Raw genomic sequence first — 56,726 nt, forward strand, 5'->3', positions numbered from 1 at the left:
CCTCGCGCGGCTCGGTACGGGCGCGGCAGCGACCGTCGTAGCGCGGCTTCTCCTTGCGCGCCTTCTGCTCCTCGCGCATCGCGTCCAGCTCTTCCTTCGAACAGTAGCAGCGGTAGGCATGCCCGGCGGCCATCAGCTGATCGATCACTTCCCGGTACCGGTCGAAGCGCTCGGTCTGATAGAACGGGCCCTGATCGTAGGTCAGACCCAGCCAGTTCATGCCTTCCAGGATCGCGTTCACCGACTCCGCAGTGCTGCGCTCGAGATCGGTGTCCTCGATGCGGAGCACGAAGTCGCCGCCGTGATGACGGGTGTACAACCAGGAGAACAATGCGGTTCGGGCACCACCAATGTGCAGATAACCGGTGGGACTGGGGGCAAAACGGGTACGGAAACTCATGCGCGGGACACTCGATTACGGGTAGTGAGCAAAGGCGCCTAGGGTAGCAGAACGCTACAGGGCGATAACCCGGTAGCCCGGTTTCCGCCGGCTATACTCGAGACAGGCCAACACACGGGCCCCTATCGCCCGAAGGAGTCGTGATGAAATCCGATTCGCTCACCCGCCTCGCGACCATCGCTCTGGTCACTGGAGGATTCGCCCTGGCCGCAAGCAGTGCGGCCAGCATGGAGCGCGTTCCGGCGCCCGAAGGGGCCGAGGTGTACTTCATCAGCCCGCAGGATGGCGACACCGTCGAAAGTCCCGTGCGGATCCAGATGGGCCTGCGCGGCATGGGCGTGGCCCCGGCCGGCGTCGAGGCCGACAACACCGGGCATCACCACCTGCTGGTGAACCAGCCGCTGGACGAGGTCGACCTGGATGCCTCGCTCCCCTTCTCCGACCACAAGCGCCACTTCGGAGGCGGTCAGACCGAAGGCGAGATCGAACTGGAACCGGGCACCCACACCCTGCAATTGCTCTTCATGGATTACCGCCACCTCAGCTTCGACCCGCCAGTGACCTCCGACAAGATCACCATCACCGTCGAATAGGCGGCACAAAAAAGCCCCCTCCGGACCCGGAGGGGGCTTGTCATCGCCAGTGGCAACCGGTCGCTTACGGCAGTGACGGGATCTCGAACTGCGGCATGTCACCGGTCAGCGCGTGCATGAAGGCCTCCAGGTCCGCGACTTCATCGTCGCTAAACTCCATGCCCAGCATCTCCTGCCCCATGATGCGGATCGCCTCGTCCAGCGTCGCGGTCTCGCCGTTGTTCATGTAGGGATAGGTCAACGCCACGTTGCGCAGGGTCGGGGTCTTGAAGGCAAAGCGATCACTCTCCTCTCCGGTCACCAGGTAACGGCCCTCGTCTTCCGAGCCCGGCACCTGGATGCGATGGAAGTGGCTGTCGGTGAGTGCCGGGCCACGGTGGCAGGCGACGCAGCCGTTATCCGCGAACAGCTTCATGCCGCGCATCTGCTGCTCGCTCATCGCGCCCTCGTCCCCGACCAGCCAGCGGTCCAGCGGCGAGTTCGGGGTGTTCAGCGTGCGCTGGAAGGTCGCCAGCGCATGAGCCACGTGATCGGCATTGATCACGTTGTCACCGTCATAGTCCGGATAGGCGGCCTGGAACTTCTCCTGGTACTCGTTGAACTCTTCCAGACGCTCAATTGCGTCCTCCAGCGGCATCGCCATCTCGATCGCGTCCTGGATCGGACCCAGCGCCTGGCCTTCCAGGTCGTCCTCGCGGCCATCCCAGAACTGCGCCGTGAAGAAGCCGGAGTTCAATACCGTCGGGGTATTGCGCTCGCCGACCTGGCCATCATGCCCTACCGCGCGCGGGATACGGTCCGCCCAGCCCAGCGCCGGGTTGTGGCAGGTCGCGCAGGAGATCACGCCGGAGCTGGAAATGCGCGGCTCGAAGAACAGCATCTTGCCCAGTTCGATCTTCTCCTTCGTCATCGAGTTGTCCGCCGGGATCGGCGGCAGCGCCGGCAACGGCTCGAACACATCGCGATATTGCGAATAGTCCGTATCGGACAGCGCTGGCGCCGAGGCCCCCATGGCGACGGCCGCGCACGCCGCGAGCGCCGTCATTCGAAATCCGGAAAGTGTCTTCATGGCAGGTCTCCCTTGGGGAATGGGTGTCGGCTCGAACCGATCTAGACTCGGTCCAGATCGCCTGAAACCCACCCTACCCACGCGGGAAACCGGACGCGATCAAAATCGCGCGTTCCGTTGATCCAGATCAAAGGATACCCCCGCCATCCCGCCTCAACGCGCCCTTGACCCTCAAACGGAGGCACCGTAGGGTCCGCCTTGACTTCAGGTGCCCCGGCCTGTTTTGGCCGGGGATAATCGGGAAGCCGGTGCGCGAACTCTCGTTCGCAAGCCCGGCACTGCCCCCGCAACGGTAGGCGGAGTTGGGCGGATCCAATGCCACTGCGGCGCATCCCCAGGATGCCCGCGGGAAGGCGATCCGCATCTGGATGCAGCGCGCATCCACTCTGCGAGTCCGGAGACCGGCCTGGAGGACACCGACGCCGCGGTGGGCGGCCGGGCGGGCCAGGACCGGCGTGCTCATCGATCGGCCCTCCCCTGCTCCCAGCCCATCCTGTGGCGTCGTTTCATCCACGGCGTGCGGGGTCGCGCGCCAGGGAAACACATGACCCATGTGCGCGAACGGGCACATGGGTCATGTGTTTCCTTAGGGGAGCACCACAACAATGAACGATACCCATCTCCGACCGGGGCGACATGCCATCCCGGTCCTGGCCACCCTGTATCTGATGACGGCCGCGAGCATCGCTCCGGCTCAGGCCAACTTCGAGTTCGGCGACGCGGAAGACGGCCTGCAGGTGACACTGGATCCGCTGATCCAGGGCCGCTACAGCTACGCCCGTGCCCCGGACGGTTCCACTAGCGAGTTCGACTTCCGCCGCGCTTGGCTGGACACCCAGGGGACTCTGTTCCACCCGGATCTTCGCTTTCGCCTGCAGCCGGATTTCAGCAGCGGCGAACTCTCGATGCGCGACATCTGGATGCAGTACGCGTTCCGCGACAATCTGGGCCTGCGCCTCGGCCAGTTCACCGTACCCTTCGGAATGCCGCGCGACATCGGCGGACCCAACCGCCTGTTTACCGAACTCAGCGTGCCGGGCAACCAGTTCGAGGTCCCCGCCGGGCGCGATACCGGCGTGACCCTACTGGGCGGTGACGGCGAAGCCTGGGCCTGGGCCGCCGGGGTGTTCGACGGCCGTGGCCGTCTGGACCAGCGTAACGACCGCCCCGCCACCTCCGGCCACCTGTTCAGTGCCCGCGGGGCCTGGGCACCGGTCGGCGAGATCCCGCGCGACAACACTACCCTCGGCCGCGCCGTGGAGCGCACCGTGGCGCTGGGCGCCGGCCTTCAGGCAGCGGACCGCAACCACCTGCGCGACTGGAGCCGCGGACTGGAAGATACGGTGGACCGCCAGCGGGCCGACTGGGTCACCGCCACCGCCGACGCGGTGATCAAGTTCGGCCACACCTCGCTCTCGCTGGCCGCGTTCCGCCGCGACGTCTCCCCGAACCATGCGTCGTCCTATCACGACCTCGGTGCCGAGCTCGAACTCGCGCAGTCGCTGCCGGTGGACGGGCTGGAGGTGGCCGCTCGCCACGCGGTGCTGCGCCACGACGCCGGCGACGACCTGGAAGGCGACGAGCGCTGGCAGCGCGAATGGGGCGCCGGGCTCAACTGGTACCACCGGGGACAGCGGCAAAAGACCCAGCTCATGTGGCTGGACCGCGACGCCGACCGCTCGGACTGGGAACTGCACCTGCAGCACCAGTTCCGCTTCTGACACGCCACGGCTGACGCGAACAGGGAGAGCCACCATGAATCGAACGAAATCCATCCGGCGGTCGCTGACGACCGGCCTCCCGCTGGCCCTGCTGCTCGCATCGGCGGGGACCACGGGCGCCGAAGAGATCACCGTCCCGATGCCGGGCCCCTGGGGCGAAGGCTACGAAGAAACCCTGGACGACCCGGCCAGCGTGGACGCCACCGAGGCCTTCCAGCGCTTCCGCCAGCAGAGCATGCGGGGCACCTCGGCCACCTACCGCAGCATCGAGCAGATCCTGCGCTATGACGCGCCGTTCGCCGAGCGTCTGCCCGATTTGGCCGACGAGCTGGCACGGCGGGCCGCCGACATCGAAACCTGGTTCGACCGCGAGACACCAGCGCGGGACGGCGATCCAGGAGCCCTGCCCGCGGCCTGGGCGGACCCAGACTTCGCCGAGTACAAGGCGTCCTACCGCCAGGCCGCCGAACGGCTGCAGCGGAAGGTGGAGACGGCCGACGACCTGGCGGACGAGGCCTTCCAGCTGCGCGCCACCAAGGCCCTGAACAGCGTGCGCCACCAGTGCCTCGCCTGCCACGACAATTACCGCCGCCGCTGAACCACGCGGAAACGGGGCGTCCCCCGAGCCCCTTTTCCGGGGCAGAGCACGCCCCGTTTCCGCCAGCCGGGGCCGCCATCTTCCGGCGGCCCCTTTCCTGATCCTGATTAGCACGAATCCACCGCGCGCTTCATATGCCGGAACGGCCTTGCCCGCGAACACGGCGGCGGGCTTCGGCAAGCGCCGCATTCGCGCACAAGCGCGCTCCTGCAGGGCTGCGGGTTGCGCTGGGGGAAAAGGACCTCTGCAGAGCTTCAGTGCTAATCAGGCCCTTGACTGGGTGCCCGACGATCAGTCGTTGTCCATGCCGCGATAACGCCGCACATGCGCCGGGTCGTACAGCGCACTATCGCGGAAATCCCCCGGATCCAGCGCCGGCCCCACCAGGATCAGCGCCGAGCGCCGCGTGCTCAGCTGTGTTGCCCGCTCCACGATATTGCCCAGCGATCCCCGCACCACCGTCTCGTCCGGCCAGCTAGCACGGAAGACGATCGCCACCGGGCAGTCACAGCCATAGTGCGGACGCAGGTCCGCGACCACGGCCTCGATATTGTGCAGGGACAGGTGGATCGCCAGAGTTGCCCCGGTCGCAGCGAAGGCCGCCAGCCGTTCGCGTTCCGGCATCGACGAGGCTCGCCCCGGCGTCCGCGTCAGCACCACCGACTGCGCCACCTCCGGCACGGTCAGCTCGCGCCCCAGGGTCGCGGCCGCGGCGGAGAACGCCGGCACCCCGGGGGTAATCGTGTAATCGATCCCGGCCGCCTCCAGACGGCGGATCTGCTCGCCCAGCGCGCTGTACACCGACAGGTCGCCGGAGTGCAGTCGCGCCACGTCCTGACCCGCCGCGTGGGCGCGCTGGATCTCGTCCATGATCGCGTCCAGCGTCAGCGGCGCGGTATTCACGATGTGCGCGCCTTCCGGCGCATGCTCCAGCACCGCCTCCGGCACCAGCGAACCCGCGTACAGGCATACCGGACAGGCCGCGATACGATCCCGCCCGCGCAGCGTCAGCAGATCCGCCGCGCCCGGGCCCGCTCCCACAAAATGAACCGTCATGATGACTCCTTGAATACGTGATGGGTATCGACCCGGGCCACCGCGCAACTGGCCCGCGCGGACAGACGCCGCGGCAGCAGCAGACGCGCACCCTCGCCGGCCGCCGCCAGCGCCGCCGCCTCGGCCACCGACCCGACCCCGGCGGTTGTACGCGCCCGCGCCGACTCCGTAAGCACTTCCTCGTCGCAGTCCACCAGCGCAGACGCAGACGGAAATACGAGTTCCAGCTCCAGCTCCCGCGCCACCGACGCCAGCATGCGGCTGTCGCTCTTGTGCGCCGGTGCCGCCAGCTGCCGGATCTCGATCGGCTCGACGCGCGCTGCATCCAGCACGGCGCGGACCTCGGCCAGCACCTCGCGGATCAGGCCCTCCAGCTCCCAGGCCGTGCAGGCCGAGGCGAAGCCGACGCCGGGCACCACCCGGTCGAGCGCACCGTTCAGTGCCGCCCTCAACTCCGGCGCAGGGACCACAGGGTCACCGGCCGCAGCGGTTTCCAGCCCGACATCGCGCCCAGCGGTTCCGAACGGCTCACGTTGATGCGCGTCAGCTCGCCGCCATGGCGCTCGCGCGCCGCCGCCAGCACCGCATCGCCCTCGACCGTCACGCTGTTCGCGACCAGGCGCCCGCCCGGGCGGAGGCTCTCCACACAGTGCTCCACCAGCCCCGGGGTCGTCAGGCCGCCGCCGATGAAGATCGCGTCAGGAGGCGCCAGGCCATCCAGTGCCTCCGGTGCGCGCCCGGGGATGCATTGCAGGGCCGGCACACCCAGGGCGCGCGCATTGCGCGCGATGCGTTCCAGCCGCTCCGCGCGAAGCTCGATGGCCAGGGCGCGGTTGGCCGGATCCGCCAGCATCCACTCGATGCCGATGGAACCGGAGCCGGCGCCGATGTCCCACAGGCACTCGCCGCGCCCGGGCGCCAGCAGAGCCAGTGTCACCGCACGGACCTCGCGCTTGGTGATCTGCCCGTCCTGTTCGAACTGCGCCTCCGGTCGGCCGGCGCTGGCCGCGATCACCGGGGCCGTCGGTGAGGCGCGGCATTCCAGCGCGATCGTGTTCAGCGGATCCACCTCGCGAGCGCCCCAGTCCGCCGCCGTGGTCGCGCCAATGCGCTCCCGGGCCCCGCCCAACTGCTCCAGGACCGTCAAGGCCGAGGCCCCGAAACCCAGTTCATCGAGCCAATGGGCCAGCTCGCCGGGGGTCTCGCCGTCGCGGCTCAGGATCAGCAGCCGCGCGCCGTCGTGCAGCCAAGGGCGCAGCGCTTCCAGCGGGCGCCCGTGGACCGACAGGCAGCGGGTCTCCTGTAGCGGCCAGCCCATCCGCGCGGCGGCCAGGCTGAATGCCGAGGGCGCCGGAAACACCCGGGTGGCCGCCACCGGGAAACGCCGCATCAACGTCGCGCCCACCCCGAACCAGAACGGGTCGCCGCTGGCGAGCACGCACAGCGGCTGCCCCGCCCGCGCCTCGATCCAGTCGAGGGCGGTCTCCAGCGGCGAGGGCCACACCAGACGTTCCTGCCCCGGCTGCTCCGGCAACATCTCCAGATGCCGTGCACCCCCGATCACCGTGGTCGCCTGCGCCACGGCCGCGCGGGCCTCCGGCGCCAGTCCGGACAGACCGTCCGCACCGACCCCGACGATGTTCAACCATGGCGTCCCGCCCGGCTGCGTCGCTACACTTGGCATCTCCATGACCTCCCGTTCACCCCTTTCCAACGACGCCCGGCCACCGCGCCCGCGGCATGTCCTCCTGCTGGGCGGCACCACCGAGGCCGCGGCCCTGGAGCCGCTGCTGGACGGCCACCCGCGGCTGCAGTCCACCGTCTCGCTGGCCGGGCGCACCCGGAAACCGGGCCCGTCGCGGCTGCCACGGCGCACGGGCGGTTTCGGCGGTGCCGAAGGCCTTGCCACCTGGCTGCACGAACACGCGGTCGACGCCTTGGTGGACGCAACCCACCCCTTCGCGCGGCAGATCTCGGCCAACGCCGTCGTGGCCGCGCGCCAGACCGGCATCCCGCTGGCGCGCCTGACCCGACCGTCGTGGGAGGCCGGAGCGGATGACAGATGGATCCGCGTGTCCGATCTCGCGGCCGCCGGCCGCACCCTGCCGGCACTCGGCCGGCGCGTGCTGCTGACCACCGGCCGCCAGCACCTTGAGGCCTTCGAGGCCGCGCCCGAGCTGGACTATGTCATCCGCACCATCGACCCGCCCGAACCGCCGCCGGCGCTGCCACGAGTCACCTGGATCCATGCCCGGGGCCCATTCACGGCCGAGGACGAGGCGCGCCTGCTGCGGGAACACGCGATTGACGTTCTGGTAACCAAGGACAGCGGCGGCGAGGCCACCGCCGCCAAGCTGCAAGCGGCCCGCGAACGGGGCATCCCGGTGGTGATGGTGGAGCGCCCGCCGGACGCCCCCGGAGTGCCACGGTTCCACGCCCCGCAGGCGGTACTCGACTGGCTGGAAGCGCTCCCGGACACCCACGGCTAGAGCGGGTCCCGGCTCATTGCGCCGCCTCGACATAACGCGGGGTGTACACGTGCCGCCGGCCCGAAGGGCGTTCCAACACGCGGGTGGATGTGGCGCCGACGATCACCAGCGTGCTCATATTCGCCGCCGCCGGGTCCACCTCGCCGAGGGTGGAGATCTGCACGTCTTCGCGTTCGCCACGTCCCACCGCAGTGGCCAGCACCACCAGGGTGTCCGGCCCCTGGACCTCGCGCACGATCCCCAGTGCCTCGCCCAGCTGCCAGGGTCGCGAGCGCGAGATCGGGTTGTAGAAGGCCATGGCAAAATCGGCCTCGGCCGCCAGCCGCACCCGGCGCTGGATCAACGACCAGGGCTTGAGATTGTCCGACAGCGAGATCACGCAGAAATCGTTCCCCAGCGGCGCCCCCAGCCGCGCGGCGGCGGCCTGCATCGCCGAAACCCCGGGGGCCACGTCCACCTCGACGTCCTCCCAGCGTCCCGCCGGTGCCCCTTCCAGGGCCTCGAAAATGGCCGCCGCCATCGCGAACACACCAGGATCGCCACCCGAGACCACCGCCACGTCCCGCCCCTCGGCGGCCATGTCCAGGGCGTGCGTCGCGCGCGCCAACTCCTCGCGGTTGTCCGAGGCGTGAACACGGTGATGCGCGCCCGCAATGCGTTCCAGGTACGGCCCGTACCCCACCAGGTCGGTCGCCGCTTCAAGACGGGCAGCAACCTCCGGCGTAAGCCATTCCGGCCCGGCCGGCCCCACCCCGACCACACTCAGCCGCCCGAGCGGCCGACCGTCATCCCCGCTCATCGCCGCACCCCTCGCCCGGGAATCACGATCATCGAGAAATAGGGCACCTGTTCCGGAATCGCGGCCAACGGCAGGACCCGCTCCTCCGGCGTACTCGCGCGTTCCACGTACCAGGCACGCTCGTCCAGCCCCAGTTCCCGCAGGACCCCGACCACCGCATCGCGATGGGTTCCAACCTTCATGATGACCGCGGCATCGGTCCCCTGCAGGGCCTGGCGCAGATCGTCGATCGGCATCGTGCCCGGGATCACCGTCAGCAGGTCATCGCGCATGGTCAACGGCGTGGGCAACTGCGCGGCGGAGGCCATCATGGAGGTCACGCCGGGCACGATGCGGGTGGGGAAACGCTCCTTCAGCCGCAGGTAGACGTGCATGAAGGAACCGTAGAAGAACGGGTCCCCTTCGTTCAGCACCACCACCGAACGCCCGGCCCCCAATTCGGCGGCCAGCTGCTCGGCGGCGGCGTCGAAAAACTGCTCGATGCGGCTGCGATACTCGTCGGAGCCGTGCGGGATCTCGTTGGTCACCGGATACTCCAGCGGCATCTCGCGCTGCCCGGCACCCAGATGGGCATCCACGATGGCACGCGCCTGGCCGCGGCCGCCCCGGCGACAGAAGTAGGCCACCACCGGGCTCTCGGCAATCAGCCGCGCGGCCTTCAGCGTCAACAGCTCGGGATCACCGGGACCGGTGCCCACGCCGTACAGACAGCCCGCGTCCGAGGAATCCTGCAGGTTGGGGGATGTCGTCATATCCGGTCACTCGCAAAGGCGTTGATGGCCGCCGCGGCCATGGCACTGCCACCCCGGCGTCCGAAAATGGTCAGGTAATCGAGATTCAGCGGGCTGCTGGCCAGTGCCTCCTTGCTCTCCACCGCACCCACAAATCCCACTGGTATACCGAGCACGGCGGCCGGCCGCGGCGCACCCTGGTGCAGCATTTCCAGCAGGTGAAACAGCGCCGTGGGCGCATTGCCAATGGCCACGACCGCGCCGTCCAGATGCGGTCGCCACCATTCCAGCGCCGCGGCCGAACGCGTCGTTCCCAGACGCTCGGCGGCCGCCGCCACCCCGTCCTCCCGCAGGCTGCAGATCACCCGGTTGTCCGCCGGAAGCCGGGCCCGCGTGACCCCGTGCGCCACCATGTTGCTGTCGCACAGGATCGGCGCGCCGGCGGCCAGCGCATCCATGGCCGCCCGGGCCACCCCGGCGGAAAACCCGACGTCCCGCGGCAGATCGGTCATGCCGCAGGCATGGATCATGCGCACCACCGCGGGCACCAGGTCCTCCGGAAAGCGGTCGAGATCCGCCTCGGACCGGATCATCGCAAAGGACTCCCGGTAGATGGCCGCCCCGTCGCGGATATAGTCGGGTACGGCCCCGGCCGTATCGCTCTGCGTCATGCTGAATCTCCGTTGTTCATCTTCGCGTTCATACGCCTGGCCAGTGCCGTGGCCTCCAGCCGTTGCAGGGCCTCGACCCTCGACTCATTCGCGCCACGTTCTTCACGGGCGAGGGTATCGAGGGCCGCGAGGACTGGTTCGACCTGCCCCGGCCCCAGCCCCGTCAGGACGGTCTCCCACTGCGCGGGCGCGCGTTGCAGCGACAGGTCGTAGCGACCTTCCCGCGCCGTGAGCAGGACCTGTGCGTTCGCGGGGCGCCCACAGTGCTTGTTGCAGCCACTGACGTGCACATGCCCGCCACCCGCAAGCAGCCCGCGGGCGGATGCCCCGGCCGTCTCGGCATCCGCCCGCGTGGACGTACTGCCCGCGGCGCAACCCGCCTGCCCGATACAGGAACTCACCGCCAGGCGGGAATCATTCGGGTCGGTCACGCCGCCCCACTCGGCGACCCGGGCTGATTCCACAGGTGGTGCCCCGGTCACGAGCAGGCTCCGCCACGGTGTCAGCCGCAGGCGTCCGTCGCGCGCCCGGATATGTTCGGCCAGCCCTTGCAAGACCTCCGCGCGCAGGGCCCCGAACGGAAACGCGATCCCGAAGGCGCGCCCGTTCAGGCACGTGCCCATCCCGGCATCCGCGCATCCGGGCATCCGGGCCGCGACCCAGTCCCCGCCCGGGAGCACCCGCTCCAGCCCCGGCGGCGTCAACTCGTTCGGGCCGAATCGGGCCACGGCGCCGGCCACACGCCCCGGCGGATTCACATTGCCTTCGCGCAATTCCACGAAGCGTCCGAGCACCGCCAGGGCGACATTCACGACCGTCTCCGGGCGCGTCCAGCCAAGCACCGTGGCCGTGCGACTGGACGCGCCCACGGCCACCCGAAACCACACCCCTCCCAGCCCCGTACAGACCTCCAGCCGCAGGTCCGCCGGCACTCCATCCAGCGGCAAATCGCCGCCGGCCTCTACCAGCACCCCCACCTTCGGCGGCAGCGCCCGCAGACGCGGGTGCTCCCCCAGCGCCCGCGCGAGGTCCCGTGCGACCGGCTGTACATCCATGGCCGCCTCCGGATCGATATCCGTCACCGGCGCCACCAGGACATTGCGCACCGCCTCCACCGCGGGATCGCGATCGGCCAGACCCGCGTTCTCCAGCTCGGCACGTGCCGGCTCCAGATCCGCCGTGTCCAGACCGCGCAACTGCAGATTGCCGCGGCTGGTCAGCTCCAGGGCACCGGAACCAAAGCGACGCGCCACCTCCGCGAGGGTCTGCGCCTGCTCCGCATCCAGCCCCCCGATCGGGTGACGTACCCGCATCAGCAAACCGTCCCCGGTGATCATCGGCGCGGCAACCCCCGGACAGGCCTGGCGCACCCGCGGACAATCGGCAATCACGACTTCACCCTGCCCGCGCTCATGTGCGGATCCGCACGCCGCGCGCCACCAGGGCCCAGGCCAGCCCACCGACGACGAGCGTCGCCCCCACGAGGACCCAGAAGGTCGTGGCCCAGGCGAAGGACCCGGTCCCCAGCAGGCCGTAGCGAAAGCCCTCGATCATGTAATACAGCGGGTTCAGCACCGCCAACGACTGCCAGGGCTCGGGCATCCGTTCCACCGGGTAGAACAGGCCTCCCAGGTAGATCAGCGGGGTCAGCACGAACGTGGCCACTACGGAGGTATGGTCAAAGCTGCGCGCATACAGGCCGTTCAGGAGCCCGGCCAGCGCGAACAGCAAGGCACTGATCAGCGCGATCCCCAACGTGGCCGCCAGGTGGTGCAGCTGGAGATGGGTAAACGGGATCGCCACCAGCGCCACCAGCGCCCCGGCCAGCAGCCCGCGGATCACGCCACCGGTGGCGAAGCCCGCCACAATCAGCCAGGCGGGCAGCGGCGCGACCAGCAGCTCCTCGATATGCCGCTGCAGGCGCGCGCCGTAAAACGCCAGCGTCACATTGCTGTAGGCATTGGTGGCAACCGCCAGGATGATCAGGCCGGGCAGGATGAAATCAGCGTAGTCGACCCCCCGCATGGTGCCCAGTTCGCGCCCGATCAGATGACCGAAGATCACCAGGAACAGGACGGTCGTCACCACCGATGGCAGGAGGTTCTGCACCCAGGCCCGCAGGAACCGGCGCACCTGCTTGACCACCATCCCGCGATAGGCGAATGCGTAGGCCGCGAGTCTCATGCCCCGGCCCCTTGCAGTGCGTCCGCGCGTTTCGCAATGCGCTGCAGGAACAGCGACTCGAGCCGGTTGCGCTTGTTGCGCAGTCCCGCGACCCGGACCCCGCTGCCGCCCAGGCGATCGAACAGGTCATTGACCTCCATGCCCTGCGGGAGATCGATCTCCAGGGTCCAGATATCCACCAGACGGGTCGCCAGCCCCTCCAGGACCGGGGCCGCGTCCAGAGGCGCATTCAATTCCAGCACCAGCGTCTGCACGTTCAGCCCGTGCAGCAGCTCGCCGGTCTCGCCGCGCGCGACGATCCCGCCCTGATCCAGGATCGCCAGCCTGTCGCACAGGCTCTCGGCCTCCTCCAGATAGTGGGTGGTCAGGAGAATCGTCACGCCATCCGCGTTCAAGCCGCGCAGCAGCTCCCAGGTTGCATGGCGCCCCTCCAGGTCCACCCCCGCCGTCGGCTCGTCCAGCAACAAAACGCGAGGGCGATGCACCAGGGCGCGGGCAATCATCAGCCGGCGCTTCATGCCGCCCGACAGGCCCCAGGCCGACTGTTCGCGCCGGTCCAGCAGACCCGCCTGTTGCAGCACCTCGCCGGTTCGTTCGCGCGCCCGCCTCGGGGACAGCCCGTAGTAGGCCGCCTGGGCCTCGACGATCTCGCCCACCGGCTCGAAGCTGTTGAAATTCACCTCCTGCGGCACCACGCCCATGCACGCCTTCGCCGCCACCGCCTGCGTGGCCACATCGTGCCCGCAGACCCGGATCGAACCGCGATCCGCCCGCACCAGCGTGGTCAACAGCCCCACCAGGGTGGTCTTGCCCGCCCCGTTCGGACCCAGCAGGCCGAAAAAGCTGCCCGCCGGCACTTCCAGATCCACGTTCGCCAGCCCGACCCGGCCACCGGCGTAGCGCTTGGCTACCGACTGCAGGGCGATCGCCGCGGCCGTCATGGCGCAAGGCCCCTGGCGCCATCGGCAAACCCGACGATGCGTCCCGCCCGATCCACCGCGCAGACCTCCAGCGCCGTGGTCTCCGGCAACATTCCGCGGGCCCGCTGCCAGGCGCGCGCGCTGATCCGGTCGGCCAGCGCCACGCCCTGTTCCACGCAGTCCGCAAGGGCCTGGGCACTGGTGTTGGCCGCGCGGATGCGCGCCAACAGGTCCGGGCTGGCGCCCAGATCCGCGGCTTCCCCCGCCAGGGCGTCGAGATCGATGCGCGACTTGCGGCTATGGGCATCCAGGTGCCCGGCCGCGAACTTGCTGAGCTTGCCGAAACCCGCGGCCAGCACCACCGCGGGCAACGGCTGGCGCCGCAGGTACTTCAGCGCCGCCCCGAACAGATCCCCCATCTCGATCAGCGCCAGGTCGTCCAGGCCATAGCGTTCGCGCACTGCCGCCTCGCTGGTGCCGCCGGTACAGCAGGCCACGCGCGGATAATCGTTGGCGCGGGCCACGTCGATGGCCTGGTGGATGGATGCGATATAGGCGGCACAGGAAAACGGCCGCACGATACCCGTGGTGCCCAGGATCGAGAGACCGCCGAGGATGCCCAGACGGGCGTTCATGGTCCGCTCGGCAATCCGTTCGCCCCCGTCCACGCCGACCGTGACCCGGAAGCCCCCGCTGTAACCGGTCGCCTCGGCGAGCGCCTCGAGATGCCCCTGCATCATGCGTCGCGGGACCGGGTTGATCGCCGGCTCGCCCGGCGCCAACACCAGGCCCGGACGCGTGACCGTCCCGACCCCGGCACCCGCCATGAACACAACGCCAGGTGCACCACACAGGGTCACCTCGACCCAGACCCGAGCCCCGTGGGTGGCATCCGGGTCATCGCCGGCATCCTTGATGACCCCGGCGACCGCGCCACCCGGGGTGGGCTCCAGATCGTTCAACGCCAGGCGCACGACCTGCCCCCTCGGCAGGGTGACCTCGACCGTCTCGAGCCGCCGCCCCTCCAGCAGCCAGCGTGCGCCGGCCACGGCGGCCACGGTCGCGCAGACGCCGGTGGTCAGGCCGGTGCGCAGGCGCCCGGTTGTCTCGCACGTCTCCGGGCGCATGCCGCCCTCCGCACTGTAGCGATCAGCCGACTTCATGCGTCCCCGGCCCGGGCTCGAAGCCCGGCGTGGCAATCGTCTCGCGCAGGCGCACCACCTCGCCCACGATCAGCAACGCGGGCGACTGGATGGCCAGATCCGCAACCCGCGCGGGAAGGTCCGCCAGCGTGCCCTCGATGACGCGCTGCGTCGGGCGCGTGCCCTGCTCCACCAGCGCGGCCGGCACCGCGCCATCCGCGCCCGCCGCCATCATCTCGCCGCAGACCTCGGCCAGGGTGTGCAGCCCCATGTAGACGACCAGGGTCTGCTGCGGATGGACCAGCGAGGCCCAGTCCAGATCGGTCTCGCCGGCGCGGCGATGGGCGGTCACGAACTGGCAGCGATAGGCATGATCGCGATGGGTCAGCGGGATCCCGGCATAGGCCGCGCAGCCGCCCGCTGCGGTGATCCCCGGCACGATACGGACCGGGATCCCGGCGGCGGCGATCGCCGCAGCCTCCTCGCCGCCGCGACCATAGATGAACGGGTCCCCACCCTTCAGGCGCACCACGTAGTGCCCCTCCCGCGCCAGCGCGATCATGCGCTCGTTCAGGTCCCCCTGATCGCAACTGTGCCGTGAGCGTGCCTTGCCCACGTACAGCCGCTGCGCCCCCGGGTTCGCCAGATCCAGGATCGCATCCGGGATCAGGCGGTCGTGCAGCAGGATGTCGGCGTGCTGCATCGCAGCCACCGCGTCCAGTGTCAGCAGACCCGGATCGCCCGGCCCCGCGCCGACCAGATCCACGCAGCCGGCCCGCCGCTCGCCGCGTAACGCGATGCTGGTCCCGGCCCGTGCCCCCGGTCCGATCCGCGTCACATTATCCCGCTGCGAATCACTCATGACCGAAATAGCTGCGCCGTGGCCTCGGGGTTGGAAGGGAACCAGGCGTGCAGATAGGTCGCGGTCAGGCGACCATCACGATAGATCGCCTCGCCCTGCGAACCCGTCCCGCGTGCCCGCCAGCAATGGCCGTAGGGTTCCAGGCCGACCTCGGAGCGGGTGTGGTGGAAGGTATGTCCGCGCAACTCGCCCTCCGGCAGCGGGGCCGCCTGGAGACCCAGGCCCTGCAAGCGGTCCGCCAGCTGGGCCTTGCCCGGCACCAGTCCGGCCATGGCCGCGGCATGGCCCTCGCGATCGGCCAGTTCATCCAGCAGATAGAGGAAGCCCCCGCACTCCGCCAGGATCGGGCGACCCGCCACATGGTGGGCTTCCAGGTCCGACTTCAGACCGGTATTGGCGGCCAGCTGGTCCAGATACAGCTCGGGGTAGCCGCCCGGGAGCCAGACGGCATCGGCCTCCGGCAGCCCATCCCCCGCAAGCGGGGAAAAGAACCGCAGTTCGGCGCCCATTTTCTCCAGCAGGCGCAGATTGGCCGGATACATGAACGCGAACGCCGCATCCCGCGCAATCGCGATGCGCACGCCGGACAGGGCCGCCTCGATCGGCGCGATCGCTTCCGGATGAAAGGTCACGGGCTCCGGGAGGCCCGTCACGCCAGCCTCTGCGATCGCGGCCGCCGCGGCCTCCAGCCGCGCATCCAGATCGTCGATCTCGCCCGCCTGAACCAGGCCCAGGTGACGATCCGGGACACTCAGCGTCTCGTTGCGCTGCACGGCACCGAAGAACCGGATCGCGTCCGGGGTGCAGTCCTCCAGCATCCGGGCATGGCCCGGACTGCCCACCCGGTTGGCGATCACACCGGCGAATGACAAGCCCGGGCGGTAGGTCGACAAGCCGTGCACCAGTGCCCCGAAGGTCTGACCCATACCGCTGGCATCCAGGATCGCCAGGATCGGCAACCCAAAGGCCTGGGCCAGATCCGCGCCGGAGGGATTCCCGTCGAACAGCCCCATCGAGCCCTCCACCAGGATCAGGTCGGACGCCTGTGCCGCCTCGTACAGCATCGCCCGACAGGCCTCCTCGCCCACCATCCACAGATGCAGGGCATCCACCGGATGGCCGGAGGCCTGCTCCAGGATCATCGGGTCGAGGAAGTCGGGGCCGGTCTTGAACACGCGCACGCGCCGGCCCTGGTTACGGTGGTAGCGGGCGATGGCGGCAGTGATCGTGGTCTTGCCCTGGCCCGAGGCCGGGGCCGCCACGAACGCGGCGGGACACCTCACACTCACAGCTCGATTCCCTTCTGTGCCTTGATGCCGGCCTGGAAGGCGTGCTTGACCACACCGATCTCGCTGACGGTATCGGCCGCCTCAATCATCGCCTTGGGCGCGGCGCGGCCGGTGGTGATCACGTGCTGCATCGGCGGGCGGTTGGCCAGTTCTTCGAGGACCTCGGCCACGTCGAGGTACTGGTATTTCAGCGCGATGTGCAGCTCGTCGAGCAGCACCAGATCGACGTTCGGGTCGCGCAGCATGTCGCGGGCATGCGCCCAGGCATCGCGGGCGGCCTCGACATCCTTCTCGCGGTCCTGGGTCTCCCAGGTGTAGCCCTCGCCCATCACGTGGTACTGCACGTTGTCCTGACCGCGGAAGAAGGCCTCCTCGCCGGTGGCGAACTGCCCCTTGATGAACTGGACGATGCCCACCTGCATGCCGTGCCCCAGGGCCCGGGCAACCATGCCGAAACCGGAGGAACTCTTGCCCTTGCCGTTGCCGGTCAGGATCAGGAACACGCCCTTTTCTTCCTGGGCCTCGGCGATCTTGCGGTCCACGACCTCCTTCTTGCGTGCCATGCGCTGGGCGTGGCGTTCGGCGCGAGCCGCTTCGGTGTCTTCGCTCATTTTCATTACTCCTTGATTCGTTGCGTCATACGGGCGTTCGGACGGTTCCGGGAGTGGCTATTCGCCGATCAGGATCATCCGCCCGGTCTCCGGGTCCCGGTAGACCTGCCCCATGGATTCGAAGCCCGAGCCGGCCTCGCCGGCCCCCTCGGGCGGGTCCGGGATCTCGCGCCCGGGTTCGATCTCGGCACCGCCGCTGGCCGGTTCCAGCCCGCTACCCGAGGCGGCCATCACCACCATCAAGCCGACGGCGAACACCAGCATGATGTCGGCCAGATTGGCCAGCGGGCCCATCGGCTCCTCGTCGGGCGCGTCGAAACGGCTGGCGCGGTAGTGCGGGACCCTCATGCCGCCGCCTCCATACGCTCCATCGCCGCGTCATACCAGCGCCGGCGCAGCCGCCCGAGCAGGAAGCCGAGGATGCCGATCAGCAGCCCCAGCACCGTGGTGTTGAACGCCACCGTAACGGCCTGGGCGAGGATTTCCAGTTCGCCCCGGCCCATCGCGGCCAGCCCCGGACCCAGCGGGATCAACGTCCCCATCAGCCCGAGCATCGGGCCGATGCGCGCCAGCAGATCGGCGCGGTCGATGCGCCGCCGGGCACGGTAGGCGAGGCGTTCGGCATCGCCGCTCAATTCCAGACGGCGTACCCCACCGGAGCGTTCACCCAGTGCCAGCCCGAGCTCCCAGACGGCGACCGCGACCAGCACCAGCAGGCCGACGATCACCGGCTCCAGCAGCCAGCGCACCACGGTGTCCATCAGCTCCATCGTGATCGAGAAAGACATTCGGTTTACCTCGTTACCCTTCGTTCAATCATGACACCGGCCCTGTAGAAGTCTGCTGGCAGGCGAAGCACCTGCCCGAGACCGCCAGGGCATGGTCGGTTCGCATGCCAGCAGGCGCCTACAGGCAAAATATCCAGCGAGCGTTATCGGCGACGGCCGGCGGCGATACCGCCGAGCAGCAGCAGGAACAGCGCAGCGGCAACCAGCCAGGGGAGCCAGGGCATACCCGCCGTCTCGTCGCCGGGCTCCTGGCCGCCCTCGGTCTTGGCCGGCTCGGGGATCTCCTGCATCTCGCGCGCCGCCGGATCTTCCAGCGGCTGGATCTCGGTGACACGGCTGGGGTCGGCTTCCGGCTCCGCCCGATCGATCTGCGCGGCCGCCCGCACGGCGTCGAAGGCCTCGCGCAGGTCAGCGTCGTCCAGGCGCTCGGCCACCTCGTCCAGCATGGGATGATCCGGGCGCGTGTGACCGCTGCCGGGCAGGCCGTGCTCGGCGACCAGTTCCGCGAAGCGCTCGGACAAGGCATCCAGCACCTCGGGATCGGCGTCCCAGAACCCGTGGCTGGCCGCGACCAGGTGCACGGCCTGCAGGTGAGTTTTCACGTGCACGTTGTGGCCGTCGGCCAGGAACTCCTGCATCCCCAACCCGTGGCGGTCCTGGAGGTACACGTCGTGCACCTCGTCCCAGACCCAGGAGCGGATGATCTCCGGGTTGGTCACCTGCCAGCCCCACAGGTTGTCGACGAAGTCCCGGGCCATGGTGCGGGCCCCGGCATAGCCGTGATCCATCAGCGGCTCGATCCACTGCGGGTTCAGGTTCTGCCCCTGCAATTCGCGCATCAGCGCGCGGCCCAGGGTCTCCACCCGCGGGTCGTCCGGATCGGCATGCTGCAGCACGCGGTTGTCCGGCACCTCGCCGCGGATGCTCTCGACCGCGGTGGACAGACCGCCCTGGAAGTCGAACCCATCGTCGTTGTCCAGCAGGCCGTAGAGATGCGAGGCCCGCCCGAGGTAGGTCCGCCCGACCTGGCCCAGACGGGCCTCGAAGGCCTCGTGCGCAGAGCCACCGGACTCATCCGCCCCGTAGGCATGGCCCATGCGCCGCAGGTAGGCCGCACCCAGTTCGGCACGGTCCTCCCAGGCGCCGGAGCGATCCGCCAGGCGGTTGACCCCCGCGCCGTAGGCCCCGGGCGCGGAGCCGAACACGCGCAGGGCCGCCTGCTGCCCGGCCCCGGCGCCATCGAGCCCGGCCGCACGCAGGGCCTGGGTGTCCTCCACCCACTGCGCGGCCACATCGTTACGCGCCAGCGGCTCGTCGCCCGGATCGCGCAGGTCCTGCCCCAGCGGGGCCAGGGCCGCCTCCAGTGCCTCTTCCAGTTCGGGGTATTCCGCAAGAATGATCTCGGACGAGCCATCCAGCGCGAGGCGGGCGGCACGATCCAGCCACACCAGCTGGTCCTCGTAGAGGTCGCGGAACAAACCGGAGGTGGTGAACAGGGCATCGCGACGGCGGTCACGCTCCGCCTCGTCGAGGTCCATGCGCTCCAGTCCCTGGACAATCCCGCGACTGTTCCAGGCCGGGCGAATGCCCAGCATATCCATGCCGAAGGCGATCATCACGCCCTCGTCGCGCACGGTATCCGACGCCCAGAGGATGATCGCCTCGCTGCCGTCGGCCTCGGGATCGCCGTGCTCACGGGCATCCGCGGCCAGTTCCTGGCCAATGCCCCAGGCAATGCGCGTGGGCACCAGATCCGCCGCCAGCGCATGGAAGTTGCGCCCGGTCGGCAACACCTCCGGCGTCCGGATCGGATCGTTGCCCTGCCCCGGCGGCACGAAACGCCCCTCCAGGGCCGCCAGCAGATGCGCACGCTCGCTGGCCGGCGATCCGCGCAGCTTCGCGTCCCAGTCGTCGCCGATCGCGTCGTCACCGGCCATCGACTCAAGCATCGTGTCCACGGCCTCGTCGCTCCAGTCGCGCCCGAACACGTGCAGCCCCAGCGGCATCTGGTCTTCCTGCATGTCGGTCAGGTAGTGGCCGATCTCGTGGACCAGCAACTCCTCGTCCATCTCGGACAGCCGGGTCGTGGCGTGTTCGTCATGCCCCTCATCCGCATGCTCGTTCTCATGATCATGCTCATGGGCGTGCTCGTGCTCTTCATCCCCATGTTCCCGGTGATGGTCCGCGTCACGCTGCTCGTCGCCATGTTCGTCCGCATGACCTTCGCCATGCCCGGTGGTGTCGGGCTCTTCGTCATGACCCACGTGGTGATCGCCGTGGTCGTCATGGTGGTGCCCGTGGTCGTGATGATGCCCCCGGGCCATTTCCCGCTCGATGGTCTCGGTCAGGCCGAGATCCTCGATACGTTCGCGCAGGGTCTGTACCGCCCGCGAACGGGTGGCGGCATCCGGCTGAGCCGCGGCCTCGTAGGTCTCCACCAGCTGGCGCAGTTCCAGCAGGCTGTCGTACAGCTTGGTCGCCGCCAATGGCGGGGTCAGGTGGCTGATCATCACGCCCATGGCCCGGCGCTTGGCCTGGATGCCCTCGCCCACCCCATCGACGATGTAGGGGTAGATGATCGGCAGGGCGCCCCCGAGGATCTCGGGGTAGTCATCTGCCGCCAGACCCGCCCGCCGACGCGGCAGGAATTCCCGGGTCGAGTGGCGGCCGACATAGACCAGCGCATCCGCCTCGAAGTGATCGCGGATCCAGTGGTAGAAACCAACATACTGGTGGGTCGGCGGGAAGGTGGTATTCGCGTGCAGCAGGCGCTCGCTGACCTCCCAGCCGCGCGGCGGCTGCGGGCCGATGAACACGTTGCCGAACTCGATCCCCGGGAACAACATCTCGCCGTCGCGGGTCATCGCCTCGCCCGGCGGCTCGCCCCAGCCGGTCAGGCCGGGGATGCCCGTGCGCACCAGCGCCTTGCGCAATTGCTCGGTCGTCGCATGCGCGTCCTCACCCGCCAGCGTGGCCTCCCAGGCCGCCTCGAATTGTGCGAGCAGATCCAGCGCTCGATCCTGGGCCGCGTGCGGATAGCTCTCGAGCATGTGGCGCAGATCACCGACACCGCTTTCCAGCGCGGCTTGTGCCAAATCGATCTCGTCGGCGGCTTTGGCCGCCTCCAGCCTCGCCTGCAGGTAGCCGATCGGGCCATCCACCAACTCGGCCCGGATCGACTCCGGCAGGGCGTCGAAATAGGCCTGGTACTGCTCGCGATCGAGCGCGGCCACCCGGCCGGCGATCGCGTCCAGCGCATCTGCCTGCTCCGGGAGATTCACCGCCCGGTCCTGGATCATGTCCAGCAGGGCTTCGGCATCCTCCGGCACGTTGTCGCCCAGGTCATAGCCGGCCGCCTCCAGCCGCTGCAACATCTCCAGCAGGGACTCGGGCACATCCAGCTTGTCCGCGCCGATGTTCTGGCGACCCGGCGGATGGTTGTAGTAGACGACCGCGACCCGCTTGTCCGCGTTGTCGAGGGTGCGCAGCCGCTGCCAGCTTGCCACCCGGTCGGCCAAAGCCTCCACGCGCTCGCCCACCGGCTCGGTCAGTATCAGGCGCACACCCGTGCGTTCATCCTGTTCCGGGGCGCCCGCGGCCGCCAGCACCATCGGCTGGCTCATACCCTGCAACTCCGGCATGGCCACGTGGTAGTGCACCTTGTCCCAGGGGATGCCTTCGTGCGACAGCCGCCACTGGGCTGCGCTCACATCCGCCAGGCGGATGCCCTTGATCACCGGGACATCCAGCTCGCCGAAGGCCTCGGCCACCGCCTCGCGGTTGCCGCCCCCGCCGACCACGAAGTCCTGCAGACTCACGATCCCGGCGAGATCCGCCGGCCCGGTCACCTTCTCCAGCGTCTCGATCGCCTCGCGGCTCGCCCCGCCCCAGCGCGCGAGCACCACAAAACACTGGATGTCGCGGTTCTCCAGGGCCTCGCAGGCCGCATCCAGCAGGGCGCGGTCGCCCGGCCGGTCGCCGGTATCCAGATCCAGGAGCGCCACGGCCGGACCCTCCTCCAGATCGAGGGCGTCCGAATCGGGGCTGGAGCTGCCATGGCGGTAGTAGCGGATGGTCTCGCGCGGGTCCGGGTCCGGTACGTCGATCGCGTGCCCGCCATGCGCGGCCAGCCAGCGCATCAGGCCCTCCATGTTCTCCGGCGTGCGCCCCTGGTAGAACGCCCGCCCGGTCAGCCAGTCCGCCTGTTCGGGGAAGCGCTCCTGCTGTCGGGACAGGTGCGCGCGCGGGTCCTCACCCGGATCCGGGTTGGCCGCCAGTTCGGTACGCATCTCGTCATCGAGCCCCGCGAGTACGGCCTCACCGTCGATCCGCGACAACGCCGTCAGGTGGCGAACGCTGTTGATGGCCAGGATCGGGGCTCCCTCGGGCGGCGGGGCCTCCCGCAACAGGCGATCGAGGCGCGCGGCCTGATCCCCGAAGACGGCCGCGACGAGCACCGCGTCCGCCTCGCGCCACAGCGCCGCGACGGCCTCGTCCGACTTGTCCGTGAGCTGCTCCGGGGTGCGCAGTACGACCTCCGCCTCCGGATGGGCCTCGAGGAAGCGATGCGCCCCGGCGGCGACCTCCGCCGCCGAGCGATCGGAAACAACACCCACCAGGAGCGGCCCGGCCCCGGCCGTTCCGACGCCGAATAGAAAAAACGCAATAGCAATCAGGGTTGTGCGACGAAAACGCATGGAGATTTCCCGAAAAACAGGCGCAAGGGGCCGCGAGGCGTGTACCCGACACGCCAGCGACCACTGCAATGGGATTGGGGCGCCGCCGCAGCGGCGCCCCTCAGAAGAGCGCTTCAGCCACGCCGGCTGGCCGGCTGCCAGAGGACCTCTTCGCCGTTCTCGTGGCGCGCGAGCACGCGACAGAGCACAAACAGGAGATCCGACAGCCGGTTGATGTAGGCCAGCGAACCCGGGCGCAACGCCTCGTGGTGATTGAGCGCAACGAGACGCCGTTCCGCCCGGCGGCAGACCGTACGGGCGATATGACAATCGGCCGCGGCAGGCCCGCCGCCCGGGAGGATGAACTCCTCCAGGGCCGGCAGATCATCGTTGAAGGACTCAAGCTCCACGTCCACACGCTCCACGGAGGCATCCGGCAACGCCTGATGGCCCGGCACGGCCAGTTCCGCCCCCAGGTCGAACAGCTCGTGCTGCACCAGCGCCAGCGAGCGCCGGACCTCTTCGGGCAGGTCATGGATCAGCAACCGGCCGATCACGCTGTTCAGCTCATCCACATCACCGAAGGCCTCGACGCGATGCGAGTCCTTGTCCACTCGCGAGCCGTCACCAAGGCCGGTTCGGCCTTCATCACCCGTGCGGGTCGCAATCTTCGACAGTCGATTACCCATGGATCACCTCTGCTGATAGCGCAGTTTCACGAACGCGGCACGCCCCGGCTGGTTGTAGCCGCCCGCCGTCTCGTAGTCCTTGTCGAACACGTTCTGGACCGAAGCCTGAAGCTGCCATTCCGGATGGATCTGATAGCTCGCGCGTAGGTTCAGAAGGCCATAGCCAGACAGCTGTTCATCGTTGTTGGCATCGTTGTACGAGCGACTCTTCGCGATCACAGACCCCCCGACCGAGAAACTTTGGAACTGCCGATCCAGATCGAAGCGGGCAGTTACCGGGGACCGGCGAGGAAGTTCATTGCCTGTTTCACGATCCTCTGCATTCAGAAGGGTCAACGAAGCGCGCGAAATCCAATCATAACGTTCGTATCCACCCTCCAACTCAAGCCCGGAAATCCTCGCTTCGTCGACGTTTTCAGGTGGCCAAACTGGAATCATTTTTTCCACTCTCGATTGGAAAATCGAGGCATCCAGATACCCTTGATCAAAGCTAGCGCGAAGGCCTATTTCAGCCGTTTCGGACTCTTCTGCTTGAAGTTCTGGATCACCCGCCCCCGGCCAATACAGTTGGTTAAACGTAGGCGCATTGAAGGCCGTTCCATAAGACGCGCGCAGCCGTAGGATGTTGGTAGCCTGCATACCCCAGGCTACCTGCCCTGTCACCTTGTCGCCAAACTGTTCATTGTCGTCATAACGCAAACTTCCCTCGAAATCATGGCGGCCCAAGCCAACCTGAATCACCGAGTATGCTCCAACGTTGTACCGAGAATCTTCAGCATAATCGGTGGTGCTATCCACCCGGTCTTCATACGCATCGATGCCGGCAATCAAATAAACACGATCCGTTATCTCGAGATCGTTTCGCCAATCCACACCGTTGCGTTTGGTATCGAAGCGAGAAGAAAAAGCGCCTTCGTTGAAATTATCGTTCTCATCGCGACTGTGACTAACACTGAATTCGGTATCCCAAAAAGGGGTTACAGGCACTCGCAAGCCACCACGAAGGGCGGCATGCCGAAAATCGGTTTCATCTTCAGTGCCGTCTATTTCGGTTCTACCCTCTGAATACAGCACATTACCGAAAACCTCGACTCCATTATCGAGCCGGTGCGAGACCTTGGTGGCAAGCGAGGTGTTGTCATAGCCATCGCGGTCTTCATCGCCCACACCGTCTTGGACGTTGATGCCGTCGGTATCGAAGTGGCTGACCGAGAAGCTGTAGTTCGTGTTTTCGGTACCACCCGCTACGCCAACGCCGACCTCCCACGTATTGAAACTACCGCCACCGAAAAATGCACTAACCTTCGGCGGCCCCTTGCGGCCTTCACGGGTGAAGACTTGCACAACCCCTCCGATCGCGTCGGAACCGTAGATACTGGTGCGCGGTCCGCGCACGATCTCCACGCGCTCGATCTCCTCCGGCGGCAGGAACTGCCAACTTGCCCCGCCACCCGTCGCAGAACCCATTCGAACTCCATCGACCAGCAACAGGGTGTGCCCAGAGCTCGACCCCCGGGTGAAGACGGAAGTGGTCTTCCCGAAGGCGCTGGTTTGGGAGGTCTCGATGCCGGCTCGCCCTTCCAGAAGATCGGTGAACTGCTGGGGCTGCAGGCGCTCGATCTCTTCACGGTCGATGATGGTCACCGCCGCGAGGGTCTGGTCTACCGTCTGTGCGATGCGCGAAGCGGTGACCTGGACGGTCTCCAGGGTCTGCGCTTCGTTGGTATCCGGCGTGTCCGCCAGAACGGGAGTAGTGGCCAGAAGGATGGCCGCGGAAAGTGCTGTGCGTTTCATTTTTTGTTGTCTCCCGGCGAGCCGCCCGCACGCCGTTGATTCGTCGGGATCGCGCAGACAGGGGGAGACAGACACGAGGGGGATCGGCCAGGACCGGCGAACGGCCCGGCACGATCATCCGCCTCGCATGCCCGCCGCATGCCGCGCGATCATTCCCTGGCCGGTCTCCGGGCTGACGAGCGTCCGATGCGGCGCCTTCCCGAACATCGTGTTCAGTGGCACTGGCCGCGACCATCAGAAACCGACAGACGGTCTCTCGCTCGATCACCGTTGCGGGGGCAGCGTCGGACTCGTCCCGAGGCCTTGCAGCCCGCCGGAGACTCACCGATCTTCCCGTTTAACCCGCCAAGCAGCGCTTGGTCGGGCACCGAGGAACGCAGCGAACCCTACACAGTTGGGCGCAAAATTACCAGCCGCGAACCCACCCACCACGCGATCCCGAGTGACGCTAGCAGGCTCGCATATCGATGCCGATCAGCGGCGGCGCCGTTCCTCCGCGTACAGGTAGCGGGTCCCGCGCTTGAGCAGCAGACCCCAAGCCTTGTCCTGCAGCATGGCGTCGAACTCGGGCGAGCGCTCGGCACGCAGCGCCACTGGGTGCGACTCGTCCCCGGTATGGGTCGCCAGCATCTCCAGGCGCTCGCGATTGGCCCCATAGTGGCTGACCAGAAAATCGCGCATGGAGTCACTCAGTGGCAGGTTGTAGATGCGCGTGAGGCGCAGCGCCAGCCACTCGGCCATGCGCCCGAGATCCTGCCGGACCTTGCGCACCATCGCCGAGCCCAGGCCTGCCTTGGCATCCGCGCTCATGCCCACGTAGAGCCCGCCCAGATAGGCCGCGGGGTTGGCATAGATCGCGCGCTGGATACTGGGATTCGTAAGATCCACCAGCGGCTCCATGATCAAGGCGAGCTGGATCCCGATCCGCTTGGCGGTCTCCGCATCCAGCGCCGAGCCGCCAAAGTAAAACAGGTCACCCTCGCGCTCGATCTTGAGTTCCTTGAGGAAAGAGCAGAAGTGGCTGGCCAGTTTCAGCTTCTGGTCGTCGGTCAGTTCGATCAGCTCCTCGCTCACCCGGATGCCGCGCACGCTGCGTTTGAACCAGCGCTTCTCACCCCGCTTCTCCACCTGCGCCCGACGCAGGGCCTCCCAGCGTTCTACCGCGTTGGTGTACCGGCTTTGCGACTGCATCAGGTGGTCGCGCGCCTCACGCAGGTCCTCGACTCGGCGCAGCGCAAGACCGAGGAGCTGCCCATCCGCGGAATTTTCCGGAGGTTCGAGATCCTCCAGTCGCTGCAGCGCCTCCAGCACCTGACGACCCAGACTGACGATCGGCTCGCGCAGGGCCTGTGGATCCAGGCCCGACGCCTCGTGCTGGGATAGCAGGATGCCGAGGGAGCGCAGGCGGCTGACCACCCCGGCCTGAGCCACACGGAAGCGGTTGCCCTGGGATTCGAGGCGGTCCAAGGCAGCCCCGAGCTGCCAGCCCCCCGACCATTCGAAGCTCAGCCGCTTGATCTGGCGTCCGTTCACCAACTCGAAGGCGAGGACAAAGATCGCTTGTACGTCATCGAGGGTGCAGCGCGCCAGGTCATCGGCGTCCGCGGCGGAGAACAGTCGATCCAGGAACTGATCCACCCGGCGCACACCGTCCTCCTGGGTTGGCGCCACGCCCCGCAAGCGGTCGCGCAGGAGATCCGCAACCTCCGGCGCCTCGTGATGCAGCTTCTCCAGGGCCGCGAGCCGGGAGTCCTCGGTCGCATCCACCAGATCCGCGACGCGCGAGCGCAGCCCCAGGCGACGATAAATCTCGATCTGCTCCGCGGCAGCCGCCAGGCTGGCATCGCCGGTCATCTCGCGCACCGCGACCGCCACGGCCTCGGGGGCGATATCCACTTCGTGCAGCAGGACTTGGGCTGCCTTGCGCCGGCGCATGTCCGGGGTCATCTCGCCCATCGCCAGGTCGCGGGTGACGAACAGCAGATCCGGCAGCAAGTCGATGGTGTTGCGCAGCTGATCGCGCGAGCGCTCCTGGCGCTTGCCCCGTGTGGCGTCCGCAACGAAACGCGCGACCAGGCCGATGACCCCGAACAGCAGGGTGTAAACGGCAAAGAAGATGAAGTTCTGTGCCGGGGCGGCGTGGCCGAAACCGAGGAAGTAGCCGCCCTGCATTGCCAGGAACGTGACTGGCCCGGCGGCCCACAGCAACTGCAGGAAGTTCAGCGACCAGGGAACACGCCGCGCGGTGGCGGCCACCTCGGTAATGCGGCTGCGCCCGGCCGCCTCGATCAGGACGTGTTCCTGTGACGGTCCGCCGGCCTGCGGGCTTTCCTGGCCCTGTGCCTCCCTGCGTTTACGAAAGCGACCGAACACGCGCCCCTGCTCCGGAATGGGTGGTTACCGCCGGCATGGCCGCAACGTGACCACTAGTGTAGGGAATGCGCGTTCGGTTCGCCCGAGTTTTGCAGTACTTTCGGGATCGGCCCCGGATCGCTCCCCTCGCCTTCAGGCGGCGTCGCTGGGCTGTGCCCGGGCCTTCCCGGGCGGTGTGGAGATCACTTCGGGGGCATCGTCACGATAGAGGTAATCGCGGGTCAACGGCACCGCATCCTGCTGCTTGGCCATCTGCACGTGGAAGACCACCTGATCCCACCAGCGGAAGGTGGCCTCACAGCTGGCCAGGTAGAACTCCCACATGCGGCAGAAACGCTCATCGAAGCGTTCGACGGCCTCGGCCCGCACCTTCTGGAAGCGGCGATACCACTCGGCCAGCGTCTCGGCGTAATGCAGGCGCCAGAACTCGATATCGGTGGTGTACAGCGGCGTGGGCTCCAGCGCGCCCATCACCTCGGACAGGGCCGGCGTATACCCGCCCGGAAAGATGTACTTGCTCAACCACGGGTTGGAGGTGCCAGGCGGCTCCTGGCGCCCGATGGTGTGCAGCACCGCGATGCCTTCCGGCTTCAGCAGATCATGCACGCGCCGGAAGAACGTCTCGTAGTTGGGCGTGCCCACATGCTCGAACATGCCGACGCTGACGATGCGGTCGTACTGGTCGTCGTGTTCGCGGTAGTCCTGATAGAGGAACCGCACCCGATCCTCGAGCCCCCGACGCTTGGCCTCGTCACGGGCAACCCGCAACTGCTCCTTCGACAGCGTCACGCCATCCACATGGACACCGGCATGCTCGGCGAGATGGAAGGCCAGACCGCCCCAGCCGCAACCGATGTCGAGCACCCGCATGCCCGGCTCCAGCATCAACTTCTTCCGCAGCATCGCGCACTTGGCCTGCTGCGCCTCTTCCAGCGTCATATCCGGGCGCTCGAAATAGGCGCAGCTGTAGAACATGCCCTCGTCCAGGAACTGACGATAAAGCCACTCATCGACGTCGTAGTGATGGGCGATGTTCTGGTAACAGCGCGCCACCTTGTTGCCCTGCTCGATCAGGGCCCGCAGCATGCGCACTGCAGGGTTGACCCGCTGCTTGAACATCGGCGCGAAGTTGCGCATGGCCACGTCGAGGAACACCTGCAGGCCCTCGGGGCCGGGCGACCACAGGCCGTCCATGTAGGTCTCGCCCAGCTGGAAGCCCGGGTCGCGCCCAATCTTGCGTAACGCCGCCTTGTCATGCACCTGCATGGTGATTTCCGGCGCGCCGTTCCCGAAACGCTGCTCACGGCCATCCGGATGCCGCAGCACGAAGGTCCCGTAGCGTATGTACTGCTCCAGTAACCGCTCGATCATCTCTACCCCTGTCCTTGTTCTAGCGGTCGGGTCTCTCAGCCCCCACGCGTAACGCCGAACGTGACCGTGCCGCAGACTCTAGACTCAGTCTAATAACCGATGTCTCGCATTGTCCACGCAGCCGCCGGAGGGAGAAGACACCGAGCCATCTCGATGTGCGGCCCGGCTGACCGACGGCAAACCCTTCTGTAATCGCCTACAACTCATGGGGACAGTACCGCATTCCCATCCCCGATGGCATACCCCGAAGATCGCTTTCCCCAACGTCGAAAAAACGGCTACCCTGCACCCATGACGCTACGACCCACCCAAGCCTGCCAGCACTGCACCCTGCGCCAGCTTTGCCTGCCCATGGGCCTGCCCCAGGATGAACTCTGGCAACTCGACCAAATCGTCCAGCAACGCCGGCCGATCGCCAAGGGTGCGCCCCTGTTCACCATGGGGACCAAGTTCGAAGCGCTGTACGCGGTCCGCACCGGGGCACTGAAAACGGTGCTGATCTCCGATGACGGGACCGAACAGATCACCGGCTTCGCGCTGGCCGGCGACCTCCTGGGGCTGGACGCGATCCACTCCGGCAAGCACCCGGTCAGTGCCATTGCACTGGAGTCCACCAGCGTCTGCGCCGTGCCCTACGGCCATGTCGACGACCTCGCCGGCCGCCTGCCGACCTTCCGCCAGCACATGATGAGCGTGATGAGCCAGGAGCTGGCCCAGGACGAAAGCCTGCACGCCTTGCTCGGCCAACGTACCGCGGAGCAGCGTCTGGCGACCTTCCTGATCGCCCTGTCGGAGCGTCATCGCGCCCGCGGCCTGTCCCCCGAGCGGTTCTACCTGCCCATGTCACGGGCAGACATCGCCAACCACCTGGGCCTGACCCAGGAAACCATCAGCCGGCTGTTTACTCAGCTGCGCAACCAGGGCGTAATCAACCTGCACACCCGGGACCTGGAGATCCTCCAGCCCGACGGCCTGCGCAACACGGCCGGGGTCACCTTCACCTCCGCCGCGAGCAGTGCCTGAAGCCGGGGACACCCCGGAGCCGGCCACGGACTTCGACGCCTTCTGGGCATTCGCCGACGCCCTGTGGGTCGATCCCACCGCCCGCGAACGTCTGATGCGCTGGCAGGACGAATTTGGCGTGGACGTGATGCTCGCGTTGTTTGCCCTGTGGTACCCGCAGCCCCTCGGACCCTCGCAATGGCGCGTACTGCGGCAAACGGCCCGGCGCTGGCAGTCATCCTCCACCGAACGCCTCCGCGCACTGCGCCGGCGGCTCCACACCCCCGAGCGCAACGCGCTTTACCGCGCGGTGCTGGCACTGGAGCTTCAAAGCGAGCGGCTCGCCGGCCTGCAACTGCTCGCGGAGGCCCGGCGCCTGGCGCCGCAGACCACCCCCGCATTCGCCATCGACCCCCAGCGTCGATTGCGCACCCTGTTCCCCGATCTGCCGGACGCCGAGATCCGCGACGGATTGCGCGAGTTCATGGCCGCCTGAACAGCGCGTGCTGCACGCAAGGGCGCATTCCGGCTATGCTCCCCGCACATTGACCGAACACGGCAGGATTCATGTCGGATGATCTGCGCAGTCAGCTCCTGAAAACGGGGCTGGTCGACGAAAAACAGGTTCGCCAGGCCAAGTCGCAAAAGCACAAGGCCCAGAAAGGGAACGCGAAGAAGAAGAAGGACCGCAACACGGGTCCGGACCCGGGCGTGGCCGAGGCGCGCAAGGCCGAGCAGGCCGAGCGTTCGCGACAGAAGAACCGCGAACAGCAGGAACGTGCCGAACGCCGGGCCCGCCACGCGCAAATCCGCGAACTGGTCAGCACCCACCTGGCGCCGATTCCCACCGGCGATGCCGCGCTGGATTATCACTTCCAGCAGGGCGGGCAGATCCGCCACCTCCCGGTGACCGCCGACCTGCAAAAGCGCCTGGCCGACGGCCGCGCCGCGCTTGCCGGCCTGGATGTGCGCCCGGAAAAGGGGTTCCGGGTCATCCCACGCGAGACCGCCGACCGCATCCGCGAGCGCGATCCGGAATGGCCACTGGTCATCCCCGCCGAGGACGAAACCGGATCGGAACCTGCCCCGGACGACCCATACAAGGACTACGTGGTACCCGACGACCTCATGTGGTGACCGCAGGGGAATCCCCGCAGGCCAACGATCCAATCAGTCGGTTGCGCGCTTCACGTCCGCGGCGGGCATGCCGCTTTGCTGCGGGCGCCGCGCCTCGTCACTGGACATGTCCTGCGGCGTGATGCCGCCCTGCTCCAGGCCCTGGGCGGGGCCGGCCGACTCCTCCGGCTCGCCGCTGCCGCAGCCTAGCGCCAGCAGACCCACGGCCGTCAGACCGATCACCAGGGGGGCGGCTCGCTGAATCTCTCGCATCATCTTCACTCTTGATCCATGTGTACTCGAAGCCTGCAAACTCTGCGGCGGGCGTGCAACATCGAGTGTAACAGGCGGGGGTTCCGGCAAGGGCTTCAGGCGGCGCCCACCGGCAGGATCCGGGTCCCCGCCTGCCCGGCCAGGATAGCCGCGGCGTCCTCCAGCGAACCGATCCCGACCCGAATGCCGCCCTGGGCAGCGCGCCGTGCAGCCTCCATCTTCGGCCCCATGGAACCGCCCGGGTACGCCGCCGGCTCCACGGCCGTAACCAGAAGCGCCTTCAGGCGCCGGGCGTCCGGTGTGCCCCAGTCCATGTAGACGCCGTCGACATCGGTCAGCATCAACAACCAGTCCGCCCCGACATGCGCGGCCAGGCGCGCGGCCGTCAGGTCCTTGTCCACCACGGCCTCGATGCCGTATAGACGCCCGTCGCCGTCACGCGCGACCGGTACGCCGCCGCCCCCGGCACAGATCGCCACCGACCCGCCATCCACGAGACTGCGGACGGCCTCCATACCCAGCAGGCGTTGCGGCTCCGGCGACGCCACCACCCGCCGCCAGCCCTCGCCGTCTGGTGCCACGTCCCAGCCGCGCTCGTCGGCCAGCGCGCGGGCGCGGGCCGCGTCCCAGGTCGGGCCAATGAACTTTTCCGGGTGGTCGAAGGCGGGGTCGTTCGGGTCGACCTCGGTCTGGGTGAGCAAGCTTGCCACCCGGTCATGGCCCAGCGCGTTATGCAGCTCCCGCGCCAGGATGTAGCCGATCATGCCGTGGCTCTCGGCCCCGACCACATCCAGCGGCCAGGCGATGCGATCGCATTCCGCCTGATTGGCGAGCAACCCCACCTGGGGCCCGTTGCCGTGGGTGACGACCACCTCGTGCTCGCGCGCCACGGCCGCGATGGCTGCCGCCGCACGCTGGGCGTTGTGCTGCTGGGCCTCGGCCGAGGGGGTCTCGCCGCGTTGCAGCAGGGCGTTGCCGCCCAGCGCGATCACGATACGCATGGCGGGCCTACTCCGTACTTGAAGGGTTGGGTCAGGTGCGCGGGAGCGTGACGCCGCGCTGGCCCTGGTATTTGCCACCGCGGTCCTTGTAGGAGGTCTCGCAGACCTCGTCGGACTGCAGGAACAGCATCTGCGCCACGCCCTCGTTGGCGTAGATCTTGGCGGGCAGCGGCGTGGTGTTGGAGAACTCCAGCGTCACGTGGCCCTCCCACTCGGGCTCCAGTGGGGTCACGTTCACGATGATGCCGCAGCGCGCGTAGGTCGACTTGCCCAGACAGATGGTCAGCACATCGCGCGGGATGCGGAAGTACTCGACCGTATGCGCCAGGGCAAAGGAGTTCGGCGGGATAATGCAGCAGTCCGACTGCACGTCCACGAAACTGCCCTCGTCGAAGCCCTTGGGGTCGACAATGCTGGAGTTGATGTTGGTGAAGATCTTGAAGTGATCGGAGCACCGCACGTCATAGCCGTAGCTCGAGGTCCCGTAGGACACGATCCGCTGCTCGTCGCGGTAGCGGATCTGGCCGGGCTCGAAGGGCTCGATCATGCCCTTCGTCTCGGCCATCTCCCGAATCCAGCGGTCCGCCTTGATGCTCATTGGGCCTGTCCCTGGTGGCGCACCGGATCAGTTGTCCTGGATCACGATGTTGGGGAATTTGCTGCTGTAGTCCTTGGACTGCTCGGCCAGCTTGGCACCCGTGCGCCGTGCGATCTCGCGGTAGATCTCCGTGATGCGGCCCTCCGGGTCGGCGACCACGGTGGGTTCGCCACCGTCCGCCTGCTCGCGGATGCGGATGTCCAGCGGCAGTGCGCCCAGCAGATCCACGCCGTATTCCTCCGCCATGCCCTCGGCGCCGCCCTGGCCGAAGATGTATTCCTCGTGGCCGCACTTCGAGCAGATGTGGATGCTCATGTTCTCGATGATGCCGAGCACCGGCACCTCGACCTTCTCGAACATGCGCAGGCCCTTGCGCGCATCCAGCAACGCGATGTCCTGCGGCGTGGTCACGATCACCGAACCGGAGACCGGGATCTTCTGCGACAGGGTGAGCTGGATGTCACCGGTGCCCGGCGGCAGGTCGATGATCAGGTAGTCCAGCTCCTTCCAGTTGGTCTCGTTCAGGAGCTGCTCCAGCGCCTGGGTAACCATCGGGCCACGCCAGATCATTGGCGTGTCCTCGTCGATCAGGAAACCAATGGACATCGCCTGCACGCCGTGGCGCTCCAGCGGCTCCATGCTCTTGCCGTCCTTGGATTCCGGCTTGTCCTTGATCCCCAGCATGCGCGGCTGGCTGGGGCCATAGATGTCGGCATCCAGGATACCGACCTGCGCGCCCTCGGCGACCAGGGCCAGCGCCAGGTTGACCGCGGTCGTGGACTTGCCCACCCCGCCCTTGCCGGAAGCCACGGCGATGATGTTCTTGATCCCCGCCATTGGCTTCAGGCTCTTCTGCACCGCGTGGGTCGTGACCTTCGTGCTGATGGTGACCTCGGAGGACTCGAGCCCGGCCACACCCGCCAGTGCACCCTGGATGGCGGCGCGCAGCTCGTCGTGGTACCCAGCAGCGGAATACCCCATCTGGATATCGATCGCGGCACGGGCACCGTCCACGCGAATGTCCCGGACCTCGCCGGCGGCGACCAGGTCCTGCTCGAGGTACTTGTCCTGAACGGTCTTCAGGGCGTTTTCGATCTGCTCTCGCGCGAGTTCGGCCATGGGTACGTGGCATCCGATGTTGGGAGTGATCGCGCGATTCTACTGGCCTCGGTGCACGACGCCAATGGCACCACGAGCCACCCGTCCTTTCCGAAGCCCCCGGGCGCGAATCAAGGCAGGTGTCAAGGCCCTTGCGACGGTTTTATGCACAAAGGGCCTGAAGATAGGGAACATCGGCCAAGATAGGCGAACAAGCATCTAAGTCGCTGCACCATTGTTCTTCAAGATACTGTTTTCCCTACCTTCTTATGTGTTGGTCGTTTTTTAACCAATTTGTCATGCGGCCTTGTGTGGCAAGGCCTGGCGACCGATTCCACCGGGTTGCCCACAGAGTTATCCACAACTTCTGTGGACAACATGCCGGAGCCCTTGGCACGCCTCGACAACCCGCGATCCAAACCCGACAATAGCGCCCCTGCACCCGCGCCCGGTGCCACCCAAACGAGCCAAGCAATGACCGATACCCCGCGCAAGATCCTCGTCACCAGCGCCCTGCCCTACGCCAACGGCCCGATCCACCTGGGCCACCTGGTGGAGTACATCCAGACCGATATCTGGGTGCGCTTCCAGCGCGCGCGCGGCCACGAGGTCATCTATGTCTGCGCGGACGACGCCCACGGCACGCCGATCATGCTCAAGGCACGCGCCGAGGGCATCGAGCCGGAAGAACTGATCGCCCGCGTGCGCCAGGAGCACGAGGCCGACTTCGCCGAATTCCGCATCGGGTTCGACCACTACCACTCCACCCATTCGGACGAGAACCGCGAGCTGGCCGGGCAGATCTACACCGCGCTGCGCGATGCCGGACATATCGAGACCCGAACCATCGACCAGGCCTATGACCCCGAGGCCGGGATGTTCCTGCCCGATCGCTTCATCAAGGGCACCTGCCCCAAATGCGGCGCCGCGGAACAGTACGGCGATTCCTGCGAGGCCTGCGGCGCGACCTACAGCCCGCTGGACCTGAAGGACCCGGTCTCCGCGATCAGCGGTGCGCGCCCGCAGTCGCGCGCCTCCGAGCACTACTTCTTCAAGCTCGGCGACTTCGAGGCCTTCCTGCGCGAATGGACCCGCTCCGGACGCCTGCAGGACGCGATCCGCAACAAACTGGACGAGTGGTTCGACACCGGTCTCAGTGACTGGGACATCTCCCGCGACAAACCCTACTTCGGCTTCGAGATCCCCGATGCGCCGGGCAAGTACTTCTACGTCTGGCTCGACGCACCGATTGGCTACATGGCGAGCTTTCGCGCCTACGCCGCGCAGCAGGGGCTGGACTTCGACGCCTGGTGGGGGGCGGACTCCGACGCCGAGCTGTATCACTTCATCGGCAAGGACATCGCCTACTTCCACACCCTGTTCTGGCCGGCCATGCTGCACGGTGCAGGCTATCGCACCCCCTCGGCGGTGTTCTGCCACGGCTTCCTGACCGTCAACGGGCAGAAGATGTCCAAGTCGCGCGGCACCTTCATTCGCGCCCGCGACTACCTGGAGCACCTGAACCCGGAATCCCTGCGCTACTACCTGGCCGCCAAGCTAGGCGACAGCGTCGACGACCTGGACCTGAATTTCGAAGACTTCGTACAGCGCGTGAACTCGGACCTGGTCGGCAAGGTGGTCAACATCGCCAGCCGTTGCGCCGGTTTCATCAACAAGCGCTCCAACGGCGAACTGGCCGCGGAACTCCCGCGGCCCGACCTTCACGAGGCCTTCGTTGCCGAGGGCGAGGTGATTGCCGAGGCGTTCGAGAAGCGCGAATTCGCCCAGGCGATGCGCCGCATCATGGCCCTGGCCGACCAGGCCAACCAGTACATCGACGAGGTCCAACCCTGGGTCCTGGCGAAGCAGGAGGGCCGCGAGGCAGAGGTCCAGGCGATCAACACCCAGGGGCTGGACCTGTTCCGGATCCTGATCGTCTATCTCGCCCCGGTGCTGCCAAAGCTCGCCGCCGACGCCGCCGAGTTCCTGAACCTGGAAGACACCCGCTGGGCCAGCCGCGAGCCGCTGGTCGGACGCAGCATCCAGAAGTTCAAGCCGCTGATGACCCGCATCGAAGCGGAGACCATCGACAAGCTGCTGGAGGCGTCGAAGGCCACCCTGGCCGCGACCGAGGCATCCAGCGCCACCGACAACGCCGCCCCGGAGGCGACCGTGGATCCGATCGCCGCGACCATCGACTTCGACACCTTCGCCCAGGTGGATCTGCGCATCGCGCGCATCGCCAACGCCGAACACGTCGAGGGCGCGGACAAGCTGCTGAAGCTGACCCTGGACATCGGCGACGAGACGCGCCAGGTATTCGCCGGCATCAAGTCCGCCTACGCGCCGGAGGACTTGATCGGTCGGCATACCGTGATGGTCGCCAACCTGGCCCCGCGCAAGATGCGCTTCGGCGTCTCCGAGGGCATGGTGCTGGCCGCCGGCCCGGGCGGCTCGGAGCTGTACATCCTGAATCCGGATGACGGCGCCCGGCCCGGCATGCGCGTCAAGTAGTGCCCGCCCCCGGCGGCGCGATTTACGCAGAACACCCGCGGCCCATGGATTTGCGCCCGTTGCTCGCGTAAGCTGCCGCTCTTTTCTCGGTCCCCGGACGCATGGAACAAAGCCCCGAATTCAAAGCACAGATCCGCCTGCTGGCCGACGCCGGACGCGAGCTCGCGGAACGCGGCTGGCTCCCCGCGCGCACCGGGCACTTCTCCGCGCGCCTGGATGACCAGCACATTGTCATTACCGCTCCCGGGCGCGGCAAGGATCTGCTGGATGCGCACGACTTCATGGTCGTCGATCTGGAAGGCCACCTGATCTCCGGCAGCGGAGACCCCGGCCCCGAGACCTTCCTGCACATCATCATGTACCGCCACGACCCCAAGCTGGGGGCCGTGCTGCACACGCACAGCGTCCACGGCACGGTGCTTTCGCGCCAGGTCGCCGGGACGCTGCTGCTGCGCGACTACGAGGCCCTGCGCGAACTCCCGGGTTGCGAACACCCCTCGCGCGGCCTCCAGATCCCGGTGTTTGCCAATCACCCGGACATGCAGCAGCTGGCCGCCCAGGTCGACGCCGCCATGACGCGCAATCCGGAGCTCGCCGGGTATCTGATCAACGGGCACGGCCTCTACACCTGGGGTCAGACCGTAGAACTGGCGATGCAGCGAACCGAAGCCTTCGAGTTCATGTTCGAATGCGAGACGCTGGCCCGCCAGCTCGTCGTGTAATGGCCGCCTCTGCCGCGCATTCGGCGCCTCAGGCCATCATCCTGGCCTTCGAAGGGATCCTTGCCCCATCCGGCGTGCTGCGCGAGACGCTGGAGCCACATGCCCAAGAGGCGCTGCCCGGCTTCCTCGAGCGTCACGCGGAGTCCACCGCGGTACAGCGCACCCTGGCGGATATCCTCGCCTACTCCGGGCGCGAGCTGGACGCGGATGGCCTGCTCGCCCAGATCCGCGCCTGGATTCGCGGCGGTCAGGACATTACCCCGGTGCGCCAACTGCAGGGCATGGTCTGGGCGGACGCGCTGGAGGCCGGTGCGCTGCAGCCGCAACTGGACGCGGCCACAGCCGAAGCCCTGGTGCGCCTGCACGCGGCCGGCGTCGCCCTCTACAGTTTCGGCGCAACCCCGGCCCCGGTGCAGCGCGACTGGCTGCGCCACAGCCCGCACCCGGAAGTGGAAGAGTGCCTGGACGGGCTGTTCGATACCCGGATCGGGGGCCGGCGGGATGCCGGCAGTTACCGCCGTCTGGCGGAAGAGATCGGCCGCACGCCCGAGACGGTGCTGGTCCTGTCCGCGCGTGGCGACGAGCTCGATTGCGCGCACCAGGCCTGGCTAATGACCGCCCGGCCCGAGGCCGACCCGAATGCGCAGGACGCGCATCCGGTACGGTCCTTGACCTCGCTCATGCCCGCGGGCGCGCAGGGCGGCTAGTCTCTTACTCAGGACCGCTGACAAGAAGGTTGTCCGCCGCACACCTGGAAGCCGCCCAAAGACGGGGTCAACCCGCAGAAAGCGGGTACCCACGAAGCCCTCGGGGTTGAGTACGCTGTACCACTCCCGGATACTGTATTGTTGACCTGACGACTCGGATTTAACGTGGAATACGTCCTGATACTCATCAGTACGATCCTCGTGAACAACTTCGTACTGGTGAAGTTTCTGGGCCTGTGCCCGTTCATGGGGGTCTCACGCAAGGTCGAGACGGCCACCGGCATGGGCCTGGCCACGACCTTCGTGCTGACGTTGTCCGCGGTCAGCTCCTACGTGATCAACGAGTACCTGCTGCTCCCGCTCGGGCTGGAGTACCTGCGCACCATCGCCTTCATCCTGGTCATCGCCGCCGTGGTGCAGTTCACCGAGCTGGTGGTGCGCAAGACCTCGCCCCTGCTGTACAACGTGCTGGGCATCTTCCTGCCTCTGATCACCACCAATTGCGCGGTGCTGGGCGTCGCCCTGCTGAACGTCCAGGAGGCGCACAACTTCGTCGAGTCGGCCCTGTACGGCTTCGGCGCCGCGGTCGGTTTCTCGCTGGTCCTGATCCTGTTCTCCGCCATCCGCGAGCGGATCGCGGTGGCCGACGTGCCGGTGATGTTCCGCGGCAGCGCGATCGCCATGATCACCGCCGGGCTGATGTCGCTGGGGTTCATGGGCTTCTCCGGGCTGGTTCGGCTGTGAGCGTGCTGTACGCCATCCTCGCGATCGGCGGCCTGGCCGCCGTATTCGGGGTGATTCTGGGCTTCGCCGCGCAGCGCTTTCGCGTGGAGGCGGACCCAGTCGTCGATCAGATCGATGCCCTGCTGCCGCAGACCCAGTGCGGCCAGTGCTCGTATCCCGGCTGCCGCCCGTACGCCGAGGCCATCGCCGCGGGCGAGGCGGACATCAACCGCTGTCCGCCCGGCGGCCAGGCGACCGTGCGTGCCCTGGCGGACCTGCTCGACCGCGAGCCCACACCGCTGGAGGAAGAAGAGCAGGAGAAGGCCGTCGCCATCATCGACGAGAACATCTGCATCGGCTGCACCCTGTGCATCCAGGCCTGCCCGGTGGACGCGATCCTCGGGGCTGCCAAGCAGATGCACACCGTGATCGAGGAAGAATGCACCGGCTGCGAGCTGTGCATCGAGCCCTGCCCGGTGGACTGCATCACCATGGTCCCGGTCGGCACTGACATCACCGAATGGCGCTGGTCGGAGCCGAACCCTTCGCCGATCGAACGGCCCATCCACGTCATCGCGGACGGTTCGCGGCAGTCCGGCTGAGCCGGATGCCCGCGAACCGTTAGAATACGCTTATGCAGCTGCATCGCTTCCATGGGGGCCTGAAACTGGCCGAAGAGACCGACGCCAGCACCCGCGACCCGGTGCTGGTGATGGGCGTGCCGTCCCGGCTGATCGTCCCCCTGGGCCAGCATATCGGCGAGGCGGCGGAGCCCTGCGTGGCGGTCGGGGACCGAGTGACCAAGGGCCAGCGGATTGGCCAGTCCAAGGGCTATATCGCAGCCCACGTGCATGCCCCCACCTCCGGCGAGGTGGTGGAGATCGCCGACCACGCGGTACCCCACCCTTCGGGCCTCAGCGCCCCCTGCATGACCATCCAAAGCGATGGCCGCGACGACTGGGGCGAAACCCGCATGGAGCCCTGGCTGGACTGGGACACCCGCGACCCGCGCAAGCTGCGCCAACGCATTCGCGATGCCGGGATCGTCGGACTGGGCGGGGCGGCCTTTCCTACCGCGGTCAAGCTCAATCCGCGCGCCGGCCAGCGCATCCACACGCTGATCGTGAACGGGGCCGAGTGCGAACCCTACATCAGCGCCGACGACTCGCTGCTGCGCAGCGCCCCCGAGGCGGTATTCGAGGGCATCCGCATCGTCGCCCACCTGCTGGGTGTGGAGCGCGTACTGTTCGCGGTGGAAGACAACATGCCGGAGGCCATGCGGGCACTGACCGAGACTCTCCCCGGCGAACTGCGCGAGCGGGTCCAGTTGGTCTCGGTGCCATCCATCTATCCCACTGGCGGCGAGCGCCAGCTGATCAAGGTCCTCACCGGCCAGGAGGTCCCCAGCGGCGGCCTGCCGGCGGATATCGGGATGATCTGCAACAACCCGGGTACCTTCAAGGCGGTCTGCGATGCGGTGATCCAGGGTCGCCCGCTATTGTCGCGCATCGTCACCGTCACCGGGCCGGGCGTGCAGCATCCGCGCAATGTCGAGGCCCTGCTGGGGACCCCGTTCGCCGATGTGATCGCCGCCGCCGGTGGCTATGCCGAGGGCGTGGACCGCCTGGTGATGGGCGGCCCGATGATGGGCTTCGCGGTCCATGACGACGCCATCCCGGTGATCAAGGGGACCAACTGCCTGCTGGCGACCCGCCCGCAGGACACGCCCGCACCCGGCCCGCTGATGCCCTGCATCCGCTGCGGCGAGTGCGCGGCCGTCTGCCCGGCGCAACTGCTGCCGCAGCAGCTGTACTGGCAGGCCAGGGCCAAGGACTTCGACGCGACCCAGGAGTACGGCCTGTTCGACTGCATCGAATGTGGCTGCTGCGCGCATGTCTGCCCCAGCAACATCCCGCTGGTGCAGTACTACCGCTATGCCAAGAACGAGATCTGGGCGCGCGAGAAGGAGCGCCAGAAGTCGGATATCGCGCGCGAACGCTACGAGTTCCGCCAGGAACGCATCGAGCGCGAGGAACGCGAAAAGGCCGAACGCATGGCCAAGAAGAAGGCCGCGCTCAAGAAGAAAGACAGCAGCGCCGACGGCGCCAGTAACGAAAACAGCGACAAACAGGCCGCCATCCAGGCCGCGCTCGAGCGCGCCCGAGCGCGCAAGGCCGCCAAGGCCGGGGACGCCGTCGAGGGCGCGGCGACCGAGCAAGCGGACAAGGCGGCCGCCACCCCCGAGACGCACACCGAACCCGCCCAATCCGGCGAACGCGATTCCACGGACACGGGCGACCGCTGATGCGCTTTCGCACCGAATCCTCGCCGCACATGATCCCGGCCCACTCGGTGGGCGGGGTCATGCAGCAGGTCCTGATGGCGCTGGTGCCCGGCACCCTCGCGATGGCCTGGTTCTTCGGCTGGGGCGTACTGGTCAATGTGGTCCTGGCGGTGCTGTTCGCGGTGGCCTTCGAGGCCGCGATCGTCGCCGCCCGCAAGCGCCCGGTGATGGCCACGCTGGGCGACAACTCGGCGATCGTCACCGGCTGGCTGTTCGCGCTGGCGGTACCGCCGCTCACACCCGTCTGGGTCACCCTGATCGGCATCGCCTTCGCCATCATCGTCGCCAAGCACCTGTATGGCGGGCTGGGCTACAACCCGTTCAACCCGGCGATGGTCGGCTACGTGGTGGTACTGGTCTCGTTCCCGCGCGAAATGGCCCTGTGGCCGGCCCCGGACACCCTGTCCGAGATGTCGCTGGGCCTCGGGCAGACGCTGCAAACGGTCCTCACCGGCAGTCTCCCGGCCGCCATGGACTGGGATGCCATCACCCGCGCCACACCGCTGGATGCGATGCGCGAGGGCCTGGGCGCCGGGCGCACGGTCAACGAGATCACCACCAGCCCGCTGTTCGGCACCTTCAGCGAAACCAGCTGGGAGTGGATCGGCAATTTCTTCCTGCTCGGCGGGCTGTACCTGTTGTTCCGGCGGATCATCCACTGGCACATCCCGGTGGCGGTGATCCTGGGCGTGGCGATCCCGGCCGGCTTCTTCTGGATGCTGGACCCGGACTCCTTCGCCTCGCCGGCCTTCCATCTATTCAGCGGCGCGGTGATCATCGGCGCCTTCTTCATCGCCACCGACCCGGTGTCCGCCTCCACCACCCCGCTGGGGCGCATCCTCTACGGGGCCGGCATCGGCCTGCTGATCTTCATCATCCGCACCTGGGGCGGCTACCCGGATGCGGTCGCCTTCGCCGTACTGTTGATGAACATGGTCGCCCCGACCCTGGACCACCTGACGCGCCCGCGCATCTTCGGGCGCGAGCGCCGCGGACCGCCACCGGGGGACGGCCATGGGTAACCTGAAGCCACGGGACATCCTGCTGGCGACCGCCCTGCTCGCTGGGTTTGCCGCCGCCGGGGCCGGCATCGTCGCCCTGGTACAGGACTCCACCGAGGCGCGCATCGCGGAGAACCGCATGGCGGTCAATCGCAACCGCATCGCGGAGCTGACCGGGGAACTCGACTACCGCAACGACCCGGTCCACGACACCATCGATCTGCACCACGAGCTGCTGGGTGGAGGCCCCCTGCCGGTCTGGTTCGCCCGCGATGCCGAGGACGAGGTGGTTGGAATCGTCTTCTCCGCGATCGCCCCGGACGGCTACAGTGGCAATATCCACCTGCTGATCGGCGTCGACCGCGACGGCGAACTCCAGGGCGTGCGGGTCTCCGCGCACCGCGAGACCCCGGGCCTGGGCGATGCCATCGAGGCCGAGCGCTCCGACTGGATCCGCGGCTTCGACGGGCGCTCACTGGGCAACCCACCGGCCGAGGGCTGGCACGTGCGCAAGGACGGCGGGGTCTTCGACCAGTTCACCGGGGCCACCATTACCCCGCGTGCGGTGGTTCGCGCCGTCTATCGCACGCTGGAATACTTCGACCATCACCGTGACGAATTGCTGGCGACCCGGCCCGAGGAAACCGGCTCCGTCACGGAACCGCTCCCGACCAGCGAGATCAACGGGGACGACGAGGCAAGCCGATGAACCCGACCCTGACCGACATCATTCGCGACGGCCTGTGGCACAACAACCCCGGGCTGGTGCAGCTGCTGGGACTGTGCCCGCTGCTGGCGATCTCCGGCACCATGGTCAACGCGATTGGCCTCGGCATCGCGACCACCCTGACCCTGCTGCTGTCGAACGTGCTGGTCTCGCTGATCCGTGACCATGCGCGCCCGGAGATCCGCATCCCGGTGTACGTGCTGATCATCGCCTCCATCGTCACCGCCATCGAACTGGCGATGAACGCCTGGTTTCACGGGCTGTACCTGATCCTCGGCATCTTCATCCCGCTGATCGTGACCAACTGCGCCATCATCGGCCGCGCCGAGGCCTTCGCCTCGCGCAACTCGGTTCCGCGCGCCGCGCTGGACGGGCTGATGATGGGACTGGGCTTCACCGGCGTGCTGATTGCCCTGGGTGCCCTGCGCGAGGTGCTCGGCCAGGGCACCCTGATGGCCAACGCCCACCTGCTGTTCGGCGACTGGGGCCACGGCATGACCCTGCAGCTCTACCCGTCCGAGCACGGCTTCCTGCTGGCCCTGCTGCCCCCCGGCGCCTTCATGGCCATGGGCCTGCTGATCGCCGCCAAGAACTGGATCGACAGCCAGTTCGAAGCGGAACCGAGCCCCACCGGCGACGAGACCGCGACCGCAACCGAGGCGAGCCCCGACAACGCCTGATCGGCTCCGGCCTTGATTCCTGGCTGTCAGCCGGTAAACTTCCGGCGCCACGAATCCGTTCTACCGGGGCCACCGCCCCGGACATTCAAACGTCCCAGGAGATTGGCATGGCTGGACACTTCCCGTTTGCTGGCAAGCGCGGCACGCGCTACGGCCTCGCCCCGCGCGGCACGATCGCCGCCTTTTTCGAGAACCACGGGTTCAACGACGAGCTCCAGGAGAAGTACTACAAGTGGTGGTACGACTTCGCCAAGAACTTTGTCGAGAAGGACAGCGACCTGTCCTACACCATGATCCGCAAGTTCGACAGCTACCCGATGGGCACCCATGCCCACCATGCGTTCCACTTGAACGACAAGTACTGGCCGAGCTGCCTGGACGAGCTGGGTTCGTTCATCCGTGACGTCATCTTCCCGAAGATGGACGAAAAGGCGATGCACGACATCGAAGAGAAGCACGCCAAGCTGATCAAGGACCTGGAGAAGGAAGCCGAGTCCAACCCGCGCGACGCCGCGCCGGATATTGGCCATTTCCGCCACGTCTGAGCAACGCCACTACGCGAGTTGCCGGCCCCGCGAAGCGGGGCCGGTTTGTTTGGAGCCCCCGCATCCATGAACGCCGCGAAGCGAGAAGCCATCTTCGAACGCCTGAAGGCGGCGAACCCCGAGCCGACGACCGAGCTCGACTACGACACCCCCTTTGAACTTTTGATCGCGGTCATCCTGTCGGCCCAGGCCACGGATGTCGGCGTCAACAAGGCCACCCGCCGTCTCTACCCGGTGGCGAACACCCCCGAGGCCATCCTCGAGCTGGGCCTGGACGGTCTCAAGGAACACATCAAGACCATCGGCCTGTACAACGCCAAGGCCGAGAACGTGATGAAGACCTGCCGCCTGCTGGTGGAGCGCCACGGGGGCGAGGTCCCGCGTGATCGCGAATCGCTGGAAGCCCTACCGGGGGTTGGTCGCAAGACCGCGAACGTGATCCTCAACACCGCCTTCGGCGTCCCCACCATCGCGGTGGACACCCACATCTTCCGGGTCGCCAACCGCACCGGCCTGGCCCCGGGCAAGACCGTGCTGGAGGTGGAAAAGCGCCTGATGCGCCTGACCCCGAAGGCCTACTTGCAGGACGCCCACCACTGGCTGATCCTGCACGGGCGCTACGTCTGCAAGGCGCGCAAGCCGGAGTGCTGGCGCTGCCCGATCGAGGATCTGTGCGAATACAAGGCGAAGACGCCGCCCCCGACCCGTGGCGCCTGACCACCACCAATACCCCGAGGACACCCCATGTACGGCAACCGCGACCAGATCCGCACCCAGTTCGTCGACGCCTGGCAAAAGGCCCAGGCCGGCGAGGCCCTGTCTGATCTGGAACAGCAACTGGTGGACGTGATCTCGGACCACCCCGAGTACCACGACTACCTGAAGGACCGCGAGACCGCGCTGACCGGCGAGTTCCCGCCGGAGCTCGGCACCTCCAACCCGTTCCTGCACATGGCCATGCACCTGAGCCTGCGCGACCAGGCGCGCACCGACCGCCCGGCCGGGACCCGCCAGCTGCACCAGGGGCTTTGCGCCCGCTTTGGCGTCATGGATGCCGAGCACCGGATGATGGAGTGCCTGGGCCAGGTCCTGTGGGAAGCCCAGCGCAGCAACGCCGCGCCGGACGAGAACGCCTACCTCGAGTGCATCAAGCGCCTGGCGAGCCGCTGACCGCGGAACCCGACCCGCCCACCGATACCGGCCGTCGGTCCAGACCCCACCGGTCCAGCAATACCAGCATGGCGGGCGTGAACAGCAGGGTCAGCGGAGTCGCAAACAACAGCCCTCCGGCGATGGCCGTCGCCAGCTGGACCCAGAACCCTGTGACCGGCGCGCCGACGTAGAAGTCCCTGCCGGAAAAGTCCACCGTCCACGCCAGCACCATCGGCAACAGGCCGAGGATGGTCGTGATCGCCGTCAACAGCACCGGCCGCATCCGCTGCGCGGCCGCGCGCAGGGCCGCCTCCATCGCATCCAGCCCAAGCCTGCGCTGCTCGTTGTAGGTATCGATCAGCACGATGTTGTTGTTCACCACGATCCCCGCCAGCGCCAGCACACCGATCCCGCTCATCACAATGCCGAAGGGCTCCCCGCGCAGCAGCAACGCCAGCAGCACCCCGGCGGTGGAAAACACGATGGCCGAGAGCACCAGAAAGGCCTGGGAGAAGCGATTGAACTGGGTCACCATCATCGCGAGCATCAGGAACAGCGACAGTCCGAACGCCCCCAGCAGGAAGTTCGTGGCCTCGGCCTGCTCCTCGGCCTGACCGCGAAAGCGCAGCTGCACCTCGGCGTCCAGCTCCAGGTCGGCCATCCGGCCTTCGAGCGCACGCTGGCGCTCGTCTACCAGATAGCCGGGGGCCGCATCCGCCTCCAGGGTGTACGCACGATGGCCATCGCGGCGCTTGATCAGGCCGGTCGCCGGCACCGGCACCAACTCGGCGAAATGGGCCAGCGGCACCAGCCCGGTGGCCCCCGGCAGGTTCAGGCCCGCCAGCTGCTGAAGATGGCGCTGCGCGGCCGGCAAGCGCAAGCGGATATCAACCTCCTCGTCGCTGTAGTCCGGACGGTAGGTTCCCAGCAAGATCCCGCTGGTGACCAGTTGCACGCCCTCGCCCAGCAGCGGGACATCAACCCCGAAGCGAGCCGCCTGTTCACGGTCAAAGCGCACCTCCAGCTCCACCCCGGGCAGGGGCAGGTCGTCGGTCACGTCCACGAACCCGCCGAGGGCGTCCACCTCGGCGCGCAGCTGCCGGATCACGGGTGGGATCCGCTCGGGGTCGGCGCTGGCGGCCTCGACCACGATCGGGCGACCCTCGCTCGGTCCACGTTCCTGGGCCCTGAACTGCAGGCGAATCCCCGGCAGGTCCGCGGTCCGACGGCGCAGGTCTTCGATGATGGCCGAAGCCGGTGGCCGCTGCCGCCAGCCAATCAGCTCCAGCTGAATGACCCCGATCACGTCCTCGGCATAGTCGCCCTGCAGACGACCCAGCTGGGTCCCGATGGTGCGCGCGTAGACGTGGCGGATCTCGGGTACGCCGTGCAGAGTGCCCTCCACCTGGCGGACCAGGGCATCCGCCTCCCATACCGAGAGATCGCCGCGTGCCTGCACCTGGACCTGCACGAAGTCAGGCTCGACCTGCGGGAAGAACTCCACGCCCCGGCCCTGCGTGGCATACAGCGCGTAGGCCACCACGACCACCGCGACCGTCCCCGCCAGCGTCCAGCCGGGATGCCGCACCAGGGATTGCAGCAGGTGGATATAGGCGCGCGTAATCCCCTGCAGTTCGTCGTAGCGTCCCTCCTCCGCCGCGCGCACGTAGCGCGTCTGCGCGGCGTTGATCGGCCGGCTCTGCCCGATCACGGCACCCAGCGCCGGGATAAAGACCAGTGCCATCGCCAGCGAGGCGATCAGGGTCACGATCACGGTGGCCGGCAGGTAGACGATGAACTCGCCGACCATGCCGGGCCACAGCAGCATGGGCGCGAACACCGCCAGCGTGGTCCCAATGGCCGTTGTGATGGGCCAGGCCATGCGCTGGGCGGCCGCGCGGAATGCATCCGCCCGCGCCATGCCCTCGGCCACATAGCGATCCGCCAGCTCCACGACCACCACGGCACCGTCCACCAGCATGCCCACGACCAGGATCAGGCCGAACAGCACCACCACGTTCAGTGTGAAACCCATCAGGTAGATCACCAGGATGCCGCCGAGGAAGGCCCCGGGAATCGCCATTCCCACCAGCAGCGCCGCCCGCGCCCCCATCATCGCCAGGATCACCAGCGCCACGATCAGCATCGCGGTGATCACGCTGTTCTCCAGGTCCCCCAGCAGGTCGCCTACATCCCGCGCCATGTCCTGCAGGTAGGTCACCTCCACCGCTTCCGGCCAGTCGGCCCGGGCGGCCTCAATGGTCGCCCGGGCAGCGGCCACGACCTCGAGGATATTAGCCTCCGAGGCCTTGCGGATCTCCAGCGAAACCGAAGGCTGACCATCGATGCGGGTGAAACCCTCGGGGTCGCGGTAGGTCTGACGCACCTCCGCGACATCGCGCACCCGCACCACCGCATCGCCCTCCACGCGGATCGCGGTGTCCAGCACGTCGTCGACATCATCAATGGTGCCCGGCACGCGCAGCGGAATACGTCCGGCCCCGGTGTCCAGCGCGCCGGCCGCCACCAGCCGGTTGTTGCGCTCGATCGCGCGGGTCAGTTCGCTGAAGGACAGTTCATAGGTCTCCAGCACCAGCGGATCGACCAGGACCTCCATCTGCTCCTCGCGATCCCCGCCGACATCCGCCTCCAGCACCCCGGGGATCGCCTCGACCCGGTCGCGCAGCTCGCGCGCCAGGCGCACCAGCGCCCGCTCGTCCAGCGGCCCGGAGAGATTCAGCGTCAGCACCGGAAACAGCGACAGATCGACCTCGGAGACGCTCGGCTCCTCCGCACCCGCCGGCAGCTCGGGGCGCACCTGGTCGACCTCCTCGCGCAGGTCCGACAACGCCTGGCGATTGTCCCAGCCCGGCTCGAAGTCCAGACGCACCAGGGCAAAGCCCTCGCCCGCCCAGGACTGCATCTCGTCCACCCCGGGCAGTGCCTGCAGCTCGCGCTCCAGCGGCCGCAGCATCAAGCGCTCGGCGTCTTCCGGGCTGACCCCGGGATACGGCACCGAGACAAAGAAGATCGGGACATCGATCTCCGGTGCCGCCTCCTTGGGCACGATGTGGTAGGCGGTCGCCCCCAGCACCAGGATCAACAGAAGAAAAAGCAGTACCGTCCGGGCATGTGCCACCGCCCAGGCGATCAGGGACCTCACGGCGCCGCCCCGTCCACCGATTCCGGCACCGACGCCCCGGGGTCCACCTGCGCCGCTTGCGGGCGCACCGGCTCGCCATCCGTTACGAAACCGTGGCCGATGGTGATCACCCGTGCCTGTTCGGGCAGGCCGGTCACCCAAACGCCATCGGCCGCGGCCCGGATCACCTCCACGGCGTGGAACACCACCCGATCCGCCGCGTCGACCGTCTTCACGCCCACACGCCCGGCGTCATCCAGCCCCATCCAGGCCGGGGACAGCTTGTGCGCCTGCACCACGGCGGTCGGGATCTCGACGCCGGCACTGATACCCGACGGCAGGGCCTCGTCCGGGTTCGGCACGGCAATCTCGACGCGAAAGGTCTGCGTGCCCGATTCGGCCACGCGCGAAACGAACCGCACCTCGCCCTCGGCACGCCGTCGATCAAGGAAACGGATCCGCGCCGGCTGGCCCGGCTCGACCCGCCCGATCTGGTGCTGGGGTACCTGCACCACCGCCAGGAGCGGGTCGTTGTCGACCACCTCCGCAACCGGGTCGCCGCGACTGACGAAGTCACCACGATCCGCCAGGCGCTGATTCACGATGCCCGCGACGGGTGCGACGATCCGCGTGTTGCGAATGTCCAGCTCGACTGCCTCGAGCTCGGCCCGTGCGGCCTCGCGCTCCGCCTCGCGGGCCTCCAGCTGGGTACGCGAGACATGGCCCTGGTCGTGCAGGCGCTGGGCCGCCTCGTATTCGCTCTCCGCCCCGCGCAACCGGGCAATCGCCTGCCGCCGCCGCGCCTCGCGATCATCCATGCGCAGGTTCGCGAGTTCATCCCCCACATCCACCCGCGCCCCGCGGGCCACGGCCCATTCCGCGACCTGGCCTTCGGTCTCCGCCCGCACCATTACTCGCAGATCCGGTTCCACCCGCCCTTGCAGCACCAGCAAACGCTCTACCGGCTCGGCCGTGAGCTCCGTTACCGCCACCGCCATGGGCTGGGGATCGCTTGCCCGCGGCGCCTCCTCCGTCTCGCGCCCGAGCATCCCGGAGACGATCCAGACCACCACGAGGATCAGAATGCCCAGGGCGATGAACAACCGGGACTGGGCGCGCAGGCCCTGCCAGACAGACCCGCTCACGCTACGCTTCCAGCCGCGCCCGGACGAACTGCACCAGCAACCCGGTCCCGGGTCTCACTGTGCACCACCGAACAGCCGCTGCCACCAGCGCCGGCGACTGCCGGTGGGGGGCACCGCGACCTCGAGATCCACCGGCGGCACCCGCGACACGACCCAGCCCGGCAGGACCCGGAGCCCGGAGGAGCCGCAGCTGGAGCCGAGGTTGTTGGGATCGAAGATCTTCACGAACTCCGGATGCTCGCGGTCATCGACGTACACGATCCCGCAGTAATCCTCGTCGTGATCACGCCGCAAGAGGGCGTCGACCTCGTCGACGAAACGCCGGAAGGTCTCCTCCGGCACCGGCTGATCCGGGACATCGTCGCCCACCGCATAGACGTACCATCCGGCGTCCGCGCGCTCGCGCAGACGCTCCCACAGTTGGTCCAGCTGCTCCCAGTACAGGATGCCGGTGGACCCGGCCTCGAATCGTTGCAGGAAGTCGAGTTCGGGACATTGTTGCGCGGTGGACATAAAGGGCATCCGGGGGTCGCCAGCATAAGCAAACATCGTAGGCCCCCACCCCGGATGCGACAAGCCGGTGGAAGCGGATCCGACCCACGCTTGCGTGGAACCCCGAACCCGCGCCAGGCTCTTAGTCCAAAGAGCCGCCATCGAAGACGAATCCGCCATGCGAACGATCAGCCACTCCACCTCCCTGCGCGCCGAGCCGGATCGGGTCTTCGAGCTCCTGAGCCACGTCCCCAATTTCGTGGACCTGTGCGACCACGTGGAACATATCGAGCGGCTGGGCGATGACTGCTACCGCTGGACCATTCGCGCCGCCGGCATGCGCATGGGCTTCGACGTCGAAGTCTGCAGCGCCATCGCCCCCGAACACTTCGCCTGGCGCTCCATCCGCGGGATTCACAATCGCGGCAGTTACCGGCTGACCCCTGATGGCGAGGGCCATACGCGGGTGGACTTCGAACTGGAGTACAAGCTGAATCCGATCCTGGATGCCGCCGTGCGACGCGTGGCCCAGTCGCTGGTGGAGCGCGTATCGGGGCAGCTGATGGACCGCGCCCAGCAGCGCCTGGATGCCGAGGCGCCACGCGCCTGACGGCCCTGCAGGCCAGCCGTCAGGCGGTTTCCACCGCCCCGGAATCGCCGGCAGCCTCGTTCAATAGATCGCGCAGGGTGCGTCCATCCAGACGCTCCCGCCGCGCCACATCGACGTCCTTCAGGGTCCGCTCCACCGCCGCACTGCCACGCAAGCGGCGGATCGCGCGGTCGTCGGTGTCCGCGCGCAGGGCCTCCAGGATCTCGTCCACACGGATGGCGTCGAGATCCCGCGCCGGGACCAGCTGCAGCCCGTCCTCGCCCGCCTTCAGCAACAGCCCGGCCTCCTCCAGCCGGCGCGCGGAGCCTCCCAGGGCATTGCCCGGGACGGCCAGCGCCGCGGCGACCTCGTCCAGCGTCGGCGCCGGATGCCCGTCATGGAAGCGCTGTCCGACCTGCTGCATCAGGTGCAGGCCCATGCGCTCGCGCCCCGCGCCGGACAAGCGCAGGCGGATACCGCGCACGTTCATGTATTCCGGATGCTGCACGAAGAAGGCGACGTTCGCCCCGATCAGCAGGATCAGCCAGGCGAGATAGAGCCAGATCAGCAGCATGATCATGATCGCGAAGCTGGAGTAGATCGCCGCATAGCGGGTCGAACCCGCCACCATGTTGGCGAACACCCAGCCAACGCTCTGCCACAGCAACCCGGCCACCACGGCCCCGAGCAGCGCCGGGATCACCTTCACCCGGGTGTTCGGCACAAACACATAGATAAAGGCAAAGGCGGCGATGATCAGGAGATAGGGCACCAGCCGCGAGATCTCGGTGATCAGCATGCCGACGGGCCCGATCCCGGCGACCGTCTGCATCGCCGCCGACGACATCACGGTGGCGGTCACCCCCAGGGCGGAGACCACCAGGACCGGACCGATCAGGATCACCGACAGGTAGTTGGAGAAGCGCTGGGCCAGGCTGCGGTTGTTCTCCACCCGCCAGATGGCGTTGAAGGCCAGCTCGATCTTCTGCACCAGTGCGATGACCGTGTAGACCAGGAACAGCAGACCCACGAACCCGAGCACGCCCACGCGCATATTGTCGACAAACTCGAGCACATTGTGGGCAATCTCCACCCCCTGCTCGCCCAGGGGCTCGAGCACGCCCAGCAAGAATGGCTCCACTGCGTTATGGGCACCAAAGGCCTTGAGCACCGAGAATGACAGCGCCAGCAGCGGCACCATCGACAACAGGGTGGTGAACACCAGGCTCATCGCGCGCAGCGTCAGCTGGCCCTCGGAGACCTCGCGCACCAGCGCGAAGACACCGCGTACCATCCCGAGCGGAACGGCCTTCCAGCGCGGCAACGCCGAAAGATCCGTGTCATTGACCAGCTCGGTCAACTGGCGGCGCCGGGCATCCAGGCGCTCGGCCCAGGCTATGCCGGCCACGCATCACTCCCGTGGATGGGGGGTTCCCTCACGCGCCGTTACTTCTGCTGCCACTGGCCGTTGCCGTCCTGGTACCAGTAACCCGAGGGGGCCTCTTCCACCCAGACGCGGGCAAAGGTCTCGCGGATCTGGCGTTCCCAGTCCGGACGGTCATTGGCCCGGGCGATCTCGCGGTAGAGCGAATCCCGATCCGAGTTCTCCTCGCTGACCAGTCGCTGCACGGTGCTGCGATCGCGCAGCGGAACCTCGGAGAGATCGCGGATCACCACATCCGCATTGTTACCGAAACCGATCGCACCGCTGCGGAAATGCGGTGCCAGCTGCGGCCCCCGCTCGCGCAGCGAGGCCCGGATGCGGTTAATGGCCGGGGTCTCGATCTGCAGGTCCGGGCTCTGCGCGGCGGCCGGGCTCACCAGGCGTTCCAGCACCCACACGAGCACCGGCGCGGCGCTCGTCGTGCCCGTGTGGCGCGGCTCCGACGGCGGCAGCTGCACACCGGACTCGGACTCCGGTGCCGGCTCGGCCTCGGGCACCTGCAGCGCATCCCGCACGATGGCGCGCGCCGCCTCCTCCGCCGCTGCGGTGGGGAAGTAGATATTGATGGTCACGCAGCCCGCGAGCAGCGCGAACATCAGAGCCAGTCCCGGAACACTCCACAAAGCCTTCATGCCTGTCATCCCTTGTTCGGGCGGGTAAACCCCGCATGTGCCCAATCTACACCATCATCCTGAACCGCAACCAAACACCGCGGCTGACTCATTGCACGACCGGCCCCTCGCCGCCCTGAATCGTCGCCAGGCGGTCGATCAGTTCCGGCCAGTCCACCCTGCGGTTGTAGCCGATCACCTCGATCTGCGGCAGGCCACCGCCCTGTACCAGCACGAACCCGCCGTCCGGGCGATCTGCCACCCCGGAGGCCGTGCACACGTCCCCGCGCAGTTCGCAGCGAAAGCCCAGGCGGCGATAGCTGAAGTTCTCGAAAACGCGCAGGAAGATCGACGAAGCCGCCGCCTGCAGGCCGCCACCCAGCTCAGTGATGTTCTCCACCGCCCGCTGGCTGATGCGCCGCCGTCCCGGATCGTCCATTGGCGTCATCAACTCCAGGTCCATGTGCACCGGCGACCAGTCCACCATCACCAGGTCGTTCACGTGCCCCGACAGCCGTCCCTGGATCCGGCCGATATCGAAGGCCCGCGTGACCAGTTCCAGGTCCAGACGCTGGATCTGCGTCGACAACCCGAGCTCCGGTGCATACCCGAACAGATCGTGAATATAGACATCGCGCAGCACCACCTCGCCATCAAACACCTGGACCAGCAGCCGCCCATCCACGTTCAGATCACCGTCCTCCAGGCGCACCCGCGGGATCATCCCGGCCACCTGACCGGAGAAGCGAGGCCAGCCTAACACCCCGGTCAGCGACTCCAGACTGATCGCCCGAATCCCCCCCTGAAACTGCACGTCCGGCCCGGTCTCGGTCTGCTGCACGCTGAAGGCCCCGACCCGCAGGCCCCCATCGAGGATCGGGATCTCGGTCGCCTCCAGCAATTCCAGCCCCTGTGGCCGCGCACGCACCCGGGCGGAAAACCCGTCGAACGGCAGGCCGTACAGATGGGCGGCATCAAAGCCGATGCGGCCGGGGCCACCCGGCACGGTGGCGGACCAGTCCAGCTCGCCCTGCGCACCGCTCACACCAAAACGCCCACGCCGGTCCTGAGCCTCGACCCCGGACCATTCGAGCCGGGCGTAGTGCGGCTCGGAGGCTTGCACCTCGACCTCGCCGGTCATACGCCCTGCGGCATCCAGTTCGCCCAGGGCTGTGCCCACCAGCCACGGCGACAGCACGGTCTCGTAGATCACGCCAAGTGCCCCGACCTCACCCCGGAACTGGCCATCCAGACCACGTTCGGGCGCGAAGGCGAGACCCTGTCCCTGCAGCGAGGCCGCCTCGCCATAATCCAGTGACAGCGACTCCGCTCGCACCGCTCGGCTCTCGCCGCCCACCACCACCCCGCGGGCGTCCAGGGTCAACGGACCCTCGGCATCCAGATCGACAAACCAGGGATCGACGAACACCACACCCGCTGTCAGTGCCAGATCAACATCCCAGCCGTCGGCATCGCCCGCGAGGCGCAGCCGGCCGTCCAGTTCTTCCCCAGCCTGCAGGCCCAGATCGTCGCTGAATGCGAGATCATGCACCGTCAGCGTGACCTCGGAACGCCCGCGTTCACGCCAGTGCAGCGCGAGATCCGCCGTGCCCTGCCCCAGATGCACGGGCAAATCCATTGGCAGGCGCGCCGACCCGGCCAGGGCCGCCAGGTTGATCCCCGCGAGATCGGCCCGCACATCCCAGCCGCGGGCGGGATCCAGCCGCACGTGGAAATCGCCCTGCGCCCCGAACCAACCGGGCCACGCACCCGCCAGCGCAAGCGCGCCCGTCTCGCGCCCCCAATACAGGCCTACCGGGGCACCCCGCAGGTGCAGATCCCCGGCATCACCCCAGAGTCGCGCCGTATCGCAGCGGACCTCGGCACGACTTACCTGCAGACCACTGCATTCCACGCGCAGGTCTTGCAGGGTTCCGATGGGCTCGGGGAGTTCGACGCGATCCGCGCGGATCGCCAGGGACAGGCCTTCGCGCGTCCATTGCACACGGGTGCGCAGGCCATGCGCGTCAAGATCGTCGCGCAACAGGGATTCGATCCGCAGATCCAGCTGGATGCCGCCATCGAACTCCGCATCCGCGGCCACGGCCACACCCGCCAGCAGAAAGAGCACCAGCCCGGCCGCCGCGCCATACAAGCCCGGTGCACGGCGCAGCGCGAGCATCAGGCCGGGTCGCCCCGCTCCGGCAGACGGTCGCGTAGCGGCCGTGCCAGGCGGGCCAGCCATTCACGCATCGCGAAGCGCGACGTCTCCAAGGCCTCGAGGGTCGGCAGGAAGTCCTCGACCCGCCGTGGATCGCTCGTGGGGCCGCGAAAGCCGGTCGGTGCCGGGTCGGCCGCCAGGCCGGCACGTTCGAAGCAGGCCAGGGCACGCGGCATGTGCAGGGCCTGGGTCACCACCAGCACCCGTTGCACGTCGCTTTGCTGCAGGCGCTGGCGGGTGTGCGTGGCGTTTTCGCAGGTGTTGCGCGAGGTGCTCTCCAGCCAGCGCACCGGCACACCCAGATCGGTTTGCAGGGTGGCCGCCATCAGCTCGGCCTCGGAGCGCCGCCCGGGCAACGCGCCCGGACGCCCGCCCGAGACCAGCAGCGGCAGCCCGGTGTCGCGGTGCAGCCTGGCGGCATGGCGCAGACGCTCGTGGGTCTGGGGATTCAGGGCATCGCGGCCGCCGTCCTCGCTGCGTCCGGGCCAGCGTCCGCCGCCCAGCACCACGATGGCATCGGCCCGCCCCACCGCCACCACGGCATCGCGCAGATCGCGCTCGATGGCGTGCGCCAGTGGCTGGGCAACAACATTCAGGCTTGGCAGCACCAGCGCCAGCAGACCGATCGCCAATAACGGCCGCCCCCCGCGCCAGTCGGCGCGCCAGAAGGCGACCCCGACCAGGGTCAGCGCGATCCCAAGCCCCGGGGGCAGCAACAGGTATTCGGCAACCGTCTGCAGGGACGCGAGCACGGCGCTCTCCGCCTGCGATCCGCCCTACTTCTTGCCCGGGGAATAGAGGTAGTGGGCGTACGTCGCCACGTCCTCGGAGACCCGGCGGATCAGGTGATCCAGGCTGATGATGGCGAACTCCAGCAGGTTCACCGCAATGTACGGCTGCTCGACGCGCAGGCGGTCATACATGGAGCGCGACAGGCGCAGCAGGCGGGTATTGTCGCTCAGGGCGCGCATGCGCACGCCGCGGGGCACGCGGTCAAAGAACGACATGGACCCGGCCAGTTCGCCGGTCTGCATGCGCCCGACCTCGATCTCCTGGTTGCCGTCGTCGTGGTAGAGCGCGGCGGTCCCGCTGACCACGAAGAACAACGACTCCCCGACCTCGCCGATATCGGCGATCACCTGCTTGTGGTGGGTTTCCAGCACCTCCAGATATTCGAGAAGGATCTCGACCTCGGCCGGCGTCAGCGACGCCGAGATCGGGTGTTTGGAGAGGAATTCGGTCAGCAGTTCCTTGGACATGGAGAGGCTTCCTTCTGACGGGTCCGCAGTAGAAGTGGGAGTACATTAGAGTATAACGAACGCGACCCCGGGACGGGGCGACCAAGACCACCGGGGAGGTACCGCTTGATCGACATCGATGCCCTGCGCCGCCACCTGCCGCGGCGCCTGCGCGACGGCCGGACCGTCCTGCTCGTGGCCGACACGGATAGCCAGGAAAGCCCTCCGGGCGTGGAGCAGGAGAGCGTCGCGGCATTTCTCGAGCACCCGCCCGGGCCGCGCGTGCCGCTGGTCCTGCTGCCGGATACGCTGAGCGCACTGGACGTCACGACGGGCCAGCAGCTCCTGGGCGGGTTGCGCGACCGCTGGGCCGACGAGGTGCTGATCCTGCATCGGCGGGACGACGAACGCTGGGGCCTGAACGATTTCCTCGCCCTCGGTTTCCGCCACGACCCGGAGGCCGAGGCGGCCGCGCCGGATCACACGGTCTATCGCACCAGCCTGTACGACTACAAGCTCACCCCCGACTGGCTGAACGCCCGTTTCTGGGCCAACCCGGAGATGTGGGACAAGCGCCGCTGGTAGCGGCGCCCGGCGGACGAGCCGCCATACGCCTAATCGTCGTCGGGGTTCAGGCGCGGATGCGTCTCCTCGCCCCACCACCAGACCACGGCGCCGGAGGCAAACATCGCGATCACCACGAACCAGAAGCCCCAGACCACCGACCCGCCAATATGGGCCACGATGCCCAACCCGAAGGCCCCCACTCCGTAGCCAAGATCCCGCCAGAAGCGGTAGGTCCCGATCGCCGAACC

General features: G+C 67.8%; 56 protein-coding genes and 2 riboswitches (2 of these 58 cut by a window edge). Of the genes, 21 read left to right on the top strand and 35 right to left on the bottom strand.

The features are described from left to right. Positions 1-400, bottom strand: partial view of a glutamate--tRNA ligase gene (gene gltX / locus F622_RS0104120; protein WP_018169491.1) — the start only. The gene continues 1,007 nt to the left of window position 1, outside the view; only the first 400 of its 1,407 coding nucleotides appear in the window; its start codon is at positions 398-400; its stop codon lies off the left edge, out of view. Positions 401-543: 143 nt separating this feature from the next. Here gltX and F622_RS0104125 point away from each other — a divergent pair, with 143 nt between their 5' ends. Continuing rightward, entirely contained in the window at positions 544-993 is a 450-nt protein-coding gene (locus F622_RS0104125) for a DUF4399 domain-containing protein (RefSeq protein ID WP_019568238.1), read from the top strand. A gap of 64 nt (positions 994-1,057) precedes the next feature. Here the strand turns inward: F622_RS0104125 and F622_RS0104130 are convergent, their stop codons facing one another. After that, positions 1,058-2,038 carry a cytochrome-c peroxidase gene (locus F622_RS0104130; RefSeq protein ID WP_019568237.1) on the bottom strand — a complete coding sequence of 327 codons (981 nt, stop codon included), beginning with the start codon at positions 2,036-2,038 and terminating at the stop codon, positions 1,058-1,060. Between the two features lie 213 nt (positions 2,039-2,251). Further along, positions 2,252-2,487, top strand: a riboswitch (cobalamin riboswitch). A 180-nt stretch (positions 2,488-2,667) separates the two neighbouring features. On the opposite strand from F622_RS0104130, the gene F622_RS0104140 reads away from it, so the two are divergent. Continuing rightward, positions 2,668-3,783 carry a porin gene (locus F622_RS0104140; protein ID WP_019563148.1) on the top strand — a complete coding sequence of 372 codons (1,116 nt, stop codon included), beginning with the start codon at positions 2,668-2,670 and terminating at the stop codon, positions 3,781-3,783. Positions 3,784-3,817: 34 nt separating this feature from the next. Next, positions 3,818-4,381, top strand: coding sequence for a cytochrome c (locus F622_RS0104145; protein WP_018169486.1), 564 nt, complete (start codon positions 3,818-3,820; stop codon positions 4,379-4,381). Between the two features lie 291 nt (positions 4,382-4,672). Here F622_RS0104145 and cobM read toward each other — a convergent pair whose 3' ends face one another. The 3 genes from cobM to F622_RS0104160 are packed head-to-tail and all read right to left on the bottom strand — an operon-like array spanning position 4,673 to position 7,121. Then, a complete protein-coding gene (cobM, locus tag F622_RS0104150) occupies positions 4,673-5,437 on the bottom strand; it encodes a precorrin-4 C(11)-methyltransferase (protein WP_019563149.1) in 765 nt (254 codons plus the stop codon). Next, on the bottom strand, positions 5,434-5,907 hold the full coding sequence (locus tag F622_RS0104155; protein WP_019568236.1) for a cobalamin biosynthesis protein: 474 nt from the start codon (positions 5,905-5,907) through the stop codon (positions 5,434-5,436). The genes cobM and F622_RS0104155 overlap by 4 nt, the downstream gene beginning before the upstream one ends. Next, a complete protein-coding gene (locus F622_RS0104160) occupies positions 5,886-7,121 on the bottom strand; it encodes a bifunctional cobalt-precorrin-7 (C(5))-methyltransferase/cobalt-precorrin-6B (C(15))-methyltransferase (protein ID WP_026330482.1) in 1,236 nt (411 codons plus the stop codon). Before F622_RS0104160 ends, F622_RS0104155 begins: the two co-directional genes overlap by 22 nt. A gap of 4 nt (positions 7,122-7,125) precedes the next feature. Between F622_RS0104160 and F622_RS0104165 the strand changes: the two genes are divergently transcribed. Continuing rightward, positions 7,126-7,926 (top strand): cobalt-precorrin-6A reductase, encoded by an 801-nt coding sequence (locus tag F622_RS0104165; protein WP_019563152.1) that lies wholly within the window; start codon positions 7,126-7,128, stop codon positions 7,924-7,926. A gap of 13 nt (positions 7,927-7,939) precedes the next feature. Here the strand turns inward: F622_RS0104165 and cobJ are convergent, their stop codons facing one another. From cobJ to F622_RS0104250, 17 genes are all read right to left on the bottom strand, one after another. After that, the gene (gene cobJ, locus F622_RS0104170) at positions 7,940-8,725 is read right to left on the bottom strand and encodes a precorrin-3B C(17)-methyltransferase (RefSeq protein WP_019563153.1); all 786 of its coding nucleotides are present in this window, start codon (positions 8,723-8,725) and stop codon (positions 7,940-7,942) included. Then, complete coding sequence (locus tag F622_RS0104175) at positions 8,722-9,477, bottom strand: precorrin-2 C(20)-methyltransferase (RefSeq protein WP_019563154.1); 756 nt, start codon at positions 9,475-9,477, stop codon at positions 8,722-8,724. The genes cobJ and F622_RS0104175 overlap by 4 nt, the downstream gene beginning before the upstream one ends. After that, the gene (locus tag F622_RS0104180; RefSeq protein ID WP_019563155.1) at positions 9,474-10,127 is read right to left on the bottom strand and encodes a precorrin-8X methylmutase; all 654 of its coding nucleotides are present in this window, start codon (positions 10,125-10,127) and stop codon (positions 9,474-9,476) included. The genes F622_RS0104175 and F622_RS0104180 overlap by 4 nt, the downstream gene beginning before the upstream one ends. Then, positions 10,124-11,518, bottom strand: coding sequence for a precorrin-3B synthase (gene cobG / locus F622_RS0104185; RefSeq protein ID WP_026331532.1), 1,395 nt, complete (start codon positions 11,516-11,518; stop codon positions 10,124-10,126). The genes F622_RS0104180 and cobG overlap by 4 nt, the downstream gene beginning before the upstream one ends. A 19-nt stretch (positions 11,519-11,537) precedes the next feature. Further along, a complete protein-coding gene (locus F622_RS0104190) occupies positions 11,538-12,311 on the bottom strand; it encodes an ABC transporter permease (protein WP_018169477.1) in 774 nt (257 codons plus the stop codon). Continuing rightward, complete coding sequence (locus F622_RS0104195) at positions 12,308-13,252, bottom strand: ABC transporter ATP-binding protein (protein WP_019571402.1); 945 nt, start codon at positions 13,250-13,252, stop codon at positions 12,308-12,310. Before F622_RS0104195 ends, F622_RS0104190 begins: the two co-directional genes overlap by 4 nt. Next, complete coding sequence (locus F622_RS0104200) at positions 13,249-14,358, bottom strand: cobalt-precorrin-5B (C(1))-methyltransferase (protein WP_019571403.1); 1,110 nt, start codon at positions 14,356-14,358, stop codon at positions 13,249-13,251. Before F622_RS0104200 ends, F622_RS0104195 begins: the two co-directional genes overlap by 4 nt. A 22-nt stretch (positions 14,359-14,380) precedes the next feature. After that, complete coding sequence (cobA, locus tag F622_RS0104205) at positions 14,381-15,235, bottom strand: uroporphyrinogen-III C-methyltransferase (RefSeq protein ID WP_019571404.1); 855 nt, start codon at positions 15,233-15,235, stop codon at positions 14,381-14,383. Further along, positions 15,232-16,524, bottom strand: a complete 1,293-nt coding sequence (locus tag F622_RS0104210) for a cobyrinate a,c-diamide synthase (RefSeq protein WP_026331533.1) — start codon at positions 16,522-16,524, stop codon at positions 15,232-15,234. Before F622_RS0104210 ends, cobA begins: the two co-directional genes overlap by 4 nt. Further along, on the bottom strand, positions 16,521-17,135 hold the full coding sequence (gene cobO, locus F622_RS0104215) for a cob(I)yrinic acid a,c-diamide adenosyltransferase (protein WP_018169472.1): 615 nt from the start codon (positions 17,133-17,135) through the stop codon (positions 16,521-16,523). Before cobO ends, F622_RS0104210 begins: the two co-directional genes overlap by 4 nt. Positions 17,136-17,192: 57 nt before the next feature. Then, a complete protein-coding gene (locus F622_RS0104220; protein WP_018138715.1) occupies positions 17,193-17,483 on the bottom strand; it encodes a DUF2149 domain-containing protein in 291 nt (96 codons plus the stop codon). Further along, entirely contained in the window at positions 17,480-17,923 is a 444-nt protein-coding gene (locus F622_RS0104225) for a MotA/TolQ/ExbB proton channel family protein (RefSeq protein ID WP_019571406.1), read from the bottom strand. Before F622_RS0104225 ends, F622_RS0104220 begins: the two co-directional genes overlap by 4 nt. A 143-nt stretch (positions 17,924-18,066) precedes the next feature. Next, on the bottom strand, positions 18,067-22,620 hold the full coding sequence (locus F622_RS0104230) for a cobaltochelatase subunit CobN (protein WP_019571407.1): 4,554 nt from the start codon (positions 22,618-22,620) through the stop codon (positions 18,067-18,069). Between the two features lie 113 nt (positions 22,621-22,733). After that, positions 22,734-23,288, bottom strand: coding sequence for a cob(I)yrinic acid a,c-diamide adenosyltransferase (locus tag F622_RS0104235; RefSeq protein ID WP_026287978.1), 555 nt, complete (start codon positions 23,286-23,288; stop codon positions 22,734-22,736). Between the two features lie 3 nt (positions 23,289-23,291). Then, the gene (locus F622_RS0104240) at positions 23,292-25,082 is read right to left on the bottom strand and encodes a TonB-dependent receptor domain-containing protein (protein ID WP_019571408.1); all 1,791 of its coding nucleotides are present in this window, start codon (positions 25,080-25,082) and stop codon (positions 23,292-23,294) included. A gap of 140 nt (positions 25,083-25,222) precedes the next feature. Then, a riboswitch (cobalamin riboswitch) is annotated at positions 25,223-25,469 on the bottom strand. Positions 25,470-25,556: 87 nt separating this feature from the next. Further along, positions 25,557-27,455, bottom strand: a complete 1,899-nt coding sequence (locus F622_RS0104245) for a hypothetical protein (protein WP_018938708.1) — start codon at positions 27,453-27,455, stop codon at positions 25,557-25,559. Between the two features lie 132 nt (positions 27,456-27,587). Continuing rightward, complete coding sequence (locus tag F622_RS0104250) at positions 27,588-28,826, bottom strand: cyclopropane-fatty-acyl-phospholipid synthase family protein (RefSeq protein ID WP_019571409.1); 1,239 nt, start codon at positions 28,824-28,826, stop codon at positions 27,588-27,590. Between the two features lie 291 nt (positions 28,827-29,117). Between F622_RS0104250 and fnr the strand changes: the two genes are divergently transcribed. The 3 genes from fnr (at position 29,118) to F622_RS0104265 (ending at position 30,965) form a co-directional block, all read left to right on the top strand. Further along, positions 29,118-29,849 (top strand): fumarate/nitrate reduction transcriptional regulator Fnr, encoded by a 732-nt coding sequence (gene fnr, locus F622_RS0104255; RefSeq protein WP_038034789.1) that lies wholly within the window; start codon positions 29,118-29,120, stop codon positions 29,847-29,849. Further along, positions 29,842-30,324: a DUF2390 domain-containing protein gene (locus F622_RS0104260; RefSeq protein WP_019571410.1), complete on the top strand. Its 483-nt coding sequence runs from the start codon at positions 29,842-29,844 to the stop codon at positions 30,322-30,324. The genes fnr and F622_RS0104260 overlap by 8 nt, the downstream gene beginning before the upstream one ends. A gap of 71 nt (positions 30,325-30,395) precedes the next feature. Beyond that, a complete protein-coding gene (locus F622_RS0104265; RefSeq protein ID WP_018146028.1) occupies positions 30,396-30,965 on the top strand; it encodes a DUF2058 domain-containing protein in 570 nt (189 codons plus the stop codon). A 33-nt stretch (positions 30,966-30,998) separates the two neighbouring features. Here F622_RS0104265 and F622_RS0104270 read toward each other — a convergent pair whose 3' ends face one another. From F622_RS0104270 to apbC, 4 genes are all read right to left on the bottom strand, one after another. Then, positions 30,999-31,217 carry a hypothetical protein gene (locus F622_RS0104270; protein ID WP_026287977.1) on the bottom strand — a complete coding sequence of 73 codons (219 nt, stop codon included), beginning with the start codon at positions 31,215-31,217 and terminating at the stop codon, positions 30,999-31,001. Positions 31,218-31,312: 95 nt separating this feature from the next. Next, positions 31,313-32,218 (bottom strand): carbamate kinase, encoded by a 906-nt coding sequence (locus tag F622_RS0104275; RefSeq protein WP_018176352.1) that lies wholly within the window; start codon positions 32,216-32,218, stop codon positions 31,313-31,315. A gap of 31 nt (positions 32,219-32,249) precedes the next feature. Beyond that, positions 32,250-32,816: a dCTP deaminase gene (gene dcd, locus F622_RS0104280; RefSeq protein WP_018146031.1), complete on the bottom strand. Its 567-nt coding sequence runs from the start codon at positions 32,814-32,816 to the stop codon at positions 32,250-32,252. A 27-nt stretch (positions 32,817-32,843) separates the two neighbouring features. Next, the gene (gene apbC / locus F622_RS0104285; protein ID WP_018146032.1) at positions 32,844-33,935 is read right to left on the bottom strand and encodes an iron-sulfur cluster carrier protein ApbC; all 1,092 of its coding nucleotides are present in this window, start codon (positions 33,933-33,935) and stop codon (positions 32,844-32,846) included. A 453-nt stretch (positions 33,936-34,388) separates the two neighbouring features. Here apbC and metG point away from each other — a divergent pair, with 453 nt between their 5' ends. From metG to F622_RS0104345, 12 genes are all read left to right on the top strand, one after another. Continuing rightward, positions 34,389-36,428, top strand: a complete 2,040-nt coding sequence (gene metG / locus F622_RS0104290) for a methionine--tRNA ligase (RefSeq protein WP_019571411.1) — start codon at positions 34,389-34,391, stop codon at positions 36,426-36,428. Between the two features lie 101 nt (positions 36,429-36,529). Further along, on the top strand, positions 36,530-37,150 hold the full coding sequence (gene mtnB / locus F622_RS0104295) for a methylthioribulose 1-phosphate dehydratase (protein ID WP_018169457.1): 621 nt from the start codon (positions 36,530-36,532) through the stop codon (positions 37,148-37,150). Further along, the gene (locus tag F622_RS0104300; protein WP_019571412.1) at positions 37,150-37,857 is read left to right on the top strand and encodes a hypothetical protein; all 708 of its coding nucleotides are present in this window, start codon (positions 37,150-37,152) and stop codon (positions 37,855-37,857) included. Before mtnB ends, F622_RS0104300 begins: the two co-directional genes overlap by 1 nt. A gap of 165 nt (positions 37,858-38,022) precedes the next feature. Further along, the gene (rsxA, locus tag F622_RS0104305) at positions 38,023-38,601 is read left to right on the top strand and encodes an electron transport complex subunit RsxA (protein WP_018146036.1); all 579 of its coding nucleotides are present in this window, start codon (positions 38,023-38,025) and stop codon (positions 38,599-38,601) included. Continuing rightward, positions 38,598-39,182: an electron transport complex subunit RsxB gene (rsxB, locus tag F622_RS0104310; RefSeq protein ID WP_018146037.1), complete on the top strand. Its 585-nt coding sequence runs from the start codon at positions 38,598-38,600 to the stop codon at positions 39,180-39,182. The genes rsxA and rsxB overlap by 4 nt, the downstream gene beginning before the upstream one ends. 32 nt (positions 39,183-39,214) lie before the next feature. Then, positions 39,215-40,885 carry an electron transport complex subunit RsxC gene (gene rsxC / locus F622_RS0104315; RefSeq protein ID WP_019571413.1) on the top strand — a complete coding sequence of 557 codons (1,671 nt, stop codon included), beginning with the start codon at positions 39,215-39,217 and terminating at the stop codon, positions 40,883-40,885. After that, positions 40,885-41,946, top strand: coding sequence for an electron transport complex subunit RsxD (gene rsxD, locus F622_RS0104320; protein WP_019571414.1), 1,062 nt, complete (start codon positions 40,885-40,887; stop codon positions 41,944-41,946). The genes rsxC and rsxD overlap by 1 nt, the downstream gene beginning before the upstream one ends. Further along, positions 41,939-42,634, top strand: coding sequence for an electron transport complex subunit RsxG (rsxG, locus tag F622_RS0104325; protein ID WP_018169452.1), 696 nt, complete (start codon positions 41,939-41,941; stop codon positions 42,632-42,634). The genes rsxD and rsxG overlap by 8 nt, the downstream gene beginning before the upstream one ends. Beyond that, positions 42,631-43,332 carry an electron transport complex subunit E gene (locus F622_RS0104330; RefSeq protein WP_018146041.1) on the top strand — a complete coding sequence of 234 codons (702 nt, stop codon included), beginning with the start codon at positions 42,631-42,633 and terminating at the stop codon, positions 43,330-43,332. The genes rsxG and F622_RS0104330 overlap by 4 nt, the downstream gene beginning before the upstream one ends. Positions 43,333-43,439: 107 nt before the next feature. Then, positions 43,440-43,877 carry a hypothetical protein gene (locus F622_RS0104335; RefSeq protein ID WP_019571415.1) on the top strand — a complete coding sequence of 146 codons (438 nt, stop codon included), beginning with the start codon at positions 43,440-43,442 and terminating at the stop codon, positions 43,875-43,877. A 66-nt stretch (positions 43,878-43,943) separates the two neighbouring features. After that, complete coding sequence (gene nth, locus F622_RS0104340; protein WP_018169450.1) at positions 43,944-44,594, top strand: endonuclease III; 651 nt, start codon at positions 43,944-43,946, stop codon at positions 44,592-44,594. Between the two features lie 27 nt (positions 44,595-44,621). Beyond that, positions 44,622-45,047: a DUF1841 family protein gene (locus F622_RS0104345; protein WP_018169449.1), complete on the top strand. Its 426-nt coding sequence runs from the start codon at positions 44,622-44,624 to the stop codon at positions 45,045-45,047. On the opposite strand, the gene F622_RS0104350 is transcribed toward F622_RS0104345, so the two are convergent. From F622_RS0104350 to F622_RS0104360, 3 genes are read right to left on the bottom strand one after another with little or no spacing between them, the layout of a single operon-like run. After that, positions 45,025-48,192 (bottom strand): efflux RND transporter permease subunit, encoded by a 3,168-nt coding sequence (locus F622_RS0104350; protein ID WP_019571416.1) that lies wholly within the window; start codon positions 48,190-48,192, stop codon positions 45,025-45,027. The genes F622_RS0104345 and F622_RS0104350 overlap by 23 nt on opposite strands. Then, complete coding sequence (locus tag F622_RS0104355) at positions 48,189-49,316, bottom strand: efflux RND transporter periplasmic adaptor subunit (RefSeq protein ID WP_019571417.1); 1,128 nt, start codon at positions 49,314-49,316, stop codon at positions 48,189-48,191. The genes F622_RS0104350 and F622_RS0104355 overlap by 4 nt, the downstream gene beginning before the upstream one ends. 54 nt (positions 49,317-49,370) lie before the next feature. Next, a complete protein-coding gene (locus tag F622_RS0104360) occupies positions 49,371-49,829 on the bottom strand; it encodes a hypothetical protein (protein WP_018146047.1) in 459 nt (152 codons plus the stop codon). 157 nt (positions 49,830-49,986) lie between these two features. Between F622_RS0104360 and F622_RS0104365 the strand changes: the two genes are divergently transcribed. Then, positions 49,987-50,418: an SRPBCC family protein gene (locus F622_RS0104365; protein ID WP_019571418.1), complete on the top strand. Its 432-nt coding sequence runs from the start codon at positions 49,987-49,989 to the stop codon at positions 50,416-50,418. 19 nt (positions 50,419-50,437) lie between these two features. Here the strand turns inward: F622_RS0104365 and F622_RS0104370 are convergent, their stop codons facing one another. From F622_RS0104370 to F622_RS0104390, 5 genes are all read right to left on the bottom strand, one after another. Further along, the gene (locus F622_RS0104370; protein WP_019571419.1) at positions 50,438-51,805 is read right to left on the bottom strand and encodes a YihY/virulence factor BrkB family protein; all 1,368 of its coding nucleotides are present in this window, start codon (positions 51,803-51,805) and stop codon (positions 50,438-50,440) included. A 38-nt stretch (positions 51,806-51,843) separates the two neighbouring features. Continuing rightward, positions 51,844-52,473 carry a YdbL family protein gene (locus F622_RS0104375; protein WP_038096101.1) on the bottom strand — a complete coding sequence of 210 codons (630 nt, stop codon included), beginning with the start codon at positions 52,471-52,473 and terminating at the stop codon, positions 51,844-51,846. A gap of 88 nt (positions 52,474-52,561) precedes the next feature. Beyond that, complete coding sequence (locus F622_RS0104380; RefSeq protein ID WP_019571420.1) at positions 52,562-54,634, bottom strand: hypothetical protein; 2,073 nt, start codon at positions 54,632-54,634, stop codon at positions 52,562-52,564. Then, entirely contained in the window at positions 54,634-55,425 is a 792-nt protein-coding gene (locus tag F622_RS0104385) for a YdcF family protein (RefSeq protein ID WP_019571421.1), read from the bottom strand. The genes F622_RS0104380 and F622_RS0104385 overlap by 1 nt, the downstream gene beginning before the upstream one ends. Before the next feature lie 24 nt (positions 55,426-55,449). Next, positions 55,450-55,932, bottom strand: a complete 483-nt coding sequence (locus tag F622_RS0104390; RefSeq protein WP_018146053.1) for a Crp/Fnr family transcriptional regulator — start codon at positions 55,930-55,932, stop codon at positions 55,450-55,452. A gap of 105 nt (positions 55,933-56,037) precedes the next feature. On the opposite strand from F622_RS0104390, the gene F622_RS0104395 reads away from it, so the two are divergent. Then, positions 56,038-56,496, top strand: coding sequence for a DUF6231 family protein (locus tag F622_RS0104395; protein ID WP_018169440.1), 459 nt, complete (start codon positions 56,038-56,040; stop codon positions 56,494-56,496). Between the two features lie 29 nt (positions 56,497-56,525). On the opposite strand, the gene F622_RS0104400 is transcribed toward F622_RS0104395, so the two are convergent. Continuing rightward, positions 56,526-56,726, bottom strand: partial view of an MFS transporter gene (locus F622_RS0104400; protein ID WP_018169439.1) — the final stretch only. It continues 1,119 nt past the right edge of the window; the window shows 201 of its 1,320 coding nt (coding positions 1,120-1,320); its start codon lies off the right edge, out of view — the gene reads right to left on this strand; its stop codon occupies positions 56,526-56,528.

The organism is Thioalkalivibrio sp. ALMg3, from assembly GCF_000381225.1.
Classification (GTDB): Bacteria; Pseudomonadota; Gammaproteobacteria; order Ectothiorhodospirales; family Ectothiorhodospiraceae; genus Thioalkalivibrio; species Thioalkalivibrio versutus.

Excerpts from the sequence above, each read along its gene's own strand:
- F622_RS0104125 (WP_019568238.1), top strand. The coding sequence starts at position 544 with ATGAAATCCGATTCGCTCACCCGCCTCGCGACCATCGCTCTGGTCACT.
- F622_RS0104130 (WP_019568237.1), bottom strand. The coding sequence starts at position 2,038 with ATGACGGCGCTCGCGGCGTGCGCGGCCGTCGCCATGGGGGCCTCGGCG.
- F622_RS0104140 (WP_019563148.1), top strand. The coding sequence starts at position 2,668 with ATGAACGATACCCATCTCCGACCGGGGCGACATGCCATCCCGGTCCTG.
- F622_RS0104145 (WP_018169486.1), top strand. The coding sequence starts at position 3,818 with ATGAATCGAACGAAATCCATCCGGCGGTCGCTGACGACCGGCCTCCCG.
- cobM (WP_019563149.1), bottom strand. The coding sequence starts at position 5,437 with ATGACGGTTCATTTTGTGGGAGCGGGCCCGGGCGCGGCGGATCTGCTG.
- F622_RS0104160 (WP_026330482.1), bottom strand. The coding sequence starts at position 7,121 with ATGCCAAGTGTAGCGACGCAGCCGGGCGGGACGCCATGGTTGAACATC.
- F622_RS0104165 (WP_019563152.1), top strand. The coding sequence starts at position 7,126 with ATGACCTCCCGTTCACCCCTTTCCAACGACGCCCGGCCACCGCGCCCG.
- cobJ (WP_019563153.1), bottom strand. The coding sequence starts at position 8,725 with ATGAGCGGGGATGACGGTCGGCCGCTCGGGCGGCTGAGTGTGGTCGGG.
- F622_RS0104175 (WP_019563154.1), bottom strand. The coding sequence starts at position 9,477 with ATGACGACATCCCCCAACCTGCAGGATTCCTCGGACGCGGGCTGTCTG.
- F622_RS0104180 (WP_019563155.1), bottom strand. The coding sequence starts at position 10,127 with ATGACGCAGAGCGATACGGCCGGGGCCGTACCCGACTATATCCGCGAC.
- F622_RS0104190 (WP_018169477.1), bottom strand. The coding sequence starts at position 12,311 with ATGAGACTCGCGGCCTACGCATTCGCCTATCGCGGGATGGTGGTCAAG.
- F622_RS0104195 (WP_019571402.1), bottom strand. The coding sequence starts at position 13,252 with ATGACGGCCGCGGCGATCGCCCTGCAGTCGGTAGCCAAGCGCTACGCC.
- F622_RS0104200 (WP_019571403.1), bottom strand. The coding sequence starts at position 14,358 with ATGCGCCCGGAGACGTGCGAGACAACCGGGCGCCTGCGCACCGGCCTG.
- cobA (WP_019571404.1), bottom strand. The coding sequence starts at position 15,235 with ATGAGTGATTCGCAGCGGGATAATGTGACGCGGATCGGACCGGGGGCA.
- cobO (WP_018169472.1), bottom strand. The coding sequence starts at position 17,135 with ATGAGCGAAGACACCGAAGCGGCTCGCGCCGAACGCCACGCCCAGCGC.
- F622_RS0104220 (WP_018138715.1), bottom strand. The coding sequence starts at position 17,483 with ATGAGGGTCCCGCACTACCGCGCCAGCCGTTTCGACGCGCCCGACGAG.
- F622_RS0104225 (WP_019571406.1), bottom strand. The coding sequence starts at position 17,923 with ATGTCTTTCTCGATCACGATGGAGCTGATGGACACCGTGGTGCGCTGG.
- F622_RS0104230 (WP_019571407.1), bottom strand. The coding sequence starts at position 22,620 with ATGCGTTTTCGTCGCACAACCCTGATTGCTATTGCGTTTTTTCTATTC.
- F622_RS0104235 (WP_026287978.1), bottom strand. The coding sequence starts at position 23,288 with ATGGGTAATCGACTGTCGAAGATTGCGACCCGCACGGGTGATGAAGGC.
- F622_RS0104240 (WP_019571408.1), bottom strand. The coding sequence starts at position 25,082 with ATGAAACGCACAGCACTTTCCGCGGCCATCCTTCTGGCCACTACTCCC.
- F622_RS0104250 (WP_019571409.1), bottom strand. The coding sequence starts at position 28,826 with ATGATCGAGCGGTTACTGGAGCAGTACATACGCTACGGGACCTTCGTG.
- fnr (WP_038034789.1), top strand. The coding sequence starts at position 29,118 with ATGACGCTACGACCCACCCAAGCCTGCCAGCACTGCACCCTGCGCCAG.
- F622_RS0104265 (WP_018146028.1), top strand. The coding sequence starts at position 30,396 with ATGTCGGATGATCTGCGCAGTCAGCTCCTGAAAACGGGGCTGGTCGAC.
- F622_RS0104270 (WP_026287977.1), bottom strand. The coding sequence starts at position 31,217 with ATGCGAGAGATTCAGCGAGCCGCCCCCCTGGTGATCGGTCTGACGGCC.
- F622_RS0104275 (WP_018176352.1), bottom strand. The coding sequence starts at position 32,218 with ATGCGTATCGTGATCGCGCTGGGCGGCAACGCCCTGCTGCAACGCGGC.
- dcd (WP_018146031.1), bottom strand. The coding sequence starts at position 32,816 with ATGAGCATCAAGGCGGACCGCTGGATTCGGGAGATGGCCGAGACGAAG.
- apbC (WP_018146032.1), bottom strand. The coding sequence starts at position 33,935 with ATGGCCGAACTCGCGCGAGAGCAGATCGAAAACGCCCTGAAGACCGTT.
- metG (WP_019571411.1), top strand. The coding sequence starts at position 34,389 with ATGACCGATACCCCGCGCAAGATCCTCGTCACCAGCGCCCTGCCCTAC.
- mtnB (WP_018169457.1), top strand. The coding sequence starts at position 36,530 with ATGGAACAAAGCCCCGAATTCAAAGCACAGATCCGCCTGCTGGCCGAC.
- F622_RS0104300 (WP_019571412.1), top strand. The coding sequence starts at position 37,150 with ATGGCCGCCTCTGCCGCGCATTCGGCGCCTCAGGCCATCATCCTGGCC.
- rsxC (WP_019571413.1), top strand. The coding sequence starts at position 39,215 with ATGCAGCTGCATCGCTTCCATGGGGGCCTGAAACTGGCCGAAGAGACC.
- rsxD (WP_019571414.1), top strand. The coding sequence starts at position 40,885 with ATGCGCTTTCGCACCGAATCCTCGCCGCACATGATCCCGGCCCACTCG.
- rsxG (WP_018169452.1), top strand. The coding sequence starts at position 41,939 with ATGGGTAACCTGAAGCCACGGGACATCCTGCTGGCGACCGCCCTGCTC.
- F622_RS0104330 (WP_018146041.1), top strand. The coding sequence starts at position 42,631 with ATGAACCCGACCCTGACCGACATCATTCGCGACGGCCTGTGGCACAAC.
- F622_RS0104335 (WP_019571415.1), top strand. The coding sequence starts at position 43,440 with ATGGCTGGACACTTCCCGTTTGCTGGCAAGCGCGGCACGCGCTACGGC.
- nth (WP_018169450.1), top strand. The coding sequence starts at position 43,944 with ATGAACGCCGCGAAGCGAGAAGCCATCTTCGAACGCCTGAAGGCGGCG.
- F622_RS0104345 (WP_018169449.1), top strand. The coding sequence starts at position 44,622 with ATGTACGGCAACCGCGACCAGATCCGCACCCAGTTCGTCGACGCCTGG.
- F622_RS0104360 (WP_018146047.1), bottom strand. The coding sequence starts at position 49,829 with ATGTCCACCGCGCAACAATGTCCCGAACTCGACTTCCTGCAACGATTC.
- F622_RS0104365 (WP_019571418.1), top strand. The coding sequence starts at position 49,987 with ATGCGAACGATCAGCCACTCCACCTCCCTGCGCGCCGAGCCGGATCGG.
- F622_RS0104375 (WP_038096101.1), bottom strand. The coding sequence starts at position 52,473 with ATGAAGGCTTTGTGGAGTGTTCCGGGACTGGCTCTGATGTTCGCGCTG.
- F622_RS0104380 (WP_019571420.1), bottom strand. The coding sequence starts at position 54,634 with ATGCTCGCGCTGCGCCGTGCACCGGGCTTGTATGGCGCGGCGGCCGGG.
- F622_RS0104390 (WP_018146053.1), bottom strand. The coding sequence starts at position 55,932 with ATGTCCAAGGAACTGCTGACCGAATTCCTCTCCAAACACCCGATCTCG.